Raw genomic sequence first — 57,671 nt, 5'->3', positions numbered from 1 at the left:
GCGAAAGGATTGGCGATGGAGGTGATTGTGAATGATCGGCGGCGGATCGGCCACGTCGACCACATCGCCCTCATCGGCAATTTTCTGCCGCGCAAATGCGGACTCGCGACCTTCACCACTCACACGTTCAACGCGCTGCGTGAACGCTTTCCCGATCTTCAGGTCGATGTGTACGCGATGGACGATCGCGGCACCTATGATTTCCCCCCCGAGGTCATCCGCGCGATCCCGCAGGACGATCGGCTCGCGTATTCGGACGCCGCGCGCGCGATCGAGGAGAGCGGCGCGCAGGCAATATGGGTCCAGCACGAATACGGTATCTATGGCGGCGTGGCGGGCGATTATCTGCTCGCGCTGCTGGAGCGGGTCACGCTGCCGCTGATCGTCACGCTCCATACCGTGCTCGAACGCCCCAGCGAGGATGAACGCCGGGTGATGAATGCGCTGCTGCGGCGCTCGTCGAGAGTGATCGTGATGGCCGAACGCGGGCGTGAGATTCTCGAGCACGTCTATGATGCCGAGCCCAAGACGATCGCGATGATCCCGCACGGCGTGCCCAATCACCCGTTCGCCGATCCCGACGATTTCAAGGCGCGTTTCGGCTGGGACGGCCGCAAGGTGGTGCTGACCTTCGGGCTGCTTGCCCCGAGCAAGGGGATCGAGACGATGATCGAGGCGCTGCCCGCCGCGGTCGCGCACGTGCCCGATCTGCTGTACGTCGTGCTGGGCGCGACGCATCCCAATCTCGTCGCGCACGAAGGCGAGGCGTATCGCGACCGGCTGAAGGCGCTGGCGCACGATCTTGGAGTGGGAAACAACGTTGCGTTTATCGATGCGTTCGTCGAGCAGGACGAACTGATCGACTATCTCCAGGCCGCCGATCTCTACGTCACGCCTTACACCAATCCGGCGCAGATCACCTCGGGCACGCTTTCCTATGCGGTCGGCGTCGGCAAGGCGGTGATCTCGACGCCCTATGTCCACGCCACCGAAATCCTCGCCGACGATCATGGCGTTCTCGTCGACTTCGGCAGCAGCGCGGGGTTCGCGCGCGAAATCGTCCGCTTGCTGTCCGATGACGACAGCCGCCGGCACCTTTCCGAGCGCGCTTATGCCCGCGGCCGGACGATGATCTGGCCGCGCGTCGCCGAGGCGGTGGTCGACCAGATCGATGCCGCGGTGGCCGCGACGCCGCGCCGACTGGCCCCGACGCGCCACGCGCTGACGCTGCTCGCGCCCAATCTCGACGCGGTCGAACGGATGAGCGACGGCACCGGGATGCTCCAGCATGCTCTCTATTCGGTGCCCGATCGCCGCCACGGTTATTGTATCGACGATAATGCGCGCGCGCTGATCCTGATGACGCAGATCGAGGATCTTGCCGACGATGTCCGCGATCGGTGGACGACGATCTACGCGTCGTTCGTCCAGCATGCGTGGAATGCCGATGCGGGGCGGTTCCGCAATTTCATGAATTTCGATCGCACCTGGTGCGAGGAAACCGGCTCGGAGGATTCGAACGGCCGCGCCTTGTGGGCGCTTGGCATGGTCGCACGCGATGCGCAGATGGGGAAACATCGCGATTGGGCCCGCTCGCTCTACGATCAGACCGCCGCGCTGGCGTTCGAACTCGGCAGCCCGCGCGCTGAGGCGTTTGCGATGCTGGGCGCGGCGGCGATGCTCGATATCCGCCCCGACCATGCGATCGCCCGGCGGACGCTCGCCGAGTTCGGCGATGGCTTCCTCAAGCTGCTTGGCAGCGCGCGGCGGCCCGAATGGCAATGGTTCGAGATCGTGCTCGCCTATGACAATGCGCGGCTTCCTCAGGCGTTGCTGCGTGCCGGGGTTGCGCTGGAGCGTGACGATCTGATCGCGTGCGGCCTCGATACGCTCGGCTGGATCATCGCGCGGCAGACCTCGCCCGACGGCCGGTTTCGCGCGGTCGGCACCGAAAGCTTCGGCCGCGAATATGCCGAGCCGATGCCGTTCGATCAGCAGCCGCTCGAAGCGCAGGCGACGATCGATGCCTGCGCGGTCGCTTTTGCCGCCACCAATGACCCGCGCTGGGTCGAGGAGGCATGGCGGGCGTATCGCTGGTTCCTCGGCGTCAACGATCTCGGGACGCCGCTGACCTCGCCGCAGGATGGTGGCTGTTTCGACGGGTTGATGCCCGGCGGGATCAATCGAAACCAGGGCGCTGAATCGATTCTGGCGCTTCAACTCGCCTCATGTGCGATTTCGGCCCTTTCAAAACTGGCCGGACCCGTGGCAAAGCCGGAACGCGCCGTCGCCTAGTTCGTTCGCGTCGCGCTTGTACCGAAGTCAGCCGCGGGGGGCCTCCTGTGCTCGAGTTGTTCAACCACGCACTGCGCCTGCACGCCGATCCGTCGCGCGTCGTGGTGCGCCCCTTTCATATCGGCTGGGGAGAGAATGGCGCGGCCTCGGCGCGGGTCGAGCGCATGGTCGCGGCGGTGCTGGCGATGCGGCCCGAGGAAGCGCGCGCGCAATTGAAGGCGGTGCTCAAGGATTTCGAGGCGCGCCACTGGCAGACGCGGCGCGTGTTCATGACCCGCTATGACGAGATCGAGGCGGCGCTCGGGCTCGATGGCGCCACGATCAGCGACGAGAAGCGGCAGCTGATCGGCGCCTATTTCTGCCACGAATACAGTTATGCCGCTGCCGCGCTGATGAACCCGAGCGCGGTGCCGCATTTCGACCAATCGGGGATGCCGCCGGGCAGTCTGCGCATCCTGATGTCGATGCGCGCGGTGGGCGAGGGGCATATTTCGTCGATCGCGTTTCGCGAAGGCATCATCACCGACGACCGCAAGCTCAAGCTCGCGCCCGAGCCGCCCTTCGCCACCGCGACCGACGTGGCCGACCATGAAGGCGAACTGCCGCAAGGCGCCGTCACCGTCCATCGCCACCGCGATTCCACGCTGTCGGGCACGGTGATCTTCCCGATCACCCATGCCCAGTCGAAGGGGCTCGAGGATCTGCGGCTGGTGCGCTTCGAACATGGCGACGGCAGCTACGAATGGCTTGGCACCTACACCGCGTATAACGGTTCGGTGATCCAGTCCGAACTGATGCGGACGCGCGATTTCCGGGCGTTCGATCTTGTCCCGATGACGGGCAGTGCGGCGCGCAACAAGGGGATGGCGCTGTTCCCGCGCAAGATCGGCGGCCAATATATGATGATCGGGCGGCAGGACGGCGAAAATCTGTTCCTGATCACCTCCAATCAATTGACGCATTGGGACGAAGGCACGCTGCTGCTCAAGCCCGAATATCCGTGGGAACTCGTCCAGATCGGCAATTGCGGGCCGCCGATCGAGCTTGACGAGGGCTGGCTGCTCTTGACCCACGGCGTCGGCGCGATGCGCAAATATTCGATCGGCGCGGTGCTGCTCGACAAGCATGACCCCTCCAAGGTGATCGGGCGGACGCGCGAGCCGATCCTCGCCGCCGCCGACGAGGATCGCGAGGGCTATGTCCCCAACGTCGTCTATAGCTGCGGCGCGCTGCGCCAGGGGGATAACATCTTCATCCCTTACGGCGTCGCCGACAGCTCGATCGCGTTCGCCTTCGTCGCCGTCAGTGCGCTGCTGGCGACGATGTGACCGCCGCGCGCGTGCGGCGGTAGAGGAACCAGGCGAGCGCGAAATAGAGCAAGATGCCGGCGACGCGCGCGATCGGCGCGAAGTCATCCCCCACCAGCGCGAGCGGCTTAGCGCCGCCCGAGCCCGCGCCGCTACCCGAGCCCGCGACGATGCCGGCGAACACCACGCCCCATAGCGATTCGCCGACGATCAGCCCGGTTGCGGTGAGCACGCCCATCCGTCGCGCGAAATCGGGGTTGGGGCGCTTGTCCGCCCAATGTTCGTAGAACCGCCCGACGACCGCGCCGATCACCGTCGGCAGGATCAGGCTCATCGGCAGATAGATGCCCATCCCCACCGCAAGCGGCGGCAGGCGCAGTTTCTTTAGGAAACCCAACACCTCGTCGAGCACGATGAACCCCACGCCGGCAAGCGCCCCCCAGCCGATCATCGCGGCGTTGAGGCTGCCGCCGAGCACGCCCTTGGCGAGCGCCGAGATCAGCGCTGCCTGCGGGGCGGGAAGCGCGTCCGGCCCGGCACCGGGGACGCCGGCGAACCCGAACGCGGTGTTGAGCAGATCGAGCACCGGCGGGATGATGAGCGAGCCGAAGATCACGCCGATGACGAGCGCGACCTGCTGCTTCCACGGTGTCGCCCCGACGAGCTGGCCGGTCTTGAGATCCTGAAGGTTGTCGTTCGAGATCGTCGCGACGCCGAACACGATGCCGGTGACGATCAGCGCATAGGCGACCAGTTCCTGCGTCATGGTGACGTCGTTATTGCGCCCGAACAGCCCGACCAAGAGCAGCGCGGCGGCGACCACCGAGAGGATGCCGATCCCCGAGACAGGGCTGTTCGACGCGCCGATCAGCCCGGCCATATAGCCGCACACCGCCGCGATCAGCAGCCCGATCACGAGCACGAACAGCAGCGCGCCGAGGATCAGGATCGCTGCCGATCCGGTCAGCGTGCCGCCCTGGAGTACGCTCCACAGCAGCCAGCCGATCGGCAGCATCATGGCGAGCGATCCGCCGAACACGATCCCGATCGGCAGATCGCGTTCCTCGAGCGGCAGCGTGTCGCCATGGTCGCGCGCGCGGCTGGCGGCCATCGCCGATCGGATGCCGCCGATGACCGGGCCGGCGATCTTGACCAGCGTCCACACCGCCGCGACGCCGATCACGCCCGCGCCGAAAAAGCGCACATCGGACGAGAAGATCGTCCCCGCCCAGGTCTCGACCCCGCCGGGAAGCGGGTTTGTGGCGGTCAGGAACGGCAGCAGCACCCACCAGCCGACGACGAGCCCGAGGAACATCGCCGCGCCCACCGAAATGCCGACCAGATGGCCGACCCCCATCAAGGCGAGCGACAGGCTGCCGGCGATGCCGGTCGCGCCCGGCCCGGCGCGGAACCAGACCGAGGCTTCACCGACGAGCAGGCGGGTTTGGGTGAGGATCGCGAACAGCGTCGAGGCGACGCCGTTCCAGATCAGGATGGTGAGCCCCTTGCTGCTTTCCTCGGCGCCCGCGCGCGAGCCCGAGCCGACGCGCAGCACCTCGGCCGCCGCGCGGCCTTCGGGATAGGGCAAGGGGGTATCGACGACGAGCGCGCGCCGCAGCGGCACCGAGAACAGCACGCCGAGGATGCCGCCGGTGCCGGTGATCGCGGCGGTCGTCCAATAGGGAAAGCCTTGCCACCAGCCGATCATGATCAGGCCGGGCAGCACGAAGATGATCGCCGCCAGCGTGCCTGCCGCCGAGGCGACCGTCTGGACGATGTTGTTTTCGAGGATCGTCGAATCCTTGAACCCGCGAAGGATCGCCATCGAGATGACCGCGGCGGGGATCGAGGTGGCGAAGGTGAGCCCGACCTTGAGCCCGAGATAGACGTTCGCCGCGGTGAACAGCAGCGTGATGATCCCGCCGAGCAGGATACCGCGCAGCGTGAGTTCGGCGAGCGGGCGCGCAGGCCGCGCGGTGGTGGCGGTGTCGGTCAAATCGAGGCCCCCGAAATTGACGAAGTTGACAGGGTGGCGCGGGTGCCTTGCCGCCGCTCGGACGCGAGAGTCGGGCAGCGGGAGGAAGCGCGCAGAAGCATCGCGCGGTTGTGGCATAACAGGCGGGGTGTAGGACAGGGATAATTGGGCGCGCCGACGTGACTTCGCGCGCGCTTCCCCGCATAGAGCCGGCAGGCGGGCGCGACGCCATCGATGATCTTTTGCACGGAGACCAGCGTGTCCGACGACGATTATGTGTACGACGAGGAAAGCGGCGAATGGATGCCGGCATCCGAACTGGCGAGCCGGCAACGCACCGCCGAGACGGTGGAGGTTCGCGACTCGGTGGGCAATCTGCTCGCCGATGGCGATCAGGTGACGCTGATCAAGGATCTCGACGTCAAGGGCGCCGGGCAGACGCTCAAGCGCGGCACGCTGATCAAGGCCATCCGGCTGACCGGCGACAGCCAGGAAATCGACTGCAAGTTCGAGGGCATCAAGGGCCTCGTGCTGCGCGCCGAGTTCGTCCGCAAGCGGTAGCGCGATCGGTATTCACCCGCTGCCGCCGATCATGGTGGCGGTCGGCATGGCGCCCGCCATGCGCCCAAAGGCGCATCATCGAACGGTCGCTCAGGCCAGCACCACCCGCGTCCGTTCCCGCGCCGAGCGATAGATCGCCTCAATGATGCGCATGTCGCGCAGGCCTTCCTCGCCCGAGACGATCGGTTCGCGGTCTTCGATCACACAATGCGCCAGATGATCGAGCTGGCCCGCCCATTGCGTCTTGCCGGGGCCGGGGCGGGGGGTGATCTCGGTGTCGCGGCGGTTGCCGACCCACAGCCGGTGGCCGGCATAGCCGGTCGCGGGCTCCATTTCGATCCGTGCCTTGTCCCCCAGCAGCAGGACGTGGTTCTGGTTGGCGCTATAGCCCGACAGGCACGAGCCGATCACGCCCGAGGGAAATTCGAGCTGAAACTCGATCTGGTCCTCGACCTCGTGGAAGCGCGGATCGCTGCGGTCGGTCGATTCGTGCGCATAGACCGCGATCGGTTCCTCGCCGGTCATGTAGCGCGCGGCCTGGAGCGCGTAGATGCCGTAATCCATCAGCGAGCCGCCGCCCGACAGCGCCCTCTTGAGCCGCCATTGCGACGGATCGCCCTGCGGATAGGCATGTTCGGAACGGAAATAGCGCAATTTGCCGATCTCGCCGGCACGCGCGCGGCGCATCGCCTCGAGGTTGGTCGCCTCGAAATGGCAGCGATAGCCGATCATCAGCTTGCGGTTCGCCGCTTTGCACGCCGCGATCATCGCCTCGCTTTCGGCGACCGAGATCGCCATCGGCTTTTCGCACAGCACGTGCTTGCCCGCTTTGGCGGCGCGGATCGTGTAGGCGGCGTGCATCGCATTGGGCAGGCAGACATAGACGATGTCGATATCCGGATTGTCGGCGATGCGATCGAAATTGTCGTAACTGTAGATGCTGCGCGCGGGCAGATTGTGCTCGGCGGCGACGCGCTCGGCCTTGGCGCGGTCGCCGCTGACGACGCCCGCGAGGCGGCTGTGGGTGCAATTCGCGAATTCGGGGATGATCTTGCCGAGGCCATAGCCGCCGAGCCCGACGATCGCATAGCCGAGCTTGCGGCCGGGCTGCGCCCGCACGTCGGCACCGGGAAGCGTGAGCGCGGCGAGGCCGCCGGCGGCCATCATCACGTCGCGTCTGCTCAGGTCGATCATCGTCTCTCTCCTTGTCGCGCCCTCAGGCGGGCGAGGGGGCGCACAGATAGGCGCTCTCGCCACCATAAGAGGCGAGTTTGGCGGCGATGGCGGGCGCGTGTTCGGGCACGAAGCCGCTGCGCGTCCAGAACGGCACCGTGCCGTTGACCGAAACCAGCGTGATGCGGGCAAAGCCAAGCTGTGCCGCCAGAGCGGCGACCCGCGCGATGATCTGTTGCGCTGCGCCGGTGCCGCGCGCCGGGGGAAGCAGCGCCAGATCGTGGATGTAATAGCAATCGGCGTGCGCGGGCAGGCTGCCGAGCAACTGGTTGAGCGGCGGCGGATCGCCGAAGCGCGCGGGGTAGCTGAGGATATAGCCCACCACCGCCGTGTCGCGCTCGAGCACGAAACAACCTTGGGGGAACAGGCTGAGGCGTTCGTGGAAAATTTCGGCGTCTTCGGGATGGTCGGGATAGGACGCGCGTGCGATCGCGCCGACCGCGGGCAGATCGGCGGGGGCCATCGGCCGCCAGAAGAGGGCGCTGCGCATCGGCCCCTATCGCCCCCGGAACAGCCCGCCGAGGATGCCCCGCACGATGCTGGCGCCGACCCCGCGCGAACTGCCGAACACCGCCTTGGAGACCTGCGTCGCGACCTGCCTGCCCACGGCCGACGAGGCCGAGCGGGTGGCCGAGGTGACGGCGCGGTTCCACGGCGAGTTCTTTGCCTCGCGCTCGGCGGCGAGGCGCGCGCGTTCGGCCTCCTTGGCGGCGCGCGCGTCTTCCTTGGCCTTGGCGGCGGCGGCCTTTTCGGCCTCGCCCTGCGCCTTGATCTCGGCGGCGGCCGCCGCCGCTTCATCGGCCTTGGCCTTCAGGATTTCCTCGGCCGATTCGCGATTGATCGGTGTGTCGTATTTGCTGCCGATCGCATCAGTCTGGATCAGCACCCCGCGTTCGACCTTCGTCACCGGGCCGACCCGGCTGCGCGGTGGCTTGACCAGCGTGCGCGTCACCGGCTCGGGGGCGCCGTCGGGCTGGAGCAGCGACACCAGCGCCTCGCCAACCTTGAGTTCGGTGATCGCGGTGGTGACATCGACGCCGGGGTTGGCGCGGAAGGTCTGCGCCGCCGATTTGACCGCCGCCTGATCGCGCGGGGTGAAGGCGCGCAGCGCGTGCTGGACGCGGTTGCCGAGCTGGCCGGCGACCTTGTCTGGAATGTCGATCGGGTTCTGGGTGATGAAATAGACGCCGACGCCCTTCGAGCGGATCAGCCGCACGACCTGTTCGATCTTGTCGAGCAACGCCGACGGCGCGCCGTCGAACAGCAGGTGTGCTTCGTCGAAGAAGAAGGCGAGCACGGGCTTGTCGGGATCGCCGACCTCGGGAAGCTGCTCGAACAATTCGCTCAGCAGCCACAGCAGGAAGGTAGCGTAGAGCTTGGGGCTCGCCATCAATTTGTCGGCGGCGAGGATGTTGACGATGCCGCGGCCCGAATCGTCCTTGCCGATAAAGTCGCTCATCGCGAGCGCGGGCTCGCCGAAGAAACGGTCGCCGCCCTGGCTGCGAAGCTGGAGCAGCGAGCGCTGGATCGCACCCACCGATTGTTTCGAGACATTGCCGTAGGTCGTCGTCAGCTCGTCGGCGCGCGCGCCGCACGCGACCAGCATCGCCTGCAGATCGTCGAGGTCGAGCAGCAGCAGCCCTTCCTTGTCGGCGACGGTGAAGGCGATCGTCAGCACGCCTTCCTGCACTTCGTTCAAATCCATCAGCCGCGCGAGCAGCAGTGGCCCCATTTCGGAGATGGTGGTGCGGATCGGGTGGCCCTGTTCGCCGAACAGATCCCAGAACTGGACCGGATTGTCGGCATAGGCCCAATCGGCATAACCGATCTCGGCGGCGCGCGCGGCGAAGGGTTCGTGCGTCTTGGCGGTGGGCGAGCCCGCCATCGCGAGGCCGGAGAGATCGCCCTTCACATCGGCGACGAAGCACGGCACGCCCTCGGCCGACAGCCCTTCGATAATGCCCTGGAGCGTCACCGTCTTGCCGGTGCCGGTCGCGCCCGCGATCAGCCCGTGGCGGTTGGCGCGCTTGAGCTGCAATTCCTGCCGCTCGCCTGCGGCCGTGGTGCCGATGAAGATGCTGTCCGCCACGTGTGTCGCTCCCGACCAATGATGCCGCCGATAATGCGCGGATGCCGCGCGATACGGAAGCGTAGCGTTTGTTCTGCTGTCGTGAAAGCGGCACCGGCCCGCTCCGGTGGGGAGTGGGCCGGTGCGGCCTGTTTCAGTGCGACTGAAACCGACCGCAAACGAAACCGCCGCCGAACCAGCGTCCGGCGGCGGGATGAGGTGCTCAATGCCCGCGGGGCATTATTTCTTGAGCTTGACCGGGATGAACCCGCTGCCGCCGCGCCCGCGCTGGACGAACAGCAGCACCTGATCGCGATTGTCGCGCTTTGCGGCGGCCACGATGTTGGCGAGATCCTTGGGGCTCGAGACCTGCGCGCCGTTTGCCGAGACGATGACGTCGCCGCGGCGCAGCTTCTGCGCGGCGTTGCTCGACGGATCGACCGCAGTGACGACGAGCCCGGTGGTCGAGGCATCGACCCCCACCTGCCGCGCGATCGTCGGCGTGAGCACCGTGGTGGTGAGCCCGATCGCGTCGTTGACCGATTGATCGCTCGACGAATCGCCCTGATCGGGCGTGTCGGCATCGGCATCGGGGTTGAACCCGGCGAGCTCCTCTTCGGACGGGCGCATCGCCATCGTCGCGGTGACGGTGCTGCGCTTGCCGTCGCGGATCAGCTCGATCGGCACGCGCGTGCCCGGCGTCAGGTTGGCGACCAGATAGCTGAGCGACTGATCGGGGGTGACTTCCTGCCCGTTGACGCGGACGACGACGTCGCCCTGCTTGATCCCGGCCTTGGCGGCGGGGCCGTCTGGCTCGACACGCGCGACGATCTCGCCGCGGTTCTTCTGCAGGCCCAGCGCGGCGGCAATGTCTTCGGTCACCGGCTGGATACCGACGCCGAGATAGCCGCGCTCGATCTTGCCGCCCTTCATCAGCGTGTCGACGATCGGCCGGGCCTCTTCGGCGGGAATCGCGAAGCCGATGCCGACGTTGCCGCCGGTGGGCGACAGGATCTGCGAATTCACGCCGATGACATTGCCCTGCATATCGAACATCGGGCCGCCCGAATTGCCCCGGTTGATCGAGGCGTCGGTCTGGATGAAATGATCGGCGCCGCCAAGCCCGGTGGTGCGGTGCACCGCCGAAATGATCCCCGCCGTCACCGACGAGCCGATCCCGAACGGGTTGCCGATCGCGACCACCCAGTCACCGACGCGCGCATTCCCCGAATCGCCGAATTTGACATAGGGCAGGTCGGTGGCGTCGATCTTGAGCACCGCGAGGTCCGATTTGGCATCGCGGCCGACGACGCGGGCCTTGTATTCCTTGCGGTCGGTGAGCGTGACCGTGATCGTATCGACGCTCGCACCCTGCGCACCCGGCGCGATCACATGATTGTTGGTGACGACATAGCCGTCGGGCGAGATCAGGAAGCCCGAGCCGAGCGATTCGCCTTCGCGCGTGATCGGGCCGCTGCCGCCACCGCCGCCGAATTGCTGGAAGAAATCCTCGAACGGCGTGCCCGCGAACGGGTTCTGCTGCTGGATCTTGATGTGCTGGGTGGTCGAGATGTTGACCACCGCCGGCTGGAGCTTGGCCACCATGTCGGCGAAGCTCATCGGCGCGCCCTGCTTGGGCGCCACCGCGTTGATCGTGCCGGGCTCGTTCTGCGCCTGCTGCGCGCCGAGCGGCTGTTCGAGGGTCATCGTGGCGGCCGCGCCGCCGAGCAACAGGGCACCGGTTATCGCAAAGGCGTAGCGCACGTGGGGTTTTCCTCTTCTCTTGTCGGTTTCAGGCATTGTGCGGCTTTGTGCCGTTTATTTGCTGAACCTCGATTGAATATGAACGGATCGTCAGCGGCCACGCCCCGCGAACTGGCGGAGATACTCGCTGTCGGGCGAGAGGATGATGTCGGTCCGGTCCTTGGGGGTCGAGGGATCGCCATCATCGACGAAGGTCCGCTGGTAGGACTGCATCGCGCGATAGAAATCGTAGAAGGCCGCATCCTTGCTGAAGCTTTCGGCATAGGTTTTGGAAGCCTCGGCATCGGCTTCGGCGCGGATGATCTGCGCCTGTTTCTGGCCCTGCGCGCGGATCGTCGCGGCTTCCTGCTGGCGCGCGGTCGCCATGCGCTGGAGCGCGCTGGTGAGCGGCGTGCCGTCGGGCAGATCGGCGTGGCGGATGCGCACGTCGACGATCTCGACGCCATATTGGTTGGCGACGCGCTGCAGCCCGGCCTGGATATTATCCATCACCTCGCCGCGTTCGGGGCTGAGCAGCGCCACGAACGGCCGCTTGCCCAGCTCGCTCCGCAGCGCCGAGCCGAGGATCGGCTGGAGCTGATCGGCGACGCGCTGTTCGGTGGCCGACGAACTGCCGGTCGCGACCACCGCCTTGAGCGGATCGACGATGCGGAAGCGCGCATAGGCATCGACTTCGAGCCGGAGCTGATCGGTCGAGAGCACCTGCTGGTTGTCGAGATCGACATCGAGCACGCGCTTGTCGACCCAGACCAGCTTGTCGATGAACGGCACGCGCGCGACCAGCCCGGCGCCGGTATTGCCGAATTGCTGGCCCGGCTTCCAGGCGTTGACGACCCCGATCGGCTTTTCGAGCCGCAGGATCACGGCCTGGCGCGTCTCGGGAACGATCGCCAGCGTGCTGGCGAGCAATATCACCACCAGCAAGGCGAGGATGCCGGCGACGACGGGGTTGCGGAGCGACGGGGTCATTGGCCAGCTCCCTGCGCGGACGCAGCCGGAGCGGCAGCGGCGGGCGCCGCCGCGCGCGGGCTGGTCGCGTTGTTGAGCGGCAGATAGGGGATCACGCCGCTGCGCGTATCCTCGATCACCGTCTTGTGCGCCTTGCTCAGCACATTCTCCATCGTCTCATAATACATACGCCGCCGCGTCACCTCCGGCGCGAGCCGGTATTGCTCGTACACCTTGTCGAACTGCGCCGCCTCGCCCTGCGCGCGGGCGCTGATCTGTTCGGCATAGGTATGCGCCTGGTTGATGTCGGACTGCGCGCTCTGCTGGGCGGCGGACACCGCCTTGAATTCGTCGATCACCTGCGCGGGCGGATCGACCCGGCGCAGCGCGACGCCCTGCACCTGAAGCCCCGAGCCGTAGCTGTCGAGGATCTGCTGCATCAGTTCCTGCACGCCCATCGTGATCCGGCTCTGGCCGGGGCCGATCGCGTCGTTGAGCGTCGAGGTGGCGATCACCGCGCGCATCGCGCTTTCGGCGGTGGCGCGCAGCGTTGCAGCCGGGTCCTTGATCTCGAACACGTAATTCTGCGGATTCTTGACGTTCCAGCGCACCTGATAATTGAGATCGATCAGATTCTGGTCGCCGGTCAGCATCAGGTTGGTGGAATCGCCTTCGGGGAAATCGTCGGTGCGGATCGCCTGCACGTCGACTTTCTGCACCGAATTGAACGGTGCCGGCAGCGTCATCTTATAGCCGGGATCGAGCGTCTTGGTGTAGCGGCCGAAAAAGGTCACGACGCCGCGCTGCTGCGGGCCGATGATGTGGAAACTGGTGAACACCAGCCACACGCCGAGCAGCAGCGCGATGCCGATGATCGCAAGGCTGCGCCCGTTGGCGCCGCCGGGGAGCCCGCCGCCGCCACCGCCGCCCGAGCCGCCACCGCCGCTGCGCGCGCGTTTCAGAAATTCGTCGAGCACCGTCGGCCGCGTGGCGCGGCCGCGCGGGCCGCCCGGCGGCACCGACCACGGGTTGCGCGGCCCGCGATCGCCGCCGCCCTTGCCGTCATCGTCTCCGCCCGAGCCCCAGGGGCCCTTGCTCATATTTGCCATAATAGGAAGGCGCCGCCACCAACGTGTCAGGATCGTCATCCCGTCTTTATAGGTGGGCAAATTGAGAAAAACAGTGGCAAGAACGCCCAAGCGGCCTATCTCGCCATTATGTCTGACAACGAGGCCCTCTCCGCCGCGCTCGCGCCGGTGGCTGCCGGTCGCGCCACGGCGCGGCTCGCCGACGGTAAAGCGAGCATCATTCTCAACGTCACCGGGTTGCCGCCCAGCACGCACGATGCGCTTGAACGGGACGTTCGCGCGGCGGCGGCGGCCGTGCCCGGCGTTACCGACGTCCGCGTCGCGCTGACGCTCGAGCGCACCGCGCGGCGCCTGATTGCGGTCGCGAGCGGCAAGGGGGGGGTCGGCAAATCGACCGTCGCCGCCAATCTGGCGATCGCGCTGCGCCGGGCCGGCCGCGCCGTCGGGCTGGTCGATGCCGATATCTACGGCCCCTCGCAGCCCAAATTGCTCGGCGTCGAGGGCAGCCGCCCGCAGGCGCGCGGCAAAGTGCTCCAGCCGGTGGCGACACCTTATGATGTGCCGTTGCTGTCGATGGGCCAGCTCGTCGACGCCGACAAGGCGATCGCCTGGCGCGGGCCGATGGTGAGCGGCGCGCTGGGCCAGCTCGTCGATGCCAATTGGGGCGAGGTCGACACGCTGGTGATCGATCTGCCGCCGGGAACGGGCGATGTGCAGCTGTCGATGGTCCAGAAGCACAAGCCCGCGGGCGCGGTGATCGTCTCCACCCCGCAGGACGTCGCGCTGATCGATGCGCGGCGCGCGATCGACCTGTTCCGCCAGACCGGCGTGCCGATCATCGGCGTGGTCGAGAATATGGCGGGCTATGCCTGCCCGCATTGCGGCGGGATCTCCGATCCGTTCGGGCGCGGCGGCGCCGAGGCGGCGGCGACCGAACTGGGTGTGCCGTTCCTCGGCCGGGTGCCGCTCGACATCGCGATTCGCACCGCCTCCGATGCGGGAACGCCCCCGGTCGCCGGAACCGGCGAGGAAGCCGCCGCGTTCATCCATATTGCCGATGCCGTGGGGGCGTGGATGACCGAGGGTGCCTGATGCCGCTCACGCGTGACGAGGATATTCGCGATCTGCTGGCGAAGACGCGCACGATCGCGATGATCGGCGCCTCGGATCGTCCGGACCGCGATTCGAACCATGTCATGGCGTTCCTGCAAGGGCAGGGGTATCGCGTGCTGCCGGTCAACCCGCAGATCACCGGCGAGCATATCCACGGCGAATTCGTGTGGCGCGATCTGTCGCAACTCGGCGATCCGATCGATCTGGTCGATATCTTCCGCCGGCCGGCGGCCGCGGGCGAGGCGGTCGATCAGGCGATCGCGGCGGGCGCCAGGGCGGTGTGGATGCAATTGGGCGTCGTCAACGAGGCGGCGGCCGCGCGCGCCGAGGCGGCGGGGCTCAAGGTGGTGATGGATCGCTGCCCGGCGATCGAGATCCCACGGCTGGGTGTGACGCCGGTCGGGGTGTAGCAGCCGGCGTCAAATCGGCGCCTCCGTCCCCGTTCATGCTGAGCTTGTCGAAGCATTGCCGTTTGTCCTGATCTCCCGAGCGAGAGAAGAACGGCCCTTCGACAAGCTCAGGGCGAACGGTGCAGATGTAATGTTTGCCGCGCTTCCGGGGCAGCAGGTCGTGCGTTAAAGCACTATGGTTCGGGGGCGGGCTTCCTTGATTGCGGCGAGGATCATCCTTTCCCACACTGCCGGATCGCCCGCGGCGGCCATCGCGGAATCGGGTTCGCGCAGCGTGCGCAGGACGGCGGCGGCGTCGGGCAGATAATCCTTCCAGCTTTCCTCGACCTCGCGCGATGCCGATTCCGCGTCGCCCTCGGCGTTGGCGCTGATCCGCTGGCCGGCAAGGACGCGCGCGATGCGTTCGGCGACGGGGGGGTGCTGATGGGCATGGCGGTTCTCCCGCCGGATCAACGTGCGAGCGCGCGTGCGGCTCCGCGCTGGTGCATTTTCCGGTGGCGCGGGCCAGAAACAGAAGCGGCACCGGCCGTTCCCTGTGGAGGAAGAACCCGGTGCCGCTATCCGAACATAGCTGGATGCGAGTTTACACCGCTTGCGGGCGGCGCTGGCCGCGATGGTGGTTGGCGCCCGGCCGGCGACGATCGCGGGCGGGCTGGCCGTCGTTGCGGCGGCCGTCGGCGTGCTGGCCACCCTGCGGGCGGTTGTCGCCCCCGCGATGCGGCTTGTGCTGACCGTCCTGCGCGCCGGCCGGGCGGCCACCTTGCGGGCGCTGCGGCTGACGCTGGCCATCGTGCGCGGCCGCGCGGGCCTCGCCGCTACGATTCGGACGGCGATCGCCGTGCGCGTCGCGGCGCGGCTGCTCACCCTCGGGGCGCCGTGCGTCACCGTGACGATTGCCGCCACCCGGCCGGCGCGCGCCGCCGGCGGGAACAGCCTTGTGCGTCGCGCGCGGTCGGCGCGGGCCGCGCTCGCGATCCTCGCGCGGGGCGGGATCGGCGCCGATCGCCTTTTTGCGCGTCGCCTGAATTTCGTGCGACCGCGCGACGAAATCGGCCGGCAGCGGCTCGATCGTCACCTTCTGGCGGGTCACCCGCTCGATGTCGCGCAGATAGGGACGCTCGTCATCGGCGCAGAAGCTGATCGCGACGCCGCTCGCGCCGGCGCGCGCGGTGCGGCCGATGCGGTGGACATATTGTTCGGGGACGTTGGGCAGTTCGAAGTTGAAGACGTGGCTGACGCCCGACACGTCGATCCCGCGCGCGGCGATATCGGTCGCGACGAGCACGCGGACCTGGCCCGATTTGAACGCGGCGAGCGCGCGCTCGCGCTGCGGCTGGCTCTTGTTGCCGTGGATCGCATGCGCGGCGATGCCGTTACCGCCGAGCAGCTTCACCACTCGATCGGCACCGTGCTTGGTGCGCGTGAAAACCAGGGCGCGTTCGATACCCGGATCGCCGAGTTTGATCGTCAGCAGCGCCTGCTTTTCCTTCTGGCCGACAAAGGTGACGAACTGATCGACGCGCTCGGCGGTGGTCGCCGCGGGCTTGATCGCGACGGTCGCGGGATCGGTGAGGAACTGATCGGCCAGCGTGCGGATCGTCTTGGGCATCGTTGCCGAGAAGAACAGCGACTGGCGCTGCTTCGGCAGCAAGGTCACGATCCGGCGCAATGCGTGGATGAAGCCCAGATCGAGCATCTGATCGGCCTCGTCGAGCACGAGGATTTCGAGCATCGAGAGATTGACGTAGCGCTGCTCGATCAGGTCGATCAGCCGGCCCGGCGTGGCGACGAGCAGATCGACGCCGCGCGCCATATCCTGCCGGTTCTTGTTGATGCTGGTGCCGCCGAACACGGTTGCGACCGCGAACCGTGAGAATTTGGCATAATCGCGCGCGTTGTCGGCGATCTGCGTGGCCAGTTCGCGCGTCGGGGTAAGCACGAGCATCCGGCAATGATAGGGCAGCGGGCGCTTGCCGGCCTCGTCGAGGCGCTGGAGCGAGGGCAGCACGAACGCGGCGGTCTTGCCGGTGCCGGTCTGCGCGATGCCGAGCAGGTCGCGGCCCTGGAGCAGCGTCGGGATGGCCTGCTGCTGGATCGGCGTGGGCTGCGTATAGCCCTTGGCCTCAAGCGCGCGAACGAGGGGTTCGGCGAGACCGAGCGTGGAAAAAGACATGGAAAACTTTCAATAAGCGCCGGGCTCGCGCGCCATCAGGCACACGAGGGGCGGGGGAAAAATGACACCCCGCGTGATATGGGAAGCCCGAAAATCGACCGAGGCGGAGCCTGAATCCCGTGGGATTCGATCACGCTGCATGACGCCTCGATGGCGGCCATCTAGATGCTGCGCTGCAAAAAGTCAAGCCATGCGGCGGGCCGTTACCTGAGCGTGACGGTTGCCGCCGCGGCCGGATCGTCGCGCAGCCGCAGGAAGATCTGCCCGGTCGCCGGCTGAGGGATTGCGATCATCGTGCCGGTAAAGCCGTCGGGCACCTCGGTAGCGGCCGCGCCATCGGCGGTCGTGGCGACCGAGGCGAGGAGATAGAGGTCGCTTCCCGTCAGGTGGCAGCCTTGATCGTCGCACCGCAGCCCGTCGAGCGTCGGCAGGCGGACCAGCGTCGCGAGCGGTGCCCAGGCACCGGAGACGCCATCCTGGAGGATGCGGAAGCGCAGCGGGCCATAAGCCGACGCACCCAGCGTTGCCGCGAGATCGGCCTTGACCACGCCGACCCCCGCATTCTGGACGGCATAGCCCGCGCCCGGCGCGATCCGTGCCGACAGGCGGCCGTCGACGGTCGCGATCTCGATCGTCTCGCGGCCGGTGAGCCGGGTTGCGGGCGCGGCGCGGAACGAGAAGGTCAGCGGTGCGCCCAGCGGCACGACCTTCGTGTCGGCGATCGCGATCGGCAATTGGCCGGCGGCAGCGACGGGGGTCGCGGTGAGCCCGATCAGCGTGGCGGCCGGGCGCGGCGCGGCGACGACGACCGGCAGCGAGCGCTCGCGGCCGTCGGCGAGCGTCACGGTGGCGGTCTCGCGGTGACCGGGGTCGAGCGCGGCCACCTTTTGGGGGTCGACGGCGGCCAGGCTCAGCCGATCGGTGCCGTCGGCGCGCAGAATTGCGCCCGGCTGGAGCGCCAGGCCGCCGAGCGAGACCGCGGTCACCTTGTCGAGCCCGGTGCCGGTGAGCTCGGCGCTGCTGTCGTTCGCGTGGAGCGTCAGCCGATCGAGCCGGAGCTGTTCGGTGGTGGTGGCGAGCGCGACGCTGACGGGCGCGCCGCCGCCCTTGGGATGAACGAGCAGCGTCAACGCGTCGGGCGCGGCGGGGGCCACCGGCACCGTTACCGAAAGCCGATTGCCCGCCCCCGGCTTCCACGCCAGCGGGGCGCCATCGGCCATCGTGATGCGATCGACGCAGGCGGGGGCGCCGCCGATGAGTTCGACCGCATTGTCGCGGCCGACCGGCAGCACCGCGGCGTCGCGCGAGACGGTGGCCCATGCCGCGCCTTCGGGATTGGCGAGGCTGAAGGTCGGGCCGTCGAATTGCGCGAAACCCCAATCGCCGTGGAGCGTGCCGGTGATCGTGGCACCGAGCCCGTGGTACGTCGCGACGGGAGCCGCGAGCACATAGCCGCCGCGCATCGGATCGGCGGTGACGGGCAGATCGAGGCTCGGGCCGTTCTCGCGCACCACGCGCAGCCGCATGTTCTGGGCGTAGCGCGTGGCGTAGACCAGCGGCGCGCCATCGACGGGGAGGACGGTGCCGGGGGCCGCGCACAGTGCCTCGAGCGTTGCCGGATGGCGCAGCGGCGGAACGCGCGGCGGCTCGATCGAGGGCAGCGCCACCACCATCACCGAGGTCGGCCGGCCGAAATTGGGCGCCGCGTTGAGCAGCAGCGTGACGCGATCGTCGTCGATCCGCGACAGCGCCGGAATATATTGGAGCTGGGTCGACTGGAACGCGCCGAACAGCCGCGCGATATCGCGCACCACGCCGATATAGGGGCTGTAGTAACCGTAGCCCGCCTGCCGCGTCGAACTGATCCGATAGGCGAGATCGGTCGGCGCGCCCGCCAGCGTCTCGGCGAGCGCCGAGGTGTGTGTGTCGGCAAGCAGCAATGTCTCGCGGTTCTGCGTCAGACAGGCCGCCTGGAGATCGGTCGGCTGATCGAGGCATTGCGCGTTGAGCTTGATCGACAGGCTGCGCGTCAGCACCGGTGAGGCCGCGGCGATCCGATCGGGATGCGTGGCCTCGAGCCAGCGGATCTGGCCGAGGAAGCGATCGAGCCGGGCGCGATCGAGCGAGGCCTGATTGAGTTCCTGCGACGCCCGCACGAAGGTGCCGGGGCGTTCGCGCACCGCCTCGACGACCGCGTCGTAATCGCTATTGTCGTCGGGGGCGAGGAACAGGACGATCTGGCGCGCGCCCGCGGGCACGGTGAGCGACAATTCGGTGCCGCCTTTTTTCCACGTCTTCGATTTGAAGAACCAGTCCTTGGGCGGCGGATTGGTCGCGCCGCGCAGGAAAGCCGCGATCAGCAGCATCCGCGCGCCCTGTTCTTCGGGAAGGTCGAGCTTGATCGAGAGGCGGTCGCCTTCGGACAGATTGGGGACGCGCGCGATCGGCAGCGTCCGCCCGTTATGCGTCACCGCGATCTGGAGGCCAGGGCCGGCAAGATCGAACGGTGAGGCTGCCGCGTGCGCTGGCATCGGTGCGGCCAGCCCGATCGCGAGCGACAGGCCCAGCAGCAACGGGAGGCGGGACAATTGCGACATCATGAGCATGACCGGATCACCATAAGCCCGTGGCGTGGCGTGCGGGCGTGTCAAGAATAGGGCGCAATCGGGGAGGCTGCGTGGCGCGCGCGCCGGGTGCCGCTGACCGAAGCCGCGCCGCGCGCCGCCAGCGTCTTGATCGCCATGCCGAAATCTCCGAACCGGGATCGCCGCTTGTCGAACCGGCCGGCGCGGGCAATGGTTCCGCCACCCCATGACGAGCGCGCTTGCCACCATCCTGATCTGCATTGCCGCCATCGCCGGGGTGCTCGCGCGCCCGCTGCGCTGGCCCGAGGCGGTGTGGGCAATCGCGGGGGCGGGGTGCCTCGTCGCGTTCGGCCTGCTGCCGTGGCGAGAGGCGCTGGCCGCAATCGCGCGGGGCGGCGACGTCTATCTGTTCCTGGGCGGGATGATGCTGCTGTCCGAGATCGCGCGGCGCGAAGGCGTGTTCGATTGGCTTGCCGCGCACGCGGTGGGCTGGGCGAGAGGATCGTCGGCACGGCTGTTCGCGTTGGTCTATGCGGTCGGCATCGGGGTGACGGCGCTGCTTTCGAACGACGCGACCGCGGTGGTGATGACGCCGGCGGTCTATGCCGCCGCGCGGCAGGCCGAGGTCGATCCGCTGCCGTCGCTGTTCGCGTGCGCGTTCGTCGCCAATGCCGCGAGCTTCGTGCTGCCGATCTCGAACCCGGCGAACCTTGTTCTCTACGGCGGGCAGATGCCGCCGCTGGGTGCGTGGCTGGCGGCATTCGGCTTGCCTTCGATCATGGCGATCGGCGCGACCTTCGTGATGCTGCGTCTGGTCGAGCGCGATCGGCTGCGGGCGCCATGTCGCGTGGAGATCGCGGCGCCGGTGCTCGGCGGGGGCGGGCGGCTGGCACTGGCGGCGATCGGCGCGACCGCCTTGCTGTTGCTCGGCATGTCGCTTGCCGATCGGGCGCTGGGCGTGCCGACCTTCGTCGCGGGGGCGGTAACCGCGGGGCTCGTGTTCCTCAAGCGGCCGCAGGATATGGCGCCGGTGCTGCGGCAGGTGTCGTGGAGCGTGCTGCTGCTCGTCGCCGGATTGTTCGTGCTTGTGGCGGGGCTCGAGCGGATCGGGCTGGTCGATTTGCTGGCGGCATGGCTGGGCGGGGGCGGCGATCCGCGCGCGACCGCCGCGATCGCGGGCGGCGGGATCGCGATTGCTGCGAACCTCGTCAACAACCTGCCCGCCGGGCTGGTTGCAAGTGCGACCGTCGCGGCGGCCAATCCGCCCCAGATGGTGACAGACGCGCTGCTGATCGGGGTCGATCTCGGCCCCAATCTGTCGATCACCGGCAGCCTCGCGACGATCCTGTGGCTCGCGGCGATCCGGCGCGAGGGCGAGCACGTGACCTTCTGGCGCTTCCTCAAGGTTGGCGTGGCAGTGATGCCGCCCGCGTTGGTGCTCGCGATCGGGGCGCGGTTGGCGCTGGGGTAGGGGCGTGGGTCATGCCGGACTTGTTCCGGCATCCAGCCTTCCTCGAGCGTCAGCGTTTGAGGCGCGTTGGACCCCCGGAACAAGTCCGGGGTGACGGGTGGATGGAAAAAGGGCGCCCGGATTTGCTCCTGGCGCCCTTTTCTCGAAACGTCGTCGCGGCAAAGCCGCGCCGTCGGACCTCGCTGGCGCGAGGCCGGCCGACAGCGCGTATGCGCCGCTAGTGCGGCGCACCGGCGCGGTCGTGGCCGCGCCTTACCCGCTGTAGTACATATCATATTCCACCGGGCTCGGGGTGGTCTCGTAGCGGATCACCTCTTCCCACTTCAGGTCGGCATAGGAATCGATCTGTTCCTTGGTGAAGACGTCGCCTTTCAGCAGGAAATCGTAATCCTCCTGAAGCGCGACCAGCGCCTGGCGCAGGCTGCCGCACACCGTGGGGACGTTGACCAGTTCGGCGGGGGGAAGATCGTAGAGGTTCTTGTCGATCGCCTCGCCGGGGTGGATCTTGTTCTGGATGCCGTCGAGCCCGGCCATCAGGATCGCGGCATAGCACAGGTACGGGTTCGCCAGCGCGTCGGGGAAGCGGAATTCGACGCGCTTGGCCTTGGCGCCGGTGCCATAAGGGATGCGGCACGAGGCCGAGCGGTTGCGGCTCGAATAAGCGAGCAGCACTGGCGCTTCGAAGCCCGGCACCAGCCGTTTGTAGCTGTTCGTGGTCGGGTTGGTGAAGGCGTTGAGCGCGCGCGCGTGGCGGATGACGCCGCCGATGAAATAGAGGCACATATCCGACAGCCCGGCATAGCCGTTGCCCGCGAACAGCGGCTTGCCCTTTTCCCAGATCGAGAAATGGGTGTGCATCCCCGAGCCGTTATCGTCCTTGATCGGCTTGGGCATGAAGGTTGCCGTCTTGCCGTAGGCGTGCGCGACCTGGTGGACGACGTATTTGTGGATCTGCATCCGGTCCGCGGTCTGCGTCAGCGTGCCGAAGGTGAGGCCGAGTTCGTGCTGCGCGGCGGCGACCTCGTGGTGGTGCTTGTCGCACGGCAGCCCCATCTCGATCATCGTCGCGACCATCTCGCCGCGGATGTCGACCGCCGAATCGACCGGCGCGACGGGGAAATAGCCGCCCTTGGCGCGCGGGCGGTGGCCCATGTTGCCGCCTTCATATTCGCGGCCCGTATTGCCCGGCAGTTCGATATCGTCGATCTTGTAATAGCTGGTCGAATAGCTGTTCTCGAAGCGGACGTCGTCGAACATGAAGAATTCGGCCTCGGGGCCGACATAGACGGTGTCGCCGATCCCGGTGGCGCCCAGATAGGCCTCGGCGCGCTTGGCGGTGGTGCGCGGATCGCGCGAATAGCCTTCACCGCTGCCGGGCTCGACGATGTCGCAGAACACGATCAGCATCGGCGTGGCCGAGAAGGGATCGGTATAGACCGCGTCGAGATCGGGCAGGAGCACCATGTCGCTCTCGTTGATCGCCTTCCAGCCGGCGATCGACGAGCCGTCGAACATCAGCCCGTCGGTGAGCTCATCCTCGCCGATCAGCCCGGCGACCATCGTCAGATGCTGCCATTTGCCCTTGGGATCGGTGAAGCGGAGATCGACCCATTCGATCTGCTCGTCCTTGATCTGCGCGAGAATGTCTGCGGCCGTCTTCGCCATGTCTTGTGCTTTCCTTTTTCATTCCCCTCCCGCTTGCGGGAGGGGCCAGGGGAGGGCGTGTTAAGGGAGGACGGGCCCTCCCCCGACCCCTCCCGCAAGCGGGAGGGGAGAAATGGTCAGATCGCTTCCTCGTCGCGCTCGCCGGTGCGGATGCGCAGTGCGGTTTCGATCGCGGAGACGAAGATCTTGCCGTCGCCGATCCGGCCGGTTTGCGCGGCCGCGGCGATCGCCTCGACCACGCGCGGGGCCAGCGAATCGTCGACGACGATTTCGAGTTTCACCTTGGGCAGGAAATCGACGACATATTCGGCGCCGCGATAGAGCTCGGTATGCCCCTTCTGGCGGCCGAATCCCTTCGCCTCGGTCACCGTGATGCCCGATACGCCGACTTCGTGCAGCGCTTCCTTCACTTCATCGAGCTTGAACGGCTTGATGATCGCTTCGATCTTTTTCATGCGTCTGGCTACTCCCGCCCACGGTTCGGCAGTTCAATAACCGTGCCAGTCGGTGATCGGCAAGAAAGCGTGTGTCGTGCGCGCCGATCTCGATCGGCGGTGCCCGATTCGCGCGCAGCCGGGCGATTGCTGCCTGAAAATGAGGCAGCATCGGGATGGGCACGCGTCACCCCGAACCTGTTCCGGGAGGCAACGTGCCTTAGCACGGTGGCGCTCGCTGGCGCCCGGATGCCGGAATCAGCCCGGCATGAAATGAAATTCGGGGATATCTTTCCGCTTATGCGTAAGGCGGGTTGTGGAAGCCCTTGGGGCTGGTGGTGAAAATCTCGCAGCCGGTCTCGGTGATACCGATCGAATGTTCGAACTGCGCCGAGAGCGAGCGATCACGCGTTACCGCGGTCCAGCCGTCGTCGAGGATCTTCACGTCGGGGCGGCCGATATTGATCATCGGCTCGATCGTGAAGATCATGCCGGGCTTCAATTCGGGGCCGGTGCCGGGGCGGCCGGCATGGACGACCTCGGGCGCGTCGTGGAACAGCCGGCCGAGGCCGTGTCCGCAGAAATCGCGAACCACGCCGTAGCGATGCGATTCGGCGTGGCGCTGGATCGCGTGGCCGATATCGCCGAGATGATTGCCGGGCTTCGCCTGCTCGATGCCGATCATCAGGCACTCGTAAGTGACGTCGACCAGCCGCTTTGCTTTCACCCCGACATCGCCGACCAGATACATCCGGCTCGAATCGCCGTGCCAGCCATCGAGGATCGGCGTGACGTCGACATTGACGATATCGCCCTTCTTGAGCGTCTTGCTCCCCGGAATGCCGTGGCACACGACATGGTTGATCGAGATGCAGCTCGAATGCGTATAGCCGCGATAGCCGAGCGTCGCGGGCACGCCGCCGGCACGGATGATATGGTTGCGCACCATATCGTCGAGCGCCTGCGTCTCGACGCCGGGCACGACGTGGGGCACGAGCATATCGAGCACCTCGGCGGCGAGCTGGCCGGCGCGGTGCATCCCCTCGAACGCCGCCTTGTCGAACAGTTTGATCGCGCCGGTGCGGCCCATCGGCGCATCGGCGGTGACGGTCACATAATCGGTCATGGGCGGCGGTATAGCGTGTGAAGCGGCGCTTTGCGAGAGGACTTTCCTCGGCTATGCGGGCGGGCGATGGCACAAAAGCGCATCTGGACCGCCGCGCTGGCGGTGATCGGCGACGAAATCCTTTCCGGCCGAACGCAGGACAGCAATGTCGCGCAGATCGCGACCTGGCTGGGCGCGCAGGGCATCCGGCTGGTCGAAGTGCGGATCGTCGGCGACCAGACCGACGCGATCGTCGAGGCGGTCAACCAATTGCGCGCGCGCAACGATTATCTGTTCACCACCGGCGGCATCGGGCCGACGCATGACGACATCACCGTCGATGCGATCGCGACCGCGCTGGGCGTGCCGGTGGTGCATCACCCGCAGGCGCTCGCGATCCTCGAGCGTTATTACACGACGCGCGGCGGGTTGACCGAGGCGCGCAAGCGGATGGCGCGCGTGCCGCAAGGCGCCGATCTGATCGAGAATCGCCGGTCGGGTGCGCCGGGAATCCGGATCGGCAACATCTTCGTGATGGCGGGGGTGCCACACATCACCGCCGGCATGCTCGACGCGCTGACGGGGCAACTCGAGGGCGGGGCGCCGCTGATCAGCCGGACGATCGGCTGCTGGGTCGCCGAAAGCGAGGTCGCCGATCTGCTGCGCTCGACCGAGCATGACCATGAAGGCGCCGTCATCGGCAGCTATCCCTTCTTCCGCGCCGGGGCCGGGGGCGCGAACTTCGTCGTCCGCGCAACCGACGCCGCGCTGCTCGATGCCTGCGTCGCCGATCTGGTCGCGCGGCTGGTGGCGGCAGGACATGCGCCGGTCGATGGCGGAATTTGACGCGTCTCAAGGGGCCGATCCGAAATCAGCCGGCGGCGGATTTCGAATCGGACTCTTAACGTCGCGTTAGCTATGTCGATCTAGCGTGATGCGGGCACACATGCTCGCGGGGAATTGCGAATGGGTCTCGAAGCGCCGATCATCGAGGTTTCCGACAAGCGCCGCGCGCGGCGGCGGCCGACGGCAGCACGCGTTGGCGTGCGCAGCCCCGGCAAGCGTCACGTCGAGACGCGGCTGCTCGATATCTCGCGCTACGGCTTCCGCGTCGCCGCCGAGCGGCTGACACCGGGAAGCTCGGTGTGGCTCAAGCTCGCCGACAGCGAACCGCAACTCGCGCGCGTCGTGTGGAGCGACCAATATGCCTCGGGCTGCGTGTTCCTCGAACCGCTCGATCAGGTGATCTACCGCGCCGCATTGCGTACCGCCGGGATCGAGACCACGATCATCGCCTGAAGGGCTTGGTTCTCCGCCGGTAGAGAAGGCGGTGTTTCGGCAGGCTCAGCACGAACGGGGGAGACGCGCGCCTAGCGAGGCTGCCGCTTTGCGCCTGCCGCGCGGACGTCCGCGAGCGTGGGATAACCGTTGACCGCCATCAGCAGATCGGCCTCGGCAAGCAGGCATTTGATAACGTGCGTCGCGCCTTCGGCGCCGTCGAGCGCGAGGCCGTAGACGAACGGGCGGCCGATCCCGACCGCGCGAGCGCCGAGCGCGAGCGCTTTCACGACATCGCTCCCCGATCGCACCCCCGAATCGAACAGCACCGGCACCGCGCCCGCCGCAGCGACCACATCGCCGAGCATGTCGATCGCCGCGATCCCGCCATTGGCCTGCCGCCCGCCGTGGTTCGAACAGAAGATCGCATCGGCGCCCGCATCGATTGCGCGGCGCGCATCATCGGGGTGGCAGATGCCCTTGAGGATGATCGGCAGCGACGTCAGCGAGCGTAGCCACGCCATGTCGTCCCAGGTCAGCACGCGTCCGAAGGTCGCCGCCCAGGTCATCACCGCGGCGGCCGGATCCTCCTCGGGTGGCCGCGCGAGCATCGAGCGGAACACCGGGTCGGTGAAGTAATTGGTCAGCACAGCCCCGCGCAACTGGGGGAAATTGCCCGCGTTGAGATCGCGCGGCCGCCAGCCCGTGACCCAGGTATCGAGCGTGACGACGATCCCCTTATAGCCCGCCGCCTCGGCACGGCTGACGAGGCTTTCGGTCAGCCCCTCATGTTTGGGGGTGTAGAGTTGGAAGAAGCCTGGTGTATCGCCCAGCGCTTCGGCGACGCGTTCGAGCGGATCGTTGGCGAGCGTCGAGACCATCATCGGCACGCCGGTTGCGGCCGCAGCGCGCGCGGCGGCGAGATCGCCATGCCCGTCGGGCGTGCAGATGCCGGTGACGCCGATCGGGCTGAGGAACAGCGGGGTAGGGAGTGTTTGCCCGAACAACTCGATCGACAGATCGCGCACGCGCGTGTCGACCATCATCCGCGGTACCATCCCCCAATCGGCGAAGGCGGCGCTGTTGCGGCGCTGGGTCGCCTCGTCGCCGCAGCCGCCCTGAACGTAATCGAGCACGTGCGGCGGCATCGCCGCTTCGGCGCGCGCTTCGAGCGTCGCGGCATCGACGGGGAGCCTGGGGAGCACACCGCGCAGCCCGGCGGCGTATATCTCGTTCTGATAATCGCCGAACTGCGCCATGATCCCATCCTCTCTGCTGCTTTTCCGGCGAGGTTGGGGCGGTCTCAAGGCGTCGTCAACCGGCCGCGCGCTACCCCAGCGGGGAGGTTCGTCCCGGCAGTGGTCTGTACTCGCCCGGTTGTTGTCCCCGTCCGCTCGGTTCGGCGTCGGTCACCCGAAAATGCCTTTCGGTCGGGGCGATGGCACGGCGTGCGATGGAGTGGCGCAATTCCTCGGCGATGTCGCTAAGGAGGCCCGTGGCACGGTCAACAGACCGGCTGTGACCTTATTGGAGCGGGAGCGAGCGGCGTGCGTGAAGCCTTTATCTGTGATGCGGTGCGGACGCCGATCGGGCGCTATGGCGGTGCGCTGGCGTCGACGCGCCCCGACGATCTGGCGGCGCATGTCCTGAGGACGCTGCACGCGCGCAATCCCGATCTCGATTGGGCCGGGCTCGACGACATCGTCCTCGGCTGCGCCAATCAGGCCGGTGAAGACAACCGCAATGTCGCGCGCATGGCCGCGCTGTTGGCCGGGCTTGGCGAGACGGCGACCGGGACGACGGTCAACCGTCTGTGCGGGTCCGGCATGGATGCGGCCCTGATCGCGGCGCGTGCGATCAAGGCCGGCGAGGCGCAGGTAACGGTCGCCGGCGGCGTCGAAAGTATGAGCCGTGCGCCGTTCGTCATGCCCAAGGCGGAGACCGCTTTCTCGCGCGGCAATGCGGTGTACGACACGACCATCGGCTGGCGCTTCGTCAACAAGGCCATGCACGCGGCGTTCGGCACCGACGCGATGCCGGAAACGGCTGAACATGTTGCGCGCGACTTTTCGATCGGCCGCGAAGATCAGGACCGTTTCGCGCTGGAAAGCCAGCGCCGCGCGGCCGTCGCACAGGCCGAGGGCCGGTTTGCCGCGGAAATCGTGCCGATCGCGATTGCACAAAAGAAGGGCGATCCGCGCATCGTCGACACCGATGAACACCCGCGGGCAACGACGATGGACGCATTGGCGCGGCTGCAACCGATCGTCTGTCCCGACGGCAGCGTGACTGCGGGCAACAGTTCGGGGGTGAACGACGGTGCCGCCGCGATGATCATCGCGAGCGGGCGCGCGGTCGATGCGTACCAGCTTGTGCCGCGTGCGCGCATTCTGGGCGGCGCTGTCGCCGGGGTCGCGCCCCGGGTGATGGGAATCGGCCCGGTGCCTGCCGCTCAGAAGCTGCTCGACCGGCTCGGTTTGTCGATCGGCGCCATGGACATGATCGAACTGAACGAGGCCTTTGCGGCGCAGGCTCTGGCGGTGCTGCGGGCATTGGGCGTCCCCGAGGCGGCCGATCATGTGAACCCGAATGGCGGGGCGATCGCGCTCGGGCATCCGCTGGGCATGTCTGGCACCCGGCTGTTGCTGACGGCGACCGAGCAACTGGTGCGCAGCGGCGGGCGATATGCCTTGTGCACGATGTGCATCGGGGTCGGCCAAGGCATCGCGACCGTCATCGAAAGAATCGACTAGGGCCGATCGAGGCGCATATCGGGAGTCACCGCCGCGCCGGGGCCCCCTTGCGGCAAAAGTTTTGCTTTATCGCCCTTTTACCCGAGCGACGTTCCGGTAAGGAGCGGCGATGATGATCCGGCGCCTCATTCAACTCTACGCGGGGCTGTTCGCTTTCGGCATGTCCTCGGCGATGATGGTCCGCTCCGATTTCGGGCTCAATCCCTGGGATGTGTTCCATCAGGGCGTAGGAGACCGTACCCCCCTCAGCTTCGGCACGGTCGTGATCGTCGCCGGGGCGATCGTCCTGTTGCTGTGGATCCCGCTTCGGCAGCGGCCCGGCCTGGGGACGGTGAGCAACATCATCGGGATCGGTCTTGCCGCGGATTTCGGCCTGTGGCTGATCCCCGAGATCGGATCGCCGCTCATCCGGGCCGCGATCCTCGCGATCGGGATATTCCTCAACGGCGTCGCGACCAGCACATACATCGGAGCGGGGTTCGGTCCCGGCCCTCGCGACGGGCTGATGACGGGGCTGGCAGCCCGGACGGGCTGGTCGATCCGAGCCGTGCGCACGGGAATCGAACTCACGGTCCTCGCGGTGGGATGGGGGCTCGGCGGCACCGTCGGCATTGGTACGGTGCTGTTTGCCGTCACGATCGGGCCGATCGTGCACCTGACGCTGCCCTATTTCACGATCCGCTCGGGCGGGGCGCCTTTAACCCGTGCGATGCCGACCGATAAGGCGGCGCGCGATAATTCCCCCACATAGACATGGTCGATCTTGCCGTCCGCGCGCACGAAGAGCGTCGTCGGTAGCCCAGCGCCGCTGCTACGGCGCAACAGGACGCCCGCTCTGTCCGACAGCACGTTCGTGTCGTGCAGCCCCTCGGTGCGGAGAAAATCCCGGATCAGATCGGGATGTTCGCCCTGATTGACGAGTAATATCGGCACGTCCCGGGTCTCGTGCGCGGCGGCGGCGAGCATGGGCATCTCACGGCGGCACGGGGGACACCAGGTCGCCCAGAGATTGACCACGAAGGGCCGGCCCCGAAGGCTGTCCAGATCGACCGGCTGCCCCGCCAGATTTGTTACCGGCACCGATGCCGGGAACGCTTCCCTCGGGCCTGCCCGGTCGAGCTGCACATAGCCGAACCAGGCCAGGCTCGCCGTCGCGAGGATGACAGCCGGCCCCGCGAGCCGCCGCTTCCAGCCCAATGCGATCAGCAGTGTCGCGAGCGCCGCTGCCATCCCGGCGGGCGCCCAAAAGCCGCCCTGCCAAAGGTAGAGCGAGGAGAGCGGCTCTCCCTTGTAGGCTGTCCAGTGCAATGCGACGAAGCCGGTCCGGGCGGCGACCAGACCGGCCACGACCGCCAGCCATGGTATCCGCGTGGGATCGACGCGCGACGACCGCAACGCCCATCCGGCCCCGGCCACGAAGAGCCCGATCAGGACGAGTGCCACCAGGCGCTCGAACGAAAGCATGAGCGGGCCAATAGTGATGACGTCTGGCATGTGAAGCATGAAGCGACCGATCCTACCCGCGTATCAGGCCGGCCCGACAGGAGGCCCCGATGTGCGTATCGCAAGCGTTACCCCGACGCGCGGCTGGTTGATACCGATTGGCGCCGGACGGGCTCCGTTTCTTGCCCCCGTGGCGACGCGCGCTGCCCGAGGGAATGGTCTGATGCCGCTGGTTAACCAGAAAATAAGGCGCCCCCCATAACGCTCGCCACATGGAAGGACGGTTGACCTCACGTGCATGGGCGCCAGCCATACGCAACGTCGCGGAGAACCCGAAGGGTTCGGGTATCGATCGCGGTGGTTTGCGCGATTTGATCCCGGCCATCGGGCTCGGCCTATTCCTGCTTGGTGTCCTTGCGGTGAGCTACTTCCTGTCCGTCGACAGCAGGAACCAATATCTGGTGGTCGCGCCGCCCGATTGGTCCGCAGCTCGCACCATCAACCTCATTCTTGCCGGTGACGGCAGACTGCTGCGGCAAGGGCGCTTTGCCAATGTGCTGATCGCAACGTCGGAGCAGGCGGACTTCGCGCGTGTGCTGCGCGGGGCCGGCGCATGGCTGGTGGTGCCGGCGCCGGGCGATTGGGGTTGTTCAACATCGTCGATCCCTGGGGAACAGAAATGATCGTGGAACTCGATGCCCTCCGGACACGCTTCGGGCGTTTTCTGGTCTGGCTATTCTGGGCGCACGTGCCCGTTCTGGCGCTTGCCGCGTGGTTGAACGGCCAGGCGCCGTCGAGCGCGGCGGCGGCGGGGGCGATCGTCGCGATCGTCTATCAACTGGCGTGGTGGCGTTATGGAATCGCCCCGGCGACGCGCTATCTGTCCGCGGTTGCGTTGATGGCCGAGCCGGCGGTCCTGCTGTTCCTGCTGAAGGGCCATCCGTGGCAGATGGACATGCACATGTATTTCTTCGCGATGCTGGCGCTCACCATCGCGTGGTGCGACCGGCGCGCGATCCTCGTCGCCGCGACGGTTGTCGCGGTCCACCATCTGTTGTTGCTGCACCTGCTGCCTTTTGCGGTCTTCCCGGGCGAGGGCAATCTGGGGCGCGTGCTGTTCCACGCGGCGATCGTCTCTTTCCAGACCGCCGCCCTGATCTGGCTCAGCAACATGCTGGTCGGCAGCTTCGTCCGGATCGACGGCATGCGCCAGGAGATCATCGTCAAGAACAAGGCGCTGGAGGAGCGGACGCGCGAAGCCGAGAACGCCAGCGAGGCCAAGAGCCTGTTCCTCGCGAACATGAGCCACGAGATCCGCACGCCGATGAACGCGATCCTCGGTTTCTGCCACCTCGTCGGGCGGACCGCGCTCGACGACAAACAGCGCGACTATATCTCCAAGATCAACGGATCGGCGGTGGCGCTGCTGCGGCTGATCAACGACATTCTCGATTTCTCCAAGAACGAAGCGGGCAAGCTCACGCTCGAACTGCGCCCGTTCGATCTGCGCCGGATGGTGGAAGGGCAGATCCAGCTCGTTTCGGGCGATGCACAGGCCCGCGGGGTGCGCGTCACCGCGTCGATCGATCCCGCGTTGCCGTCGGCGCTGCTGGGGGATGAAATGCGGATCGGGCAGGTGTTGCTCAACCTGCTCAGCAATGCGGTGAAATTCTCGCACAATGACGAGGTGAAAATCTCGGTCGGTGTCGAAGCGGTGGAGGCGGCCGGGGTGACGATCGCCTTGTCGGTGCGGGACAATGGCATCGGTATCCCGATCGAGGATCAGGCGCGCCTGTTCAGCTCGTTCACGCAGGCCGACAGTTCGACGACGCGCCGCTTCGGCGGCACCGGGCTTGGCCTGGCCATCTGCCGCCAGATCGTCGAGCAGATGGGCGGCAGCATCGGCGTGGAGAGCACGATCGGCGGGGGCAGCGTTTTCACCTGTCTGTTCACGCTCGCGCCAGCCGAGACCCATATATCCGCCGCCACCGGGCAGGCCCCCGACCATATTCGAGGGCTTCGTGTGCTGGCGGCGGACGACAATCCGGCAGCGCGCCAGATCGTCGAGGAAATTTTCGCCGGCTGGGGCATGTCGATCGATCTCGTCGCCTCGGGGGGCGAAGCGATCGCCGCGTGCCGCGGGGCGGCGTCGAGCGGACAGCCATATGATCTGGTGATGCTCGACTGGAAGATGCCCGGCATGGACGGCATGGAAACGATCCGTGCCCTGCACGACATCCCCGAACTCGGCCCGTTGCCGGTCACGCTGATCATTACCGCTTATGGCACCGAGGAACTCTCCGGCCGGGCGGGGCAGGCGGGGATTTCGGCATTCCTGTCCAAACCGATGGATCCGGCCGCGTTGCTGGCGGCGATCACCAACCTTTTTCCGGCGACCGGTATCGGCATGGCCGGGGGACATGAATCGCCCGAGGCGACGGTGGCGCTTGCCGCGCCGTTGCGCGGGGCGCGCGTGCTGCTGGTCGAGGACAATGAGATCAATCGCGAGATCGCGATCGAATTGCTGACCGATGCCGGGCTGGTCGTCGATTGCGCTGAAAACGGCCGGATTGCCTGCACGCGCGTCGCGGCCGATGGCCATGCGTATGCCGCGGTATTGATGGATTTGCAGATGCCGGAAATGGACGGCATCGAGGCGACGCGGATCATCCGTCAAACCTGGTCGCACGAGGCCTTGCCGATCATCGCGATGACCGCCCATGCGTTCGAGGAGGAGCGGCAACGCTGCTTCGATGTCGGCATGGACGATCACGTCGCCAAGCCGATCGATCCGCCGCTTCTTATCGCCACGCTCAACCGCCGGCTGCGACCGGTGGAGGGACGTCAGACGCCCGTCGCGGCGGGTGGGGCGGCTGCGTCGGCAGCGATGCTGCCAGTGCATCTCCCGCCGTTCGACATTCCTGCCGCACTGCGGCGTGTGAACGGCAAGGAGGTATTGCTCCGCAAACTCATCCTCGATTTCGCGCGGACCTATGAGAACATCACCAATGAGTTGCGCGTGCAGATCGCGACCGGGTTGCTGGCCGATGCCAGGCGGCTCGCGCACACGCTGAAGGGGGTCGCGGGGTCGCTCGAACTCGGCGACCTGCAGGCGAAAGCGCAGACCGTCGAAATGCTGCTTGCGGCGGGATCGGCCCAGCCGGCGCTCGACACGCTGGCGGCGCTGCAAGCCGCGCTTGAGCCTGCGGTGCAGGCGGCCCGGACGCTTGACGTCCAGAACGCGGGTGCTGCGGACCCGGCGGTAACGCTGGTTGGGGAATCGCTGACCGCCAAGCTGGCGCGGGCGACGCTTCGCGACCTCGTGATGCGCCGCAGTCTGGGTGCACGGGGCGCGTTCGAGGCACTGGCCGACGCGCTTGATCTGGCCCCCGCCCAGCGTGCGGCGCACCCGCTGCACGAGGCGCTGCAACGCTTGGATTATGACACGGCATTGGCGCTGATCGATGCGCCGGTCCCAGTGGAGACAGCTGCATGACGCGCCCGACCATCCTGATCGTCGACGACGAGATTTCGAACATCGAGATCATGAACGCCGTGCTCGAAGACGAGTATGACGTGTGTTTCGCGATGTCGGGCGAGGAGGCGCTGGAAACCGCGCGGCGCGCGCCACCCGATCTGGTGCTGCTCGATATCCTGATGCCGGGCCTCGACGGATTCGAGGTGTGCAAGGCGATCAAGAGCGACCCGTTGCTGGCCGACATACCGATCATCTTCACGACCGGCCTTGGCGATACCGAGGATGAAATCCGCGGCCTGTCGCTGGGCGCGATCGATTATGTGACCAAGCCGGTCCAGCCCGTGATCCTGCGCGCGCGCGTGAGCAACCATATCGAACTGAAGCGGTTGCGCGATCAACTCGCCGATCTCGCGGTCCGCGATGCGCTCACCGGGTTGCATAACCGTCGTTCGCTGGAGCAGCACCTGACGACCGAATGTGCCCGGCTTGGCCGGACGCAGGATTGGCTGTCGGTGATCATGGTCGACATCGATTTCTTCAAGCAGTTCAACGACACCTACGGGCATCAGGCGGGCGATCGCTGTATTACGATGGTCGCGTCCGCGCTGATGCGCGCGGTGAAGCGGGCGAGCGATATCACTGCGCGCTATGGCGGGGAGGAATTCGCCTGCATTCTGCCCGGCTCCGATCCCACGGCGGCTGAAACGGTGGCGCAGGAAATCAGATTGCAGTTGCAGGCGCTCAACATCCCGCACGAGGGATCGCAGGTGAGCCCGTATGTGACGGTGAGCATCGGCGTCGCCAGCGCCCGGTGTGGCATGGGTGCCGCACCGGATCGGTGGATCGCGGAAGCCGACGAACAGCTTTACCGCAGCAAACTTGCCGGCCGCGACCGCATCTGCGCGACCAAATTCGGGACGATGGGCAATGACACGCTGATGCGGCTCCCGGCCGGCATCAGCTATCCGAGGTCCGCCGCGCTCTGACGGCGGCGCTCCTTCTCGTCCGGTGGCGCGCTCTGCGACCGGCGTAGCAGGCGTCGGGCGCGGTCTTTCCCAACAAGAACCGGCTCCCACGAACGGCCAGCGCATCCTCGGATGCGCTGGCCGTTCGCACGCATGCTGCCGGGCGATAACAACAGCACTCGATCAATAATATCGAAAACTTGACATAATGCTATTTTAGATAAATTCTCTGGTGGGGGCTAAAAATGCCTCGCTTTCGGAGGGGGTGCGCAATGCTCGATCTGAGATGGCGGAAAGCCGTGCTGCTGCAGGCTGTCGCTGGTGTCGCTATGGCAGGGGCCGTACCGGCGGCGATCGCCCAGACGGCCGGGGCCGATCCACAAGAGCCGGCATCGGCGGTCGCGCCCGCGCAGGAGACATCGTCGTCGAAAGCTGACGCCGCCGGTGACATCATCGTTACCGCACAACGCCGAAGCGAGCGGCTTCAGGACGTTCCGCTGTCGGTCGCCGTCGTGCAGGGCGATACGATCGACACGCTGAAATTCAACGAATCGTCCGATCTGCAATATCTGGTGCCGGGGGTGACCGCCTTCAGCACCGCGGGGCCGCGCAATTTCGGCTTTTTCGTACGCGGGATCGGCACCAGTTCGTTTTCGTCCGAGGCGATCGAGGCGAGCACGGCCTATGTTCTCGACGGCGTGGTGCTCGGCCAGGCGGGGGCATCGGTGACCGATCTTCCCGATGTCGAACGGATCGAGGTGCTGCGCGGGCCGCAGGGGACGCTGTTCGGAAAGAACGCCTCGGCCGGTGTCGTCAACGTCATCACCCGAAGCCCCTCCGAAACGCTCGAGGTACGCGGCAGCGCCAGTTGGGGCTGGCCCGATAACGACCGCCGCTTCAGCCTGTATGTCAGCGGCCCGATCAACGATGTCGTCCGCTTCTCGGTGTCGGGGCGGCGCAATCTGCGCGACGGGCATATCACCAACGTCTTCGACGGCCGTCGCCTGAACGGGCGCGACGATTACGGGTTTCGCGGCAAGATCGAGATGACGCCAACCTCGGATGTCACCATCACGATGATCGGCGATTATTACGCGCGCAACGCGGATTGCTGCCTGTGGACCTTCCGCGACGTCGGTTCGCCGCCTTCGGCCACCGAACAATTGGCGATCGACGCGGGGATCGTACCCGGTGCGCGCAACGAGAAACAGAATGTCGACGGCGAGGTGCGTTCGAACGCAACCAGTTATGGCGGATCGCTGCAGGTCGATTGGGGCATGGGCGATTACATGCTGACCTCGATCAGCGCGTTGCGCGAATGGAATACGAGCGACGGGCTCGATTCCGATTCGTCGCCGCTTGATCTGCTCAATGTCAATTTCGCCAACTTCTTCCGGCAATCGCAGTTCAGCCAGGAACTGCGGATCGCGTCGCCCACCGGCAAGCTGATCGATTTCGTCGCGGGCGCCTATTATTTCGTCTCCAACGTCCATTCCAATTCGGAGCAATTCTTCCCGCAGGTGCCGCTGCCGTTCTTCGCGCGCGATGTGTATGTTCGCGCCGATACCGAAAATATGGCGCTGTTCGGCCAGGCCAATCTCCACATCACGGAGGCCTTCAAGCTGATCGGGGGCGTGCGTGTCGTGCGCGAGACGATCGATGCCGCCAAGCGCCGCACCGATTATCGCCTCGATCTTGCCGATGCGGTGGCCGCGCGCAAGGAAACTAATGCGGTCGTGTGGCGCGGGGGAATGCAATATACGCTGTCGCCCGATGCGAATGTGTTCGCCACGGTCACCCGCGGGTTCAAGGGCGGCGGATTCGATACCAATATCGGCAACAACCTGCTGCGCGAGGTCGAGCCCGAGCGACCGACCAACTATGAGGTCGGCGTGCGCACCTCGTGGCCCGGTGCCGGGCTGACCTTCAACGTCACCGGCTTCTGGATGGATGTGGAGAATTACCAGACCGCGGGCCGCGATGCGGCGACCAGCACCTATCCGATCACCAGCAGCAAGGCGCGGACCAAGGGGGTCGAGGTCGAAATCGCCTATCGTCCGCGCGGTACCAATCTGACGCTCAACGCCAACGGTTCCTATGTCGACGCGCGCTGGGGGGATTTCCCCAACGCGCCCTGCTATTCAGGCCAGACGGCGGCGCTTGGCTGCGTGTCGGGTCAGCAGGATCTCACCGGCTTCCGCTTGCCCTTCTCGCCCGAATGGCAATTCGCGGTCGGCGCCAATTATGTCGCTCCGGTGAGCGATCGGATGGGGCTCGCGTTCGATCTCGGCGCCAATTACCGGTCGGCGACGTTCGTGTCGTTTCCCAACCATCCCGATACCGTGCAGGACGGCTATCTGCTGCTCAATGGATCGATCGGGCTGGTCGGCGACACCGATCGCTGGCGGGTGTCGGTCTATGCCAAGAACCTGCTCGATCAACATTTCGTCTCGGCGATGTTCGCGACCCCCTTCGGCACGCCGCAGAGCCTGAGCCAGTACAATCCCTATGAAGCACGCCGCAGCGTCGGCGTGTCGCTCGATGTCGCTTTCTGACATGGGCGTGCCGAACACCAACGACGGCACCGACCGCCCGCCGCGGTTGTTGCACGGGATGAGCTTCGTCACCCCCGCGGACCTGCCGGACTGGTCGGCGGGGCCGCGCGGCACGGCGGCGGAGATCGCCGCGGCGATCAAGGCGGCGGGGTATGAAGCGTATCAATGCCTCGATCCCGCGATCGCCACCGATGCGGGGTTGATCCCGACCGGGCTGATCCGGGTGTTCGACGATGTCGGCCAGATGCGCGATGCCGTGAAGGCGCGTCGCGATGCCGGGTGCGATTGCACCACCGCCCATCTGGGCACCGGCTTCGAGAGCGACGATGAGATGCTGCGGCTGGCCGAGGCGATGCTCGACATCGCCTTGACCGAGCGCCATCCGGTCTATCTGGAAACCCACCGGGCGACGATGACGCAGGATATCCGTCGCACGCTCGACCTGATCGAGCGCTTGCCCGAGTTGCGGTTCAACGGCGATTTCGGCCATTGGTATATCGGCCACGAATTCACTTATGGCGATATGGAGATGAAGTTCGCGGCGCTGCGCCCGGTCTTCGAGCGGACGCGCTTTCTGCATCTGCGCCTGTCGTCGAACGCCTTCGGTCAGGTCACCGCCAGTGATCCCGCCGAAAGCCGTCACCTCGATTATTACAAGCGGATGTGGATTGCGGCGTTCGAGGGTTTCCTACGGAGCGCCGGGCCGGGCGATTATATCGCGGTTCACCCCGAATTGCTGCCGGCGCGCGCCTTTTATCCCAAGATGGTGCCGGGCCCCGACGGGGTTCTGCGCGAGGAAAGCGACCGGTGGACCGAGGCGGCGTTTCTGATCGCGGTCGCCGAACAATGTTTCGATGCAGCGAAGCAGGCGCTTGCGTCATGAGGCGACGCGCACCCCCGAACCGTTCTCGATAATATCGATCCAGCGTATCAAAAAAGCGAGGTAAGGCGAGGATGGTGGGGGCAGTCAATGCCGGGCAGCGGCTCGGTGCCAAGCGTATTATCGGCTTCACCGTCGGCGATTATGCCTTCAATCTCTATTGGCAGAGCGTCTCGCTCTACCTGCTGTTCTTCTACACCGATGCGGTGGGGCTGAGTGCGGCGACGGCCGGGCTGATCTATATGATCGCGTCGATCTTCGATGCCGCGATCGATCCGATCATGGGCGCGATCGCCGATCGCACGCGGACGCGCTGGGGCCGGTATCGCCCCTATATTCTGGGCGGTACGCCGTTGGTGGCGATAGCGTTCATGCTGCTTTACTACCGCCCGCCGTTCGAGGGGGTGTGGCTGGCCGCATGGATGCTCGGCGCCCACATCATCTTCCGCCTCGCCTACACCATCGTCTCGATACCCTTTACCGCGCTGTCGGCGCGGATCACCTCGGATTCGGGCGAGCGCAGCGTGGTCGCGGGGGGGCGCATCATCTTCGCGACGCTGGCCGGGTTTACCGTGGCGTATTTCACGCAGCCGCTGGCCGAACGCTTCGGCGACGACGATCCGGCCACCGGGTTCTTCTGGGCGGCGGCGATCTTCGCGGTGGTTGCCAGTATCGTGTTGCCGATCGTGTTCTTCGCGACGCAGGAACCGGCCGAAACCGGTGAGGACCGCAGCCCGCATAATTTGGGCGAATATTGGGTGGCGCTGCGGGAAAATCGTGCGCTGTGGGCGATGGTGCTCGCGGCGTGCGCGGGGGTGATCTGCTCGACCGCGATCGGCAAATCGATCCTCTATTATTTCAAATACTATGTCGGCGATGAAAACGGGGGGCGTCTCGCGCTGACGCTTGCGGCGGCCTCCGGGCTCGCGGTGGTGCCGTGTTGGGTGATGGTCACCAAATGGATCGGCAAGCGCAACGCCTGGTTTGCCGCTGTCGTGCTGGGGCTGATGGGGCTCGCCACTTTCGCCATGTTCGATGTGCGCAGCACCGCCGGGGCGATTACCTTCTTCCTGTGGATGCAGGTTGCAGGGCTGGGAATCGCGTTTGGCTTCTGGTCGATCCTTCCCGATACGGTCGAATATGGCGAATGGCGCACCGGGCTGCGGACCGAGAGTTTCGTCTTCGGGTTGGGGCAATTCTTTCTGAAGGTCGCGCTGGGGCTGGGTGCGGGGCTGTACGGCTGGTTGCTCGAACGGATCGGATACCGCGCCAATATGCCGCAAACCGCCGAAACGCTGGCCAATATGAAATTGCTGATGACGGCGCTGCCCGCCGTGGGCCTGGTGCTCGCAGGGGCGATCATGATCTTCTATCCGCTGCGCGGGCGGATGCACGAACAGATCGTGCGCGAGATCGCGGAGCGCCGTAGCAGCGGCCGCGTGTCGCCTGAGTAGACGCGGCTGCCTGCACCCGGTTTCGCGGCCTTCCCCGACAGCGCCGACGGCGGCTGCCGATGCCGGGAATGCGCCTGTCCAAGGGGGCTTGTCGGGCGAGTGGCGATTGCTACAAATAAATCGAATAAGAGAAATACCTGTAATTCGAATCTAAATTTGTTTGCGTATGGAGAGCGCCTTTGCCCGATCGTGACAACGCCGCGGCCTCCTTGAGCTTCCGGGGAAAAGCGGGGTTCGCCATCGGCGACTATGCCTGCAATCTCTATTGGCAAAGCATCTCGCTGTTTCTGATGTTCTATTACACCGACGTGGTGGGGCTGTCGGCGGGCACGGCGGGACTGATCTATATGATCGCGTCGATCTTCGATGGCGCGATCGATCCGCTGATGGGCGCGGTCGCCGACCGCACACGGACGCGGTGGGGCCGCTACCGACCGTGGATTCTGGCCGGGGCGCTCCCACTAGGGCTGTCGTTTGCCGGGCTTTACTGGAAACCGGCAGCAACCGGGCTGGGGCTGCTCGCGATCGTGCTGGTGACCCATTTGTTTTTCCGCGTCGCCTATACGGCGGTGTCGATTCCCTATTGCTCGCTGACGGCGCGGATCACGCAGCGTTCGGACGAGCGAAGTTCGCTTGCCGGCTTTCGGATGTTCTTTGCGACATTGGCCGGGTTGACGGTGTCGTTCCTGACCCAGCCGATGGTGGCGTGGTTCGGTGGCGGCGATGCGGCAACCGGCTTTTTCTACGCGGCGTGCGTGATCGCGACGATCGCGACCGCGATCCTGCCGATCGTCGTGTTCAACACGCGCGAGCCGGTGCTGGCGTCCGACAGCATCTCCACCGCACGGCTCAGCGATTATTGGCGCGCGATCCGCGTCAACCGTGCGTTCTGGCTCGTGATGATTGCGGTTACGTCGGCGGCGCTGTGCAGCACGGTGATCGGCAAATCGATCCTCTATTATTACAAATATTTCGTTCATGACGAAGCCAGCGCGCGCTACGCGCTGTCGGCCAAGGCAGCCGCCGGGCTCCTCATCATTCCAGCCTGGGTGCAGGTGACCAAATTCACCGACAAGCGCGGCGCATGGTTCGTGGCGAGTAGCTGGGCAGTCGGCGTGTTGTTGCTGTTCGCCTTGCTCGATGTGCGCGATGCGATCGGCGCGGGAATCGTCTTTCTGTTGCTCCACGTCGCGACGCTGGGCCTCAACATGACCTATTGGTCGATGCTGCCCGATACGGTCGAATATGGTGAATGGCGATCGGGGTTGCGGACCGAATCGTTCATTTTCGGGTTCGGGATCTTCTTCCAGAAAGTCGCGCTCGGCGTCGCCGCCGGCGTGTTTGGGATCGCGCTCGATTGGGTGGGGTTCGTCCCCAATGTCGAACAGTCTCAAGCGACGCTGGCGGGGATCAAGCTGGTCATGATCTGCTTTCCGCTGGCCGGCCTGGCAATTGCGGCGGTGGCGATCTGGCACCACCCGCTGCGGCGCGGCGTCCATGACCGGATATCGAACGATCTCGTGGGACGACAAATGGCCCTGGCGCCAGCCGATCCGCACTAATTGAAAATGATCGAACTGTTGACATTATCATAAATTCGATCAAAATTTATCAAAACAAGAAAGTGATATAAATTATAGGGGAGGTCAGAATGCGTCTTCGTCTTCGTCTTCGTGGCGCGCAGCAGCGCACGGCACGCATCGCGGGATTGATGGGTTTGGGGGGCGTTTCGATGCTGTCGCTCGCGGCGGTGCCTGCGCTGGCCGAGGAAGTGGCCGCGCCCGACGCCCCGGCCGCTGCCGGTCCGGTTCAGAATGCGGTGCAGAGCACGGCGCCGACCGTTGCCAGCGACTCAGGACCGGCCGACATCATCGTGACCGCGCAGAAGCGCGAGGAGCGGTTGCAGGACGTCCCCATCTCGATCGCGGTGATCGGCGGCGAGGCGCTGACGGCGCTCAATTTCAATGAGGCGACCGATCTGCAATATCTCGTGCCCGGCGTTCAGGTGCTGAACGCCGCCGGGCCGCGGAGCTTCGGCTTCTACATTCGCGGCGTGGGCACGACTTCCTTTTCATCGGAATCGGTTGAAGGCAGCGTTGCCTATGTCGTCGACGGCGTCGTTCTGGGGCAGTCGGGCGCGTCGCTTTCCGATTTGCCCGATATCGAACGCATCGAAGTACTGCGCGGGCCGCAGGGGACGCTGTTCGGCAAGAATGCGTCGGCGGGTGTGGTCAACGTCGTCACGCGCGATCCGTCCGATCATTGGGAAACGCGCATCACCGGTAGCCTCGCCTGGCCCAAGAACGAGCGCAAATTGTCGGGGCTCGTGACCGGGCCGATCAGCGACAAGATCGGCATCCTGGTGTCGGGCCGCATGAACAAGCGCGACGGCCTCGTCACCAACGTGTTCGACGGGCGGAAATTCAATGATCGCAACGATTACGGCTTCCGCGGCAAGATCAAGGGCGATTTCGACAATCTGACCACCACCGTGATCGGCGATTGGTGGCGGCGGCGCGCCGATTGCTGCATCTGGACGTTGCGCAGCGTGGGCCCGACCCCGAATGCGCTCGAGCAATCGCAGCTTGCCGCCGGGATCGTGCCGTCGCCGAAGAACAGCAAGCAGAACGTCAATGGCGACGTGCGGTCGAATATCGATAGCTGGGGCGTCTCGCTCAACAACGATCTCGATGTCGGCGGCGATTATACGGTGAGTTCGATCACCGCCTTTCGCCAATGGCACACGATCGATGGCCTCGATACCGATTCACGCCCGACCAATATCTATGACCAGAATTTCGCCGATTTCCGGCAGAAGCAGTTCACGCAGGAATTGCGCCTGACCTCGCCGACCGGCGGCCTGATCGATTATGTCGTCGGCCTTTATTATTTCCATAGCGACGTCACGTCGGTATCGTTTCAGGACAATCGCGGCAGTGCGGCCGCCTTTGCCGCGCGCGCGGTGACCAATGACGCCACCACCGACAATTATGCGGTGTTCGGTCAGGCCAACATCAACCTTACCCCGAAATTCCGCCTGATTACCGGCGCGCGCTGGCTGAGCGAGACCGCCTTTGCCTCCAAATATCGCGTCGATACGCGGACGCCGACGCTGACCAGCTTCGACCGGCAGAAGAAAACCGATACGGGGTTCGTCTGGCGGCTCGGCGCCCAATATGACCTCAACCCCGATGCGAACGTCTTCGCGACCGTCACCCGCGGGTTCAAGGCGGGCGGCTGGGACACGGGCATCGGCTTTCCCGAGCTGACCGAGGTCAATCCGGAAATTCCGACCAGCATGGAAGCGGGCATCCGCACGAGCTGGCCGTCGGCCGGGCTCACGTTCAACGTCACCGCGTTCCACCTGATCGTCGAGGATTATCAGATTTCCGCGCGCGTGCCGGGGGCGCTGTCGATCTATCGCCTCATCAACGCCGCCAAGCTCCAGTCGGACGGGGTCGAGGTGGATTTCACATGGCGGCCGATCGGCGATGTCGATTTCACGCTGTCGGGCGGCGCCTCATGGATGGATGCCAAGTTCAAGCGGTTCGACAATGCCCAATGTTATTCCGGGCAGACCGCGGCCACCGGCTGTGATCCGGCGACGGGAACGCAGGATCTGTCGGGATCGGTGCTGCCGCGCGCTCCCAAATTTTCGTGGAACGTGATGGCGAATTACGCGACCGACATCAGCTCGGATCTCCGGCTGCATATCGATTTCGACGCCAATTACCGGTCACGCACCGCGCAGGGCTTCCCGATCTCCCCGCTCTTCTACCAGAATCGCTATGCGTTGCTGAACGGCGCGATCGGCATCGCGGGCGACGGGGATCGCTGGCGGTTGTCGGTTTTCGGCCGCAATCTCGCCGACAAATATTTCGCCAACAATATCTCGGCGACGGTGCTCGGGTCGGGGGCCGGGAGTACGCAGCAATATCCGATCTATGAATCGCGGCGGGTGATCGGCGTCGGTTTCGACGTTCGCTTCTGATATCAACGCGGCGGGCGGGCCGATCGATCGATGGCCCGCCCGCGTCGTGCGTCGATTGCTAACGCTTTGAACTCATGCTCGCACAAGGTATGAAGATCGAGGTTCGATCACCCAGCCAGAAGGGGCGCGTGTTGACTGCTGATCGTCTTGTTTCGGTCTCGACTTTTACCGACCCGCGCCTTCAGGCGGGAATCGACCCCCAGCGAAATCCGACACAGGCCGCCGCGCACTGGCTGCGGCGCGATATCGTGCGCGGCGTGTTTACCCCGTTGGAACGGCTGAAGGTCGAGCAGCTCACCAAATTCTACGGCGTCGGCCACAGCCCGGTGCGCGAGGCGATCCTGCTTCTCTCCGCGAGCGGACTGGTCGTTCATGAGCATCAGAAGGGTTACCGCGTCGCCGGTATCTCGCTTGATGATTATTCCGACTTGATCGATGTTTACTGGCGAACCTATCAGCTTGCGTTGATGATGGCGGTGGAACGCGCCGACGAGGCGTGGGAGGAGCGCGTCGTGCTCGCGCTCCATCGCTCGCTCAAGATCAGCAAGGTGATGACCGACGCCGAGCCCGAGGCCCGCGAATTGTGGCAATGGGCCTATAAGAACCTGCATCAGGAACTGCTCGCCGGCTGCGGCTCGCCGCTGCTTCAGACGATCGTCGGCGACCTCGGCGCGCGGGCCGAACGCTATGTCAATCTGTGCGCCGATCTGGCGACCGACCGCGAACGCGACAGCCATGCCGAACACCGCGTGCTGGTCGACGCGATCGTGTCGGGCGACATCGGCAGCGTGAACAAGCTGCTTGAGAAATTCTTCGCGAGTGGCGAGCCGATGCGCGAGACGATCCGGGCCCGGCTGCGCGCCTCGGCGAGTGCCAAAGGCCGGCGCGCGCGTCGCCCCGCGCTGGCCTGAAGGTTGGGGCGTGCGCCAGGCTTTCAGGCGGGGTCGTTGCGGCGGAAATTGAGGATATAGGCGCGGCGCGGCCGATCGGCCGAGCGGTTGGGCCCGGTATAATGGGGCGTGCCATAGCTGTGCACCGTCGCCCCGCCGGCACGCAGCGGGCAGGCGACGGCGGTATCGCGCGGTAGCGCGTCGGGATCGACGATCGCCAGCAGCCGCTGGCTGTAATCGACCTCGCCGGCCACCACTTCGTGCGCGAGCAGCGGCTGGCGGTGCATTGCCGGAAGGAAGGTCATGCAGCCGGTATCGGCATCGACATCGTCGAGCGCGATCCAGAATTGCACGACCGAATCGTACGGGATCGCGCTCCCTGCGGCCGCATAGGGCATCGCCGAATAGGCGAAATCCTGATGCCATGGGGTGTCGATCGCGTGGCCCGGGGGCTTGTAGATCAGCATGTCGAAGCCGAACCAGGGGGCGTCGACCCCGAGCAGCGCCGATGCCACCGCCCGGCACGTGTCGATCGCCTCGTTGGTGCGGAAGATGTCGGCGTAATGGTGCGGCATCATGATCTGGCGCGTCAGCCGCCCGAGCGGTTGATCGGTGGCGCTGCAATCGATCCGGCCGTCGAGCATCGCGTCGTAGGTGCGCCGCAGCGCGTCGATCGTGTTCGGGCCGGCAACCCGGTCGATCCGCAAATAGCCCTCGCGGTGATATCGGGCGACGCTGTCTTGGGTAAGCAGGCCGGCCATCGTGGATGCTCCGTTGTCGGGCGCCGTATCAGCCGCGCGAGGGAATGATCCCCAGTTCCAGCGCGCGCCTGGTGCGTTCGTTGTCGAGATTCGGCCAGGGGCCGGGCTCGGGGAAACGGCCTTGCGGCAGCGGCCATGCGATGGGGGTTGCGGCGCCGTCGATCACCTTGCCGACCGCGATGCCGTCGCGATCGACCGAAGGGTGCGGGCGATCCCCGCCACGCGTGCAGCCGTCGGCGAAATAGATCGCGGTATAGGCGCGGCGCATGTGATCGGACGCGTTGGGCATTGCCATGTGCATCGTGCGGCCGTGATGGAACAGCACGTCGCCCGGCTCGGCCGGCACGAACACCGCCTTGCTTTCGATCTGCGGGCCGGCGCTGTCGTCACCGGCGAAGATGTCGACGAATTGCGGGGCCTCGCGATGCGATCCGGGCACATAGCCCATGCAGCCGGTGGTCCGATCGACCGGGATCAGCGGAATCCAGGCCGTGATCGTCCGGTCTTCGGCGATCGGCCAATAGGGATGGTCCTGATGCGCCTGGGTCGGCTTGCCACCAGGCTCCTTGAAGAGCGCCTGATCGTGCCACAGGCGGACTGCGGGCGCATGCATCAATGCAGCCGCCATGCCGCACACCGCCTGGTGGAAGGTGAGCGGTCGGATCGCGGGATTGTCTTCCCACAGATATTGGCATTGCACGAACGATTGTTCGTAGCGCGATTTCTCGTCGAGCGAGCGCGTGTCATGCGCCTTGCGGCGACCCACGGCGTCGATCACCGTCGATGCCAGCGCAGCGAGTTCGGCGGGGTCGATGAGTTGGCGCACCGCGACGAAGCCGTCGCGTTCATATTGTTGCTGGAGCAGCGCCAGATCGGCGCGCGCCAGCCCGGTCGCGGCCGTCATGCGGCGTCTCCGATCACGAACTGACGCACCGGATCATCCTGACGGATCACCTTGCCGTCGACGATCGTGTGCGCACCATCGGGGGCATATTGCAGGATATAGGCCTTGCGCACGGTGCCGTCGCGCAAATTGGGCCCGGTGCGGTGGGGCGAGAGCGACGAGAACAGGATGATGTCGCCGACACGCGCCGGCACGGCGACTGCGTCGGGCGCCTCTTCAAGGCATTTGAGCCCGATCGGCGTCACCCAATGTTCCAGCGTGCCGCCAAGGTGGAGGCCGGGGACGATCCACGGGCATCCGTTATCCTCGTCGACATCGACCAGCGGAATCCAGAAGGTCAGATATTGCTGGGGCTCGATAAAGGTGTAGCCATTATCCTGATGCCAGGGGAATTCCTGTTTCTTCTGCGTTTTCTTGTAGACCGACTGATCCCAATACAGCCGGACCCGCTCGCCGATCAGGTCGTGGCAGAGATCGGCGATCACCTGATGGGCGGCGAAATCGCGCAGCACGGGCGCCTTGCCCACGAGGTGCGCGGTAAACGAGATCGCGCCGGTCGATGTGAGCCGGAAGTTGCCACCCTGCTGTTCGGCGACATAGCGTGCGTGCTCTTCCTCGATCGGGTCGATCGCGGCTTCGACGCGCGCCAGTTCCTCGCGGCTGAAGGCTTGTTCGATCCGCAGGAAGCCATCGCGATCGAAGGCTGCGATCTGATCGGCGCTGAGCCGGCGCGGCGCGCGATCGCCGGGCACGTTCTGCCAGGTGAAGTCGCGGTTGAGCTGATGCGGGCGAGGGGCAGGCACGTCCATGGTCGTATCACCTATCAAGCGGAAAGCGGGGTGGCGGCGCGGCGCGCGGGCATCCAGCGATTGACCGGGGCCAGGGTTGCGGCCGCGAGGGCGTCGATCGGCTGGGTGCCGTTTTCGGCATAATGATACACCATCGCCGAGCGCCGGTAGTCGGCGATATTGTCGGTCGAGCGGTGCATCAGATAGCTGTGGAAGAACAGGACGTCGCCGGGCTCCATCAGCACCGGCTCTTCCATCGATGTGTCCTGCGACACGATCTCGAGATAGCCTTGCAGGCTTTCGGGGCGCTGGTCGGGAACGTGATCGAACACCTCGTGCGCGCGGTGCGAACCCGGCACGACCCACAGGCATCCGTTGTCGAGCGTCGCTGCGCTGAGCGCGACCCACACCGTTGCCTGCGGTTGCCGATCGTAGCGGAAATAATAGGAATCCTGGTGCCACGGTTGCCCGATCACCCCCGGATTCTTGAAGATGAACTGGCTTTGGAAACAGTCCAGATTCGCGCCCAGCAAGGGGGCGAGCGGATCGGTCAGCCGGGGATCGGTTGCGATCGCCTTCGCGGTGCCGACACAATGGCCGTTGAACACCTTGGCGATATAATCCTCCGGATTGCGGGCCGCCGGGCTCGGTGATTTTTCCGGGTAGATCAGCAGGTCGTCCACGGTGGGATAGAGCCGCTCGCCCCCATGGTTGCGGGGCGGGTCCGCGCGGATCGCGGCCACGATTTCCGCTTCGATCGCAGCGACTTCGTCCTCATCGATCAAGCCGCGCTTGATGAAAAAGCCCTGCTCGTTCCAGCTTCGCTCCAGGTCCATGGCGATATCCTTGATTCGACCGAAACTAACGAATTATCAAAATCTCTATCTATTTTTACGGGTCGACGCAAGCGTTTTGACGCCGGGTAAACCCTGGTTCGGCATCGCACCTTGACCAATTAATATATCAGAATTGACAAACAAATCATTTTTCGATCAATTTCTGCCACGATCCATCACAACAGCGGGGCGCGACAATCATGGTGCAATCGACTTTTGAGCGAGCGGGAGCCGGTGCGACCCCGGTGCTGCGGATCGACGGCAGCCGGTTTCGCGACAGCGCCGGACGGCACACCATCTTGCGCGGGGTTAATCTGGGTGGAGACTGCAAGGTGCCCGCGCCGCATGGCGGCACCCAATATCCCAGCGACTTCGCCGATCATCGCGATGTCTCGTTCGTCGGTCGCCCGTTTCCGATCGCGGAGGCCGACGAGCATCTTGGTCGTCTCGCCCATTGGGGGTTCAACTGCCTGCGGTTGCTGACCACGTGGGAAGCCGTCGAGCATGGCGGCCCGGGCCGGCACGATCAGGAATATCTGGATTATTTTACCGAGGTCTGCGCGCGCGCGGCAAAGCACGGCCTCTATCTGTTCGTCGATTTCCACCAGGATGTCTGGTCGCGGATGACGGGGGGCGACGGCGCGCCGGGCTGGACCTTCGAGGCGGCGGGGCTCGATTTCACGAAATTCGCCGCGGCCGACGCCGCGCACGTCATGCAGCATGTCTACGATTATGGCAGCGATGTGCGCCGTCAGCCGCAATATCCGCAGATGAGCTGGGGATCGAATTACCGCCTGCCGGGCAATACGATCATGTGGACGCTGTTCTGGTGCGGTGCATTGTTCACGCCCGATCACAAGGTCGGGGGCGAGAATATCCAGCATTATCTCCAGCGTCATTATCTGGGATCGATGGAGGCGATTGCGGCGCGGCTGCGCGATATGCCGCATGTGCTCGGCTTCGATACGCTCAACGAGCCCGGCACCGGATGGGTCGGCGAGCGCCTGAGCTATCGCCATGTCGCGGCGACGGAGGAAAACCAGACGCGTCCGCGCCCCGGTGCCGCGATATCCGCGCTCGACGGACTCGCCGCGGCGAGCGGGTTGACGGTAGAGGTGCCGGTGCTCAAGCGAAACCGCGATAGCGGCCAGGCTGAACCTGCCGGGGTTCGCCGGATCAATCCCAACGGCGTCTCGATCTGGCGCGACGGCCAATCCTGCCCGTTCCGCGCTGCCGGTGCCTGGACGGTGGAGGACGGGCGGGCGATTGCCCTCGACGACGAGTTTTTCCGCGTGCGCGACGGGCGGCGGGTGACCATTTCTGAAGACGGCTTCGGCCCGCTGTTTCACGGCGTCGCCGAAACCACGCGCCGTCATAATCCCGACTGGATGGTGTTCGCCGAACTCGATGCGTTCGGCGCCTCGTCGGGCCGGCCATTCCCCAGGATCGTGCCCGAACGCACGGTCAACGCGAGCCATTGGTACGATGCGACCACGCTGTATCTGAAAACCTTCGACCCCAATAATTCATACGATTTTCTGACCGGCGAGCGCGCCGTGGGCGAGGATCAGGTGCGCGCGCGGTTCATCGCGCAGATGTCGCACAAATCCACGTCGGCGAAGGCCTCGACGCTCAACGGGGCACCCGCGCTGGTCGGCGAATTCGGGATTCCATACGATCTCGATGAGGGCGCGGCCTATGCGGCGTGGGAACGCGGCGAGCGTAGCCCGGCGATCTGGGCGACCCACGATCTTTTGCTGTCGTTGATGTATGATGCGCTCGATGCGTTGCAGCTCAATTCGACGCAGTGGAATTACACCGCGTCGAACCGCAACGATCTCAGGATCGGCGACAATTGGAATCAGGAGGATCTGTCGATCTTTTCGCGCGATCAACAGAATGATCCGTCGGACCCGGATTCGGGCGGGCGGGGGATCGCCGGTTTCTGTCGCCCCTATGCACGCCATGTGCAGGGGCAGATCGAAAGCGTGCGGTTCGATCGCGCGACACGCGCCTTCACGCTCGCGTTCGATGCCGACATGGGGGTTTCGGCGCCGACCGAAATTTACGTTCCCGGTTTCCATTATCCCGAGGGGATCGACGTGCGGACCGATGGCGAGGCCTCGCTCGACGGCCAGCTTCTGCGCGTGCGCGCCGCCAAGGCAGGCCCCACCCGGATCGAGATCAGCCCGCGGTGAGCGCGGCGGACGCTCTGCTGGCGCGCGATTTTTCGACGTTGTCCGATCTGGTGGCGGCGCACGCCGTCGATCGCGGAGACCATGTCGCGATCGTCGATGGCGACGCGCGCATCGGCTATGCGGCATTCGACGCGGCCGTATCCTGTGGTGCGGCGGCGTTGCGGCGTGATGGTGTGCGGCCTGGCGATCGTGTCGCGATCCTCGCAGGGATGTCGGCGCGCTACGTCGAGATGTTTCTCGCGATTTTGCGCGCGGGCGGCGTGGCAGTGCCGCTGCCGCCCGGCGCCACCGTCGATCAGCTCGCAACGATGCTGGCGGATAGTGGCGCTGCCCTGCTGTTCGCCGACGCGGCCCAGGCATCGCGCATCGGCGACGCAACCGACGTCCGCATCGTCCCGCTGGAAGCGCTCGATCCATGGATGGCGGGTGCCGTGCGCATCGCCGCGACGCCGGTTGCGCCGGGTGACGGGTTCAACATCATCTATTCGTCGGGGACGACCGGAACTCCCAAGGGCATCGTCCAGAGCCATGCGATGCGCTGGGCGCATATTCAGCGCGGACGGCTGGCCGGCTATGCGGACGATGCCGTCACATTGCTTTCCACCCCGCTCTATTCGAACACGACGCTGGTGAGCATGATCCCGGCGCTGGCGTTTGGGGGAACGCTGGTGCTGATGCGCAAATTCGATGCGGGCGGCTTCCTCGATCTGGCGATGCGGCACCGGGTGACACACGCGATGCTCGTACCGGTTCAATATGCGCGGATCATGGCGCATCCCGATTTCGACGCATACGACCTGTCGCGCTTTCGGATGAAGACCTGCACGAGTGCGCCGTTTTCCGCCGCGCTCAAGGCCGATATCCTCGCACGCTGGCCGGGCGGGCTGGTCGAGATCTACGGGATGACCGAGGGTGGGGCGACCGCGACGCTCGCCGCGCACCTCCACCCCGACAAGCTCGAGACGGTCGGTCGCCCGGTCGAGGGGCACATCATGCGGCTGATCGACGATGACGGGCGCGAGGTCGGGGTGGGCGAGGCCGGCGAGATCGTCGGCCGATCGGTGGCGATGATGACCGCCTATCACAACCAGCCCCGGTTGACGGCCGACGCGACGTGGGTCGACGATGCCGGCCACCGCTATATCCGCACCGGCGATATCGGTCGCTTCGATGCCGATGGTTTCCTGACCCTGCTCGACCGCAAGAAGGACGTGATCATCTCGGGCGGGTTCAATATCTATCCATCGGACATCGAGATTGTCCTGCGCGCCGATCCCGATGTCGCGGACGCGGCAGTCGTCGGGGTGCCGTCGGCGGCATGGGGCGAAACGCCGGTCGCCTTTCTGGTGCCGCGCCGCGCCGGGGTGGCGCCGGGGGCGGTGATGGCGCGCGTCAACGCGCGGCTGGGCAAGAACCAGCGACTGGCGGACGCCGTCGTCGTCGACACCTTGCCGCGAAGCGAGATCGGCAAAGTGCTGAAACGGACCCTGCGCGACACCTATGTCGGCATGCGGTGAGGGCATTTTTGGGGAAGCGGAGGCATCGCGATAAAACCGACGCCGATCCGGGGCCGGCCTGACTGCGTATCGCGGCCAGCGTCATTTTGATATTGATTATCATTAACACTCGCACTAACGCCCACCCGGGGCTGCACCGTCGCAGCCAGGGGATCACCGACATGCGCCTTGCGATCAGACTACTCACCTTCAGCGCCATCGCCGCGCCTGTTGCCATGCCTGCCGCCGTGGCGGCGCAGGACGCGCCGCCCGAGGAGATCGTCGTCACCGCACAGCAGGCGCAAAAGCAGGTCGTCAGCGACGGCGTTATCGGCGTGCTGGGCAACAAGACCGCGCTCGAAACCCCCTTCAACGTCACCACCTACACCGCGCAACTCGTGCTCGATCAACAGTCCGAGACGATCGGCGACGTGCTCAAGAACGAGCCGTCGGTCCGCACGACCTATGGTTTCGGCAACCAGTCCGAACAGTTCGTGATCCGCGGGTTCGCGCTTTACGGCGACGATGTCGCGATCGACGGGCTGTTCGGCGTCACCCCGCGCCAGCTTGTATCGCCCGAACTCTACGAGAGCGTTCAGGTGCTCAACGGTGCCAATGCCTTCCTGTTCGGTGCCGCGCCGAGCGGATCGGGGATTGGCGGCAGCATCAACCTGGTACCGAAACGCGCGGAAAAGACGCTGCTGCGCGCGACCGGAAGCTTCAGTGCGGACTCGATCTTTGGCGGCAATGTCGATCTCGGCACCCGCTTTGGCGCTGGCGACGCGTTCGGCATCCGCGTCAACGGCGTCTACCGCAAGGGCGAGACCGCGATCGACCGCGAGCAGCGCGAGGTGCGGGTGGCCGGTGCCAGTTTCGACTTCCGCAAGGGCCCCGGGCGATTCTTCCTCGACGTCGGCTATGAGGACCAGCGCGCCTATGCCGGTCGGCCGATCGTCCAGCTTGGCGCCTCGGCAGCAGTTCCGGCCGCGCCGCGCGCCAACGCCAATTATGCGCAGGACTGGAGCTTCACCGAACTGCGCGACATCTATGCGCTGGCCCGCGCCGAGATCGATCTTGCCCCCGAGGTGATGCTCTATCTCGCCGCCGGCTTGCGCGATGGGCGCGAGGATGGCGAATATTCGACGCTGACGATCACCAATGGCGCGACCGGCGCCGCGACGGCCAGCCGCATGTTCGTGCCGCGCGAGGACAATAATGAGAGCGGTCAGGCCGGTATCCGCGGCAAGTTCCGAACTGGTGGCATCAGCCACGAGATCAATGCCGGCGTGTCGGTGAACTTTACCGAGAACCGCAACAGTTTTGCCTTCGGCGATTTTCCCGCGGCCGTGCGCGCGCCGTGCGGTGCCGGGGCGACCGCTTTCTGTACCAATCTATATACCCCGGTGCAGGTCGCCAAACCCGCCGATTCGACGATTCCCGGATTCGTCTCGGGCAGCTTCACCAAGGTGCCGCGTGTCTCGACGGGCGCCTTTGCGAGCGTGTTCGCATCCGACACGATCGGCATCGCCGACGATCGCCTGCTCGTGACGCTCGGCGCGCGGCGGCAGAACATCCAGGTCGATGCGTACAACCGCACGACCCGCGCCCGCACCGCGCATTACGACGAAAGCGCGACGACGCCGGTAATCGGCATCATCGCGCGCCCGACCGAGCATCTGTCCTTCTATGCCAATCGCGTCGAAGGGCTGGCGCAGGGGCCGACCGCGCCAACCAATGCGAACACGCTCAACGCGGGCGAGGTGTTCGCGCCGTTCAAATCGACGCAATATGAAGTCGGCGCCAAGCTGGCGGTCCGCGGGCTTACCGCCACCGCGGCGATATTCCAGACGACGCAGCCGAGCAGCTTCAACGCGCCGACGCCGACCACGGCGAACCCCAATGCGGTTACCTTCGTGGTCGATGGCGAGCAGCGTAACCGTGGGATCGAGCTGTCGCTCAACGGTGAACCAAGCCGCTTCGTCCGCTTCATCGGCGGCCTGACGATCAACGATGCCAAGCTGACGCGCACGCTGAATGGCACCAACGACGGCAATCAGGCGGTTGGCGTGCCCGATTATCAGGTTAATTTCGGCACCGAGATCGTGCCGCCGTTCCTGCGCAACGCGACGATCACGGGGCGCATCGTCCATACCGCCGAACAGCAGGTCGACGTCGTCAACCTGCGCCAGATTCCGGCATGGACCCGGTTCGACCTGGGGCTCCGCTATATCCTCGTCACCGATACGCGTCCGATCACGCTGCGGCTGAGTGCGGACAATATCGCCAACAAGGGCTATTGGGCGTCGTCGTTCGGGGGATATCTGTTGCAGGGCGCGCCGCGGACGGTGAAGGCGTCCGTGACCGTAGAATTCTAGGCAGAGCGATGACCAATCGAACGATCAAGGCATGGTATCTCGTCCACAAGTGGACCAGCCTCGTCTGCACGGCCTTCGCGCTGATGTTGTGCATCACCGGCCTGCCGCTGATCTTCCACGATGAAATCGATGCGGTCCTCGATTCCGATCCGCTCCCGGCGATGGCCGCCGACACGCCGCTGCTCCCGCTCGACGAGATGGTGCGCGCCGCGATGCGGATGTATCCCGGCGAGCGGCCGCTGTTCCTGAGCTTCGATGTCGATCGTCCGGTGGTGAACGTCACCACCGGCCCGCGCGCGCGATCGGACCGTAACGAAATGCACATCACCGCGATCGACCGGCGCACCGCGCAGAAGGTCGCGGACCTGGACGAGACCGGCGTGATGGCGACCATCCTCAGTCTGCACGTCGATATGTTCGCCGGGCTGCCGGGAAAATTGTTCCTGGGCTTCATGGGGACGCTGTTCTGCGTCGCGATCGTATCGGGCGTGGTCCTTTATGTGCCGTTCATGCGGCGATTGCGCTTCGGCACGGTGCGCACGCTGCGCAGCAAGAGGGTGAAGTGGCTCGACACCCACAATATGCTCGGCATCGTCACGCTGATGTGGCTCAGCGTCGTCAGCGTGACCGGGGTGATCAACACCTTGTCGGAGCCGCTGGTGGATGTGTGGCGCGCCAACCAGCTCACCGCGCTGACCAGCGACTATGCCGGCAAGGACCCCGTGCCGCCGGCCAGCTTCACCTCGCTCGATTCCGCGGTCGCGACCGCGATCGGTCAGGCCCCCGGCACCACGCCGCAGTTCGTTGCCTTTCCCGGCGTGCGCTTCACCACCGAGCATCATTATGCGGTGTGGCTGAAGGGAGCGACGCCGGCCACGCGCCAGTTGCTGACCCCCGCGCTGGTCGATGCGCGCACCGGGGACTTCACCGCGATGCGGACGATGCCCTGGTACATGCTGGCGCTGCGCCTGTCGCAACCGCTGCATTTCGGCGACTATGCCGGCTTGCCGCTCAAGATCCTGTGGGCGCTGCTCGACATCGCCGCGATCGTTGTGCTCGGCAGCGGGCTGTATCTATGGCTCGGCAAGCGACGGACGTCGATCGAGGTGCGGCTGCGCGAACTGCGCCGCGGCGGCGAGCCGGTCCCCGTGATGGCACCCGCGGAATGATGCCGCGCAGGGCGCGGCGCGGCGCGATCTTCGGCATGCCGATCCTGGTGGGCACCGCCAGCCTCGTCGGGCTGGTCGTCGGCCTGCTGGGCGACGGATGGTTCGACATTCTGTCGGGGCTGGCCGTGGCGGTTCCGGCTGCCGTCATCGGTTGGTCGCTGGCCAAGGCGCGCCGCGCCGATTGGGATCGCTGAGGGCGCACCTAGCTATCAGGCGTGCCACAGGGCGGGGCGAGCCGGGGATCTTGAAGTTGGAGCGGGTGAAGGGAATCGAACCCTCGTCGTAAGCTTGGGAAGCTTCTGCTCTACCATTGAGCTACACCCGCAAAGACGCAGAAAACCGCGGTTTCCAGTCTCTGGCATGTCAGCGGTTTACAGCGCGGTTTACACTGGATCGCTTGATGCGCTCGCCGATTGCCATAATGACGCTGCTCTGGTCAACGTAAACTCGCCGGATGCGCGCGACCTTGTCAGGCGCCCAGCCCATGATGTCGGCGATCTGCTGGTCGGTGAGGTCGGTTTCGGTCATCAGCCTGGTGGCGAATGTGCCGCGAACGTCGTGCAGGTGTTTCGCTCTCCGCGTTCCCGTGTCCTCATCAATGTGAGCGATACCGGCTGCATCTCTTACGCGGTTGAACCGGCCGGTGAAGCCGTTGCCGGTCCAGGGACGGCCATGCTTGTTGACCAGCACTGTCTCAACGCCGCCGGCACGGTGCCGCCCCTTCAATTCGTCCAGCAGCTCATCAAGCGCCGGGATGCGGGGCATACTCGCAAACAGGCGTTTGCCCTGACTGCGCTTGTGCGCCTTCTTGGTGATCGCGACGTCGGTGACCTGCAACCACTTCAAGGTGACAAGGTCTTCCCGCCGCAGGCCAGTCAAGGCCGCCAGCCGAAGCCCGTCGGCTACGTGGATCATGTCGAGCTCCGCGGCCTTTGCCAGGAAGGCGCCCATATCAGTGTCCGTCCAGATGATTTCGGCACGGTCGCCACCGCGGTAGATCTTCGGAATCTTTTCGGCAGCGTTGAACGTCACAATCGACCGCAGTCGCCCAAACTCGAGCAGCGCACGAAGCACGGTCACGCCGATGTCGGCAGCGCGCGGCGTGCTCTTGCGGCTGTCCCGCCAGGCGATGACTTTCGCAACTATGCGGGGATCGTTCCAGACGGGCAGGGGAGTGCCGCCCCACTTCGCTTCGATCGTATCAAGCGCCGATCCCCAAGTCTTCTTCGTGCTCGGAGCAAGCCGCTCCCATTCCGGGCTCGAGGGACGCTGGGGATCGCACGACCGCCATTGCCGAATGAGCGTGCGCAGGGTTGATGTTTCGCGTTGTCGCAACGTGTCGAGCACATCCCCGATGACGCGAAGTTCGGCCGGACCTAGCGCCGGTCGCCGGTCGCCTTCCTTGCGCAGAACGCATGGGCCGCCACGGTAGGCATAAACATACCAGATAGCAGGTTTGCCCTTGCGGCGCTTTCGCACCATGTGAACGCCCGCAATCAAAGGAGGCCCGCCGCGTCGAGGCGATCGAAATCATTCTGGGGTGCGTAGGGCTCGATGGGGGATTGGCCCACCTCGATCCTGCCATCGGGATGGATAACGACGCTGCCCACGCTCACGCCACAGTCTCGGAGGCTATGGAGGATGCGCTTGATCTGCGGGGTCGGTGGGTAGCAAATCCTACCAGCGGCTTTCGTCATATGCGTGTTATAGCACACGCATATGAACAATTCGAGTTATAAATGGTATATTTCAAGCCGCAGGAGGGCCGCATGACGTCAGTGACCGACTATCCATACGCAGATACGCCGGCTGCCAGGATGCTCTCTTCGGGACTGCAACAGACAGTAGCACGAACGGGGATGAGCATCCGGCAACTCGGCAAGGCGATGGGCTATAAGCAGGCCGTAGTGCTCTCGCACATGGCGCTCGGCCGCGTTCCCATCCCAATTGATCGAGCGACGGATCTTGCCGACGCTCTTGAGATTGATCCACGGGATTTCCTCGCCGCGGTTCTTGATCAGCGTCACCCTGACATCAATTGGTCGCTGCTGGGAGCGAGCGATGCTGTCCAGTCAATGCCACTGGTAACCGAGCTGACTGCGGGCCGGCTGCTGGACGAACTGACGCCCGGTCAACGTCAGGTCATCCGTGAGGCGGCTGCCGACACTCAGGCACAACGACGGTGGTTAACAGTTCATGAGACCGGTGTAGTCGACCTGTTGCGCGAACTTCGCCCCTCGATGCAGCAGCATGGGCTTTCCCGATCTGACCTTAGAGCAATCCGCCAGGCTCTTGCCACATCCGAGTCTCGCCGTTGATACGGCGTCGCCGCTTGGCTCGCCGCCAAGCATTGTCCGGGTTCATCGCTATCTGATGTTCGCGTTCACTCCGAGGGCGAGATATTTGAATCAGAACCCGCCGTAAGGTGAACGGCGGGCACTCCGAGGAATCCATTTTCATTGAAGTTCAGGATGGTGGTGCTGTAGGCACCCCCTTCCGTCCTTCTTATAAAAGAAGGAATGCAGAAATGCGTGACGGTTTTCGTAGGGAGGCGTTCGCGCGGATTCGAGCCGTTCGGCGGGACAAAAACTTGTCAAATGTCCGAATCGAACCTTTATTCGTAGTGAGATTCACCACTCACGGATCATCGTTCTCGTAGGGGGTGCTCTCCAGCAACTCGTCAAGCGCGCGTCTGGCATTGAACGGTGGCCAAACTCGCTGAGAGGTGCCGGGCAGCCGGGCCTCTTCGAGCAGACTAATTCGCTTTAACGCTGACAGGATCCGCTGCCGCAAAACCTCCTGTTCCAGACCATAGGAACGCTCCGCCTCTATCATAGCCCCTGCAATGCTATACGCTGTGGTCGACCGCTCTTGGATCGTCAGCTTTTCGCGCGCCAACCACACATCGACGGTGAACCTGTCGTTCTCGCCGTTTGGATCAAGCGTGATTTGGCGAGGTGCCTCGCCAGAATTACGATACTGCCTGTAGCGAATACGGCGATGGGTCGCCTCACGTATCAACTGTTCGTCTAGGATCGGGGGTATTTCACGGTTGCGCAATGCCCTCTTGGTCTCGCTGTCCCGTTGTTTTCGTTTACGGTTCGCCGCTTGCTCTCGTAGGCGTTGACGCTCAACGTAAGCGTGTTCTGTAGGCCGCCTTGCCGCTGAGGGGATTGCTGCGATGCTTGTCGCTGGCAGCGGAGCGGCGCGTTGGATCAGGAAGTCATAGCGGATGAGAGTAGTCATACGAGTAGTCGTATGG

The 57,671-nt window shown here is 65.5% G+C and carries 46 protein-coding genes and 1 tRNA gene; 25 read left to right on the top strand and 22 right to left on the bottom strand.

From position 1 onward, the window contains the following. The first annotated feature begins 15 nt into the window (after positions 1-15). Positions 16-2,295: a glycosyltransferase family 4 protein gene (locus tag NFE57_RS00235; protein WP_252133549.1), complete on the top strand. Its 2,280-nt coding sequence runs from the start codon at positions 16-18 to the stop codon at positions 2,293-2,295. 47 nt (positions 2,296-2,342) lie between these two features. After that, the gene (locus tag NFE57_RS00230; RefSeq protein ID WP_252133548.1) at positions 2,343-3,623 is read left to right on the top strand and encodes a glycoside hydrolase family 130 protein; all 1,281 of its coding nucleotides are present in this window, start codon (positions 2,343-2,345) and stop codon (positions 3,621-3,623) included. Here the strand turns inward: NFE57_RS00230 and NFE57_RS00225 are convergent. After that, positions 3,598-5,598 carry an OPT family oligopeptide transporter gene (locus tag NFE57_RS00225; protein WP_252133547.1) on the bottom strand — a complete coding sequence of 667 codons (2,001 nt, stop codon included), beginning with the start codon at positions 5,596-5,598 and terminating at the stop codon, positions 3,598-3,600. The two genes, NFE57_RS00230 and NFE57_RS00225, sit on opposite strands and share 26 nt — an antisense overlap. A gap of 237 nt (positions 5,599-5,835) precedes the next feature. Between NFE57_RS00225 and NFE57_RS00220 the strand changes: the two genes are divergently transcribed. Beyond that, complete coding sequence (locus NFE57_RS00220) at positions 5,836-6,138, top strand: alkylphosphonate utilization protein (protein WP_252133546.1); 303 nt, start codon at positions 5,836-5,838, stop codon at positions 6,136-6,138. A 90-nt stretch (positions 6,139-6,228) separates the two neighbouring features. Here the strand turns inward: NFE57_RS00220 and NFE57_RS00215 are convergent, their stop codons facing one another. The 6 genes from NFE57_RS00215 to hflK all read right to left on the bottom strand — a co-directional run bounded on the left by NFE57_RS00215 (position 6,229) and on the right by hflK (position 13,299). Next, a complete protein-coding gene (locus NFE57_RS00215) occupies positions 6,229-7,329 on the bottom strand; it encodes a Gfo/Idh/MocA family protein (protein WP_382279243.1) in 1,101 nt (366 codons plus the stop codon). 25 nt (positions 7,330-7,354) lie between these two features. After that, entirely contained in the window at positions 7,355-7,861 is a 507-nt protein-coding gene (locus tag NFE57_RS00210; protein ID WP_252133544.1) for a GNAT family N-acetyltransferase, read from the bottom strand. Positions 7,862-7,867: 6 nt separating this feature from the next. Next, positions 7,868-9,460 carry a helicase HerA-like domain-containing protein gene (locus tag NFE57_RS00205; RefSeq protein ID WP_252133543.1) on the bottom strand — a complete coding sequence of 531 codons (1,593 nt, stop codon included), beginning with the start codon at positions 9,458-9,460 and terminating at the stop codon, positions 7,868-7,870. Between the two features lie 219 nt (positions 9,461-9,679). Further along, positions 9,680-11,203, bottom strand: a complete 1,524-nt coding sequence (locus NFE57_RS00200; protein WP_252133542.1) for a Do family serine endopeptidase — start codon at positions 11,201-11,203, stop codon at positions 9,680-9,682. Positions 11,204-11,293: 90 nt separating this feature from the next. After that, complete coding sequence (gene hflC, locus NFE57_RS00195) at positions 11,294-12,172, bottom strand: protease modulator HflC (protein ID WP_252133541.1); 879 nt, start codon at positions 12,170-12,172, stop codon at positions 11,294-11,296. Continuing rightward, positions 12,169-13,299 carry a protease modulator HflK gene (hflK, locus tag NFE57_RS00190; RefSeq protein WP_252133540.1) on the bottom strand — a complete coding sequence of 377 codons (1,131 nt, stop codon included), beginning with the start codon at positions 13,297-13,299 and terminating at the stop codon, positions 12,169-12,171. The genes hflC and hflK overlap by 4 nt, the downstream gene beginning before the upstream one ends. 69 nt (positions 13,300-13,368) lie before the next feature. Here hflK and NFE57_RS00185 point away from each other — a divergent pair, with 69 nt between their 5' ends. After that, a complete protein-coding gene (locus NFE57_RS00185) occupies positions 13,369-14,331 on the top strand; it encodes an Mrp/NBP35 family ATP-binding protein (protein WP_252133539.1) in 963 nt (320 codons plus the stop codon). After that, positions 14,331-14,762: a CoA-binding protein gene (locus tag NFE57_RS00180; RefSeq protein ID WP_252133538.1), complete on the top strand. Its 432-nt coding sequence runs from the start codon at positions 14,331-14,333 to the stop codon at positions 14,760-14,762. The genes NFE57_RS00185 and NFE57_RS00180 overlap by 1 nt, the downstream gene beginning before the upstream one ends. A gap of 165 nt (positions 14,763-14,927) precedes the next feature. On the opposite strand, the gene NFE57_RS00175 is transcribed toward NFE57_RS00180, so the two are convergent. The 3 genes from NFE57_RS00175 to NFE57_RS00165 form a co-directional block, all read right to left on the bottom strand. Further along, positions 14,928-15,215, bottom strand: a complete 288-nt coding sequence (locus tag NFE57_RS00175; protein ID WP_252133537.1) for a hypothetical protein — start codon at positions 15,213-15,215, stop codon at positions 14,928-14,930. Positions 15,216-15,345: 130 nt separating this feature from the next. Then, positions 15,346-16,935: a DEAD/DEAH box helicase gene (locus NFE57_RS00170; RefSeq protein WP_252133536.1), complete on the bottom strand. Its 1,590-nt coding sequence runs from the start codon at positions 16,933-16,935 to the stop codon at positions 15,346-15,348. Positions 16,936-17,138: 203 nt separating this feature from the next. After that, the gene (locus tag NFE57_RS00165; protein WP_252133535.1) at positions 17,139-19,541 is read right to left on the bottom strand and encodes a hypothetical protein; all 2,403 of its coding nucleotides are present in this window, start codon (positions 19,539-19,541) and stop codon (positions 17,139-17,141) included. Positions 19,542-19,746: 205 nt separating this feature from the next. On the opposite strand from NFE57_RS00165, the gene NFE57_RS00160 reads away from it, so the two are divergent. Next, a complete protein-coding gene (locus NFE57_RS00160; protein ID WP_252133534.1) occupies positions 19,747-20,991 on the top strand; it encodes an arsenic transporter in 1,245 nt (414 codons plus the stop codon). A 252-nt stretch (positions 20,992-21,243) separates the two neighbouring features. On the opposite strand, the gene glnA is transcribed toward NFE57_RS00160, so the two are convergent. The 3 genes from glnA to map form a co-directional block, all read right to left on the bottom strand. Next, positions 21,244-22,656: a type I glutamate--ammonia ligase gene (glnA, locus tag NFE57_RS00155; protein ID WP_252133533.1), complete on the bottom strand. Its 1,413-nt coding sequence runs from the start codon at positions 22,654-22,656 to the stop codon at positions 21,244-21,246. Between the two features lie 116 nt (positions 22,657-22,772). Beyond that, positions 22,773-23,111: a P-II family nitrogen regulator gene (locus NFE57_RS00150; RefSeq protein ID WP_252133532.1), complete on the bottom strand. Its 339-nt coding sequence runs from the start codon at positions 23,109-23,111 to the stop codon at positions 22,773-22,775. A 277-nt stretch (positions 23,112-23,388) separates the two neighbouring features. Further along, entirely contained in the window at positions 23,389-24,216 is an 828-nt protein-coding gene (gene map / locus NFE57_RS00145) for a type I methionyl aminopeptidase (RefSeq protein ID WP_252133531.1), read from the bottom strand. A 66-nt stretch (positions 24,217-24,282) separates the two neighbouring features. Here map and NFE57_RS00140 point away from each other — a divergent pair, with 66 nt between their 5' ends. Both NFE57_RS00140 and NFE57_RS00135 read left to right on the top strand, forming a co-directional pair. Beyond that, positions 24,283-25,041, top strand: a complete 759-nt coding sequence (locus NFE57_RS00140; protein ID WP_252133530.1) for a competence/damage-inducible protein A — start codon at positions 24,283-24,285, stop codon at positions 25,039-25,041. A 120-nt stretch (positions 25,042-25,161) separates the two neighbouring features. Next, positions 25,162-25,494: a PilZ domain-containing protein gene (locus NFE57_RS00135; RefSeq protein ID WP_252133529.1), complete on the top strand. Its 333-nt coding sequence runs from the start codon at positions 25,162-25,164 to the stop codon at positions 25,492-25,494. A 71-nt stretch (positions 25,495-25,565) separates the two neighbouring features. Here the strand turns inward: NFE57_RS00135 and NFE57_RS00130 are convergent, their stop codons facing one another. Next, positions 25,566-26,732: an alpha-hydroxy-acid oxidizing protein gene (locus NFE57_RS00130; protein ID WP_252133528.1), complete on the bottom strand. Its 1,167-nt coding sequence runs from the start codon at positions 26,730-26,732 to the stop codon at positions 25,566-25,568. Between the two features lie 288 nt (positions 26,733-27,020). On the opposite strand from NFE57_RS00130, the gene pcaF reads away from it, so the two are divergent. Continuing rightward, positions 27,021-28,226, top strand: a complete 1,206-nt coding sequence (gene pcaF / locus NFE57_RS00125; RefSeq protein ID WP_252133527.1) for a 3-oxoadipyl-CoA thiolase — start codon at positions 27,021-27,023, stop codon at positions 28,224-28,226. Between the two features lie 109 nt (positions 28,227-28,335). Beyond that, complete coding sequence (yczE, locus tag NFE57_RS00120; protein ID WP_252133526.1) at positions 28,336-28,977, top strand: membrane protein YczE; 642 nt, start codon at positions 28,336-28,338, stop codon at positions 28,975-28,977. On the opposite strand, the gene NFE57_RS00115 is transcribed toward yczE, so the two are convergent. Continuing rightward, positions 28,893-29,690 (bottom strand): TlpA family protein disulfide reductase, encoded by a 798-nt coding sequence (locus tag NFE57_RS00115; RefSeq protein WP_252133525.1) that lies wholly within the window; start codon positions 29,688-29,690, stop codon positions 28,893-28,895. The two genes, yczE and NFE57_RS00115, sit on opposite strands and share 85 nt — an antisense overlap. 263 nt (positions 29,691-29,953) lie before the next feature. Between NFE57_RS00115 and NFE57_RS00110 the strand changes: the two genes are divergently transcribed. The 9 genes from NFE57_RS00110 (at position 29,954) to NFE57_RS00070 (ending at position 43,903) form a co-directional block, all read left to right on the top strand. Continuing rightward, the gene (locus NFE57_RS00110) at positions 29,954-30,352 is read left to right on the top strand and encodes a hypothetical protein (protein ID WP_252133524.1); all 399 of its coding nucleotides are present in this window, start codon (positions 29,954-29,956) and stop codon (positions 30,350-30,352) included. After that, entirely contained in the window at positions 30,349-33,165 is a 2,817-nt protein-coding gene (locus NFE57_RS00105; RefSeq protein WP_252133523.1) for a hybrid sensor histidine kinase/response regulator, read from the top strand. The genes NFE57_RS00110 and NFE57_RS00105 overlap by 4 nt, the downstream gene beginning before the upstream one ends. After that, positions 33,162-34,133: a diguanylate cyclase gene (locus NFE57_RS00100; protein ID WP_252133522.1), complete on the top strand. Its 972-nt coding sequence runs from the start codon at positions 33,162-33,164 to the stop codon at positions 34,131-34,133. Before NFE57_RS00105 ends, NFE57_RS00100 begins: the two co-directional genes overlap by 4 nt. A gap of 251 nt (positions 34,134-34,384) precedes the next feature. After that, entirely contained in the window at positions 34,385-36,667 is a 2,283-nt protein-coding gene (locus NFE57_RS00095) for a TonB-dependent receptor (protein ID WP_252133521.1), read from the top strand. Continuing rightward, positions 36,654-37,550 carry an IolE/MocC family protein gene (locus NFE57_RS00090; protein ID WP_252133520.1) on the top strand — a complete coding sequence of 299 codons (897 nt, stop codon included), beginning with the start codon at positions 36,654-36,656 and terminating at the stop codon, positions 37,548-37,550. The genes NFE57_RS00095 and NFE57_RS00090 overlap by 14 nt, the downstream gene beginning before the upstream one ends. Before the next feature lie 71 nt (positions 37,551-37,621). After that, on the top strand, positions 37,622-39,001 hold the full coding sequence (locus NFE57_RS00085) for an MFS transporter (protein WP_252133519.1): 1,380 nt from the start codon (positions 37,622-37,624) through the stop codon (positions 38,999-39,001). Between the two features lie 179 nt (positions 39,002-39,180). Continuing rightward, complete coding sequence (locus tag NFE57_RS00080) at positions 39,181-40,563, top strand: MFS transporter (RefSeq protein WP_252133518.1); 1,383 nt, start codon at positions 39,181-39,183, stop codon at positions 40,561-40,563. Between the two features lie 89 nt (positions 40,564-40,652). Next, positions 40,653-42,992, top strand: coding sequence for a TonB-dependent receptor (locus NFE57_RS00075; RefSeq protein WP_252133517.1), 2,340 nt, complete (start codon positions 40,653-40,655; stop codon positions 42,990-42,992). Between the two features lie 89 nt (positions 42,993-43,081). After that, positions 43,082-43,903 (top strand): GntR family transcriptional regulator, encoded by an 822-nt coding sequence (locus NFE57_RS00070; protein ID WP_252133516.1) that lies wholly within the window; start codon positions 43,082-43,084, stop codon positions 43,901-43,903. 23 nt (positions 43,904-43,926) lie between these two features. Here the strand turns inward: NFE57_RS00070 and NFE57_RS00065 are convergent, their stop codons facing one another. From NFE57_RS00065 to NFE57_RS00050, 4 genes are read right to left on the bottom strand one after another with little or no spacing between them, the layout of a single operon-like run. Beyond that, positions 43,927-44,643, bottom strand: a complete 717-nt coding sequence (locus NFE57_RS00065) for a phytanoyl-CoA dioxygenase family protein (RefSeq protein ID WP_252133515.1) — start codon at positions 44,641-44,643, stop codon at positions 43,927-43,929. A 28-nt stretch (positions 44,644-44,671) separates the two neighbouring features. Beyond that, positions 44,672-45,547, bottom strand: a complete 876-nt coding sequence (locus NFE57_RS00060) for a phytanoyl-CoA dioxygenase family protein (RefSeq protein ID WP_252133514.1) — start codon at positions 45,545-45,547, stop codon at positions 44,672-44,674. Next, positions 45,544-46,356, bottom strand: coding sequence for a phytanoyl-CoA dioxygenase family protein (locus NFE57_RS00055; protein WP_252133513.1), 813 nt, complete (start codon positions 46,354-46,356; stop codon positions 45,544-45,546). The genes NFE57_RS00060 and NFE57_RS00055 overlap by 4 nt, the downstream gene beginning before the upstream one ends. A gap of 14 nt (positions 46,357-46,370) precedes the next feature. Next, entirely contained in the window at positions 46,371-47,171 is an 801-nt protein-coding gene (locus NFE57_RS00050; protein WP_252133512.1) for a phytanoyl-CoA dioxygenase family protein, read from the bottom strand. 332 nt (positions 47,172-47,503) lie between these two features. Between NFE57_RS00050 and NFE57_RS00045 the strand changes: the two genes are divergently transcribed. From NFE57_RS00045 to NFE57_RS00025, 5 genes are all read left to right on the top strand, one after another. Next, positions 47,504-49,369 (top strand): glycoside hydrolase family 5 protein, encoded by a 1,866-nt coding sequence (locus NFE57_RS00045; protein ID WP_252133511.1) that lies wholly within the window; start codon positions 47,504-47,506, stop codon positions 49,367-49,369. Next, positions 49,366-50,886, top strand: a complete 1,521-nt coding sequence (locus NFE57_RS00040; protein ID WP_252133510.1) for a class I adenylate-forming enzyme family protein — start codon at positions 49,366-49,368, stop codon at positions 50,884-50,886. Before NFE57_RS00045 ends, NFE57_RS00040 begins: the two co-directional genes overlap by 4 nt. 161 nt (positions 50,887-51,047) lie before the next feature. Then, positions 51,048-53,240, top strand: a complete 2,193-nt coding sequence (locus NFE57_RS00035) for a TonB-dependent receptor (RefSeq protein ID WP_252133509.1) — start codon at positions 51,048-51,050, stop codon at positions 53,238-53,240. An 8-nt stretch (positions 53,241-53,248) separates the two neighbouring features. Continuing rightward, positions 53,249-54,409 carry a PepSY-associated TM helix domain-containing protein gene (locus NFE57_RS00030; RefSeq protein ID WP_252133508.1) on the top strand — a complete coding sequence of 387 codons (1,161 nt, stop codon included), beginning with the start codon at positions 53,249-53,251 and terminating at the stop codon, positions 54,407-54,409. Further along, complete coding sequence (locus NFE57_RS00025) at positions 54,406-54,603, top strand: hypothetical protein (protein ID WP_252133507.1); 198 nt, start codon at positions 54,406-54,408, stop codon at positions 54,601-54,603. Before NFE57_RS00030 ends, NFE57_RS00025 begins: the two co-directional genes overlap by 4 nt. Positions 54,604-54,660: 57 nt before the next feature. Here the strand turns inward: NFE57_RS00025 and NFE57_RS00020 are convergent. Together NFE57_RS00020 and NFE57_RS00015 are read right to left on the bottom strand one after the other, a co-directional pair. After that, a tRNA-Gly gene (locus NFE57_RS00020) sits at positions 54,661-54,734 on the bottom strand. A gap of 38 nt (positions 54,735-54,772) precedes the next feature. Continuing rightward, complete coding sequence (locus NFE57_RS00015; protein ID WP_252133506.1) at positions 54,773-55,891, bottom strand: tyrosine-type recombinase/integrase; 1,119 nt, start codon at positions 55,889-55,891, stop codon at positions 54,773-54,775. 287 nt (positions 55,892-56,178) lie between these two features. Between NFE57_RS00015 and NFE57_RS00010 the strand changes: the two genes are divergently transcribed. Beyond that, complete coding sequence (locus tag NFE57_RS00010) at positions 56,179-56,727, top strand: hypothetical protein (RefSeq protein ID WP_252133505.1); 549 nt, start codon at positions 56,179-56,181, stop codon at positions 56,725-56,727. 319 nt (positions 56,728-57,046) lie between these two features. Here NFE57_RS00010 and NFE57_RS00005 read toward each other — a convergent pair. Next, positions 57,047-57,671: hypothetical protein (locus tag NFE57_RS00005; RefSeq protein WP_252133504.1), on the bottom strand; the 625-nt coding region annotated here is incomplete at its 5' end.

Source organism: Hephaestia sp. MAHUQ-44 (assembly GCF_023806085.1).
Lineage (GTDB): Bacteria > Pseudomonadota > Alphaproteobacteria > Sphingomonadales > Sphingomonadaceae > Sphingomonas.
This window is presented reverse-complemented; position numbering and strand designations above follow the sequence as displayed.

Coding starts and splice junctions, on each gene's coding strand:
- NFE57_RS00235 (WP_252133549.1), top strand. CDS start 16: ATGGAGGTGATTGTGAATGATCGGCGGCGGATCGGCCACGTCGACCAC.
- NFE57_RS00210 (WP_252133544.1), bottom strand. CDS start 7,861: ATGCGCAGCGCCCTCTTCTGGCGGCCGATGGCCCCCGCCGATCTGCCC.
- hflC (WP_252133541.1), bottom strand. CDS start 12,172: ATGACCCCGTCGCTCCGCAACCCCGTCGTCGCCGGCATCCTCGCCTTG.
- hflK (WP_252133540.1), bottom strand. CDS start 13,299: ATGACGATCCTGACACGTTGGTGGCGGCGCCTTCCTATTATGGCAAAT.
- NFE57_RS00185 (WP_252133539.1), top strand. CDS start 13,369: ATGTCTGACAACGAGGCCCTCTCCGCCGCGCTCGCGCCGGTGGCTGCC.
- NFE57_RS00180 (WP_252133538.1), top strand. CDS start 14,331: ATGCCGCTCACGCGTGACGAGGATATTCGCGATCTGCTGGCGAAGACG.
- NFE57_RS00170 (WP_252133536.1), bottom strand. CDS start 16,935: ATGTCTTTTTCCACGCTCGGTCTCGCCGAACCCCTCGTTCGCGCGCTT.
- NFE57_RS00165 (WP_252133535.1), bottom strand. CDS start 19,541: ATGCTCATGATGTCGCAATTGTCCCGCCTCCCGTTGCTGCTGGGCCTG.
- NFE57_RS00160 (WP_252133534.1), top strand. CDS start 19,747: ATGACGAGCGCGCTTGCCACCATCCTGATCTGCATTGCCGCCATCGCC.
- glnA (WP_252133533.1), bottom strand. CDS start 22,656: ATGGCGAAGACGGCCGCAGACATTCTCGCGCAGATCAAGGACGAGCAG.
- NFE57_RS00150 (WP_252133532.1), bottom strand. CDS start 23,111: ATGAAAAAGATCGAAGCGATCATCAAGCCGTTCAAGCTCGATGAAGTG.
- map (WP_252133531.1), bottom strand. CDS start 24,216: ATGACCGATTATGTGACCGTCACCGCCGATGCGCCGATGGGCCGCACC.
- NFE57_RS00140 (WP_252133530.1), top strand. CDS start 24,283: ATGGCACAAAAGCGCATCTGGACCGCCGCGCTGGCGGTGATCGGCGAC.
- NFE57_RS00135 (WP_252133529.1), top strand. CDS start 25,162: ATGGGTCTCGAAGCGCCGATCATCGAGGTTTCCGACAAGCGCCGCGCG.
- NFE57_RS00130 (WP_252133528.1), bottom strand. CDS start 26,732: ATGGCGCAGTTCGGCGATTATCAGAACGAGATATACGCCGCCGGGCTG.
- yczE (WP_252133526.1), top strand. CDS start 28,336: ATGATGATCCGGCGCCTCATTCAACTCTACGCGGGGCTGTTCGCTTTC.
- NFE57_RS00115 (WP_252133525.1), bottom strand. CDS start 29,690: ATGCTTTCGTTCGAGCGCCTGGTGGCACTCGTCCTGATCGGGCTCTTC.
- NFE57_RS00105 (WP_252133523.1), top strand. CDS start 30,349: ATGATCGTGGAACTCGATGCCCTCCGGACACGCTTCGGGCGTTTTCTG.
- NFE57_RS00100 (WP_252133522.1), top strand. CDS start 33,162: ATGACGCGCCCGACCATCCTGATCGTCGACGACGAGATTTCGAACATC.
- NFE57_RS00095 (WP_252133521.1), top strand. CDS start 34,385: ATGCTCGATCTGAGATGGCGGAAAGCCGTGCTGCTGCAGGCTGTCGCT.
- NFE57_RS00090 (WP_252133520.1), top strand. CDS start 36,654: ATGTCGCTTTCTGACATGGGCGTGCCGAACACCAACGACGGCACCGAC.
- NFE57_RS00085 (WP_252133519.1), top strand. CDS start 37,622: ATGGTGGGGGCAGTCAATGCCGGGCAGCGGCTCGGTGCCAAGCGTATT.
- NFE57_RS00075 (WP_252133517.1), top strand. CDS start 40,653: ATGCGTCTTCGTCTTCGTCTTCGTGGCGCGCAGCAGCGCACGGCACGC.
- NFE57_RS00070 (WP_252133516.1), top strand. CDS start 43,082: ATGAAGATCGAGGTTCGATCACCCAGCCAGAAGGGGCGCGTGTTGACT.
- NFE57_RS00065 (WP_252133515.1), bottom strand. CDS start 44,643: ATGGCCGGCCTGCTTACCCAAGACAGCGTCGCCCGATATCACCGCGAG.
- NFE57_RS00060 (WP_252133514.1), bottom strand. CDS start 45,547: ATGACGGCCGCGACCGGGCTGGCGCGCGCCGATCTGGCGCTGCTCCAG.
- NFE57_RS00055 (WP_252133513.1), bottom strand. CDS start 46,356: ATGGACGTGCCTGCCCCTCGCCCGCATCAGCTCAACCGCGACTTCACC.
- NFE57_RS00050 (WP_252133512.1), bottom strand. CDS start 47,171: ATGGACCTGGAGCGAAGCTGGAACGAGCAGGGCTTTTTCATCAAGCGC.
- NFE57_RS00035 (WP_252133509.1), top strand. CDS start 51,048: ATGCGCCTTGCGATCAGACTACTCACCTTCAGCGCCATCGCCGCGCCT.
- NFE57_RS00030 (WP_252133508.1), top strand. CDS start 53,249: ATGACCAATCGAACGATCAAGGCATGGTATCTCGTCCACAAGTGGACC.
- NFE57_RS00025 (WP_252133507.1), top strand. CDS start 54,406: ATGATGCCGCGCAGGGCGCGGCGCGGCGCGATCTTCGGCATGCCGATC.
- NFE57_RS00015 (WP_252133506.1), bottom strand. CDS start 55,891: ATGGTGCGAAAGCGCCGCAAGGGCAAACCTGCTATCTGGTATGTTTAT.
- NFE57_RS00010 (WP_252133505.1), top strand. CDS start 56,179: ATGACGTCAGTGACCGACTATCCATACGCAGATACGCCGGCTGCCAGG.